The organism is Micromonospora sp. CA-259024, from assembly GCF_050936255.1.
Lineage (GTDB): Bacteria > Actinomycetota > Actinomycetes > Mycobacteriales > Micromonosporaceae > Micromonospora.
Window position 1 is genome coordinate 572,292 of record NZ_JBNJND010000001.1, and the last position, 57,671, is coordinate 629,962.

Here is a 57,671-nt window from a genome sequence, read left to right on the forward strand (position 1 = left end):
TCCTCGACATCCGGTCCTTCTACAAGAACGACCCGGACTGGCCCAAGGTGCAGGCGTACCTGGACGGTGGCGCGGAGCCCAGCTTCAACTACCACCGGTTCTGGGCGCAGGCCGACGTCGCCATGGCGTACGCCGACTACGGCAGCCTGTTCCCGAACGGCTGACAGCGACCCGGGGTGGATGGTTGTGCACCGTCCACCCCGGGTTCGGCCGGGTCCGGGATGACGACGGGCCCGACCGGCAGACGGCCTGACACCCACGGTCAGGCCGGGGTGGGCCGGCCATCTGGCCGACGCAGCGGATCGGCCGGCCCACCCCACCGCCCGGACTGGAGCTAGCCGCGAAAAAGCCCAGAAATTCGGGCCGTCACGGGATCACGCCGAAGTCCATGACGGAGTAACGTACGTCACCGGAGAGGCCGCTCCCCCCGTGGCGGCCTCTCCACTTTCTTGCCCACCACCGCCGCGCCCCGCTCGGGTCAGCGGGGCGGTGCGGCCGGGTCTTCGATGAGCGGGTGACGCAGACCCGGGTGCCCTGCCGGCAGCGACCGCCGCAGCACCACCCAGCTCAGTGCCAGCGCCGCGGCGACCAGCGGCCAGGTCAGAGCCACCCGGGCCACCACCAGCGCGAGCACCTGCCCACCCAGGTACAACGGCACGAACACCGCCAGCCGCGCGACGTAGGTCGCCGTCCACACCCAACTGGCCCGGCCGTACCCGCGCAGCAGCGCCGGGTCCCGCCGCCACCGGGAACGCTGGCCCAGCACCGCGCCGACGAGCACACCGAGCAGCGGCCAGCGCACCACGATGCTGACCGCCCAGGCGAGTGCGCTGGCGGCGTTGGAGAGCACCTGGATCAGAAAGAAGTTCTCGGCCCGGCCGGTGCGCACCGCGATCAACGCCGCGACGCAGACGGCCAGCATCCCGATCAGCACCGAGCGGGGCCGGTCACCCCGACGCAGCCGTACGGCGGCCACCACCGCGCCGACGGCCAGCGCCGCGCCGACCCCACCCCACAGCGACTCGCCGCCCAGCAGCCAACCCGCCGCGAACGCCAGCGGCGGCAGGGTGGCATCGATGGCACCGCGTCGCCCGCCCAGCAGATCCGCCAGCGACTCGTCCCGTGCCGACCCTCCCCGGCTCGGGTCGACGCCCGTGCGCTGATCCGGGCCGGGTGAGGCCGGGCCGCCGTCGCGCTTCGATGTTCCGCTCACCACCGCCTCCTCGCCTCCGGCCCAACCTAACCGGCGACGGGCGGCGGGCCACCGGCCGACCGGCCGACACCGGCCGCTACGGTGTGCGGATGCGCGCGACGGCACGGGGTTGGACCGCGGTCTGGTTGGTCGTACTGGCCCTCGTCCAGGCGGCCGCATTCCTCGCCGTGTGGCGGGTGGCCGTGCACAGCGGGATCGGCCAATGGCTGGACACGGTCGCCCTGACCGGCAACCGGATCGGGCAGGACACCATCGACGGCCCCGTCGACCGGATCCTCAACGCGATGTCGGTGGTCTCCCTGCTGGCCGCCACCGCGATGATCGGGTTCATCGCGCTGATCCGGGGGCGGATCGCCCTGGCCATCACCGCGACCCTGCTGATCGCCGGAGCGAACGTCTCGACCCAGCTGCTGAAGCACGGGCTGAATCGCCCCGACTTCGGTCTCGACCCGGAGCGGGCCGCCGTGGGCAACAGCCTGCCCAGCGGGCACACCACCGTTGCCGCGTCGGTGGCGGTGGCGCTGATGCTCGTCCTGCCGCCGAAGGTGCGGGCCGTCGGCGCCTTCATCGGTGCCGGGTATGCCGCCGTCGCCGGTGTCGCCACCCTCTCCGCCGGCTGGCACCGACCCAGCGACGCGGTCGCCGCGTACCTGGTGGTGGGCGTCTGGGCGGCGTTGGCCGGGCTGGTCCTGCTGATCACCCAACGGGAGCAGGCCGAGGTCGCCCCCGGCGACGCGCACCGGGTCGCGGCGCTGGTGCTCGGGGTGGGCGGTGTGCTCGCCCTGGTCGCCTCCGGGCTGGCGCTGTCCTGGCTGATCGACCTGCGTGGCACCGGTCCGGACGAGCTGAGCCGCCGGCCGCTCTTCGTCGCGTACGCGGGCAGCGCCGCCGGGATCGCCGGCACGATGGCCGTGGTGATGGCGCTGGTGCTCACCGTCGTGCACCGGCTCGTGCCCCGGGTCAAGGGCTGAGCCGGCCGATGGACCCGGTCCGCGCGGCGTTCTCCGCCGAGTGCGCGCAGCTCACCGAGATCCTGGCCGAGCTGGTCGACGCCGACCTCGACCGGCCCACCGACTGCCCGCCGTGGAGCGTCCGGGAGTTGATCGCGCACGTACGCACCGGGGTCGGCCGGCTGACCGACATGCTCGCCGCACCCGCCCCACCGCGGGCGGAGGTGGACGCCGCCGGTTATTTCGGCGCGGCGAAGTTCACCCCGGAGGTGGACGCCGACCGGATCGCCGGTGGTCGGCGCGACGCCCGACAGGTGGACCGGGCCGCGCTGGCGAGCGAGTTGGACCAGGCCTGGAGGGCGACCGACGCGGCGGTCGCCGCCGCGCCGCCCGATCGGGTGGTCCGGACCCGACACGGCGACGCGATGCTCCTCACCGAGTTCCTGCGGACCCGGGTCGTCGAGGTGGGTGTGCACGGTCTGGACCTGGCCGCCGCGCTGGGCCGACCGCCCTGGCTCGTCCCGCCCGCAGCCGCGGTCATCGCTGACCTGCTCACCGGTGGACGACCGGCGCCGGCCGGGTTGAGCTGGGATCGACTGACCCTGATCCGCAAGGCCACCGGCCGGGCGGCGCTGACCGCCTCGGAACGGGCCGCGATCGACGCCGCCGGCTTCCGCTGGCTCGCCTTCGGTCGCTGACCCGGCTCGGCACCGGCGCTGCTCGGCACCGGACCGGTCGCGTCAGCTCGCGGAGCGGGGTGCGGGGACGTGCGGGGCGACGCCGCGCAGGTGCGTCAGCACCACCGGGTCGATCCGCCCCGGGACCAGCCGCTCCTCCAGGTTCTCCAGCCCGGCCCAGGAGATCAACGCTGCCTCCGTCCCCTTCTCGGCCACCGGATGGCCCAGCGCATTGAGCAACGCCGCCACCTCCTCGTCGACCGCGCCGCTCAGGTCGAGCAGGGTGGCCGGGTCGGGCCGGCTGAACAGCATGGTGTGCACGGCGAGCAGCCGACCCAGCTCAGCGACCGGGTCCGGGTGGTCGTCGACGCGCAGGTCGACCACCACGTCGCTGGTGCCGCCGTACCCGCCGCCGCGCTCGACCACCAGCAGGCCGGCGCTCTGCCGGCCCCGCCGGTCGCCGCCGGCCTCGTCGCCGGCCCGCAGCGCGGCGACCAGCCGTTCGGCGAACGGCAGCGCCGAGCCGGCCAGCCAGGCGTCGCCCAACGCGTCGACGACCTCCGGGCCGGCAAGGATGTTGCCCTGCGCGGCCCAGCCGTCGCCGGTGCGCCCACCGGCCCACGGATGGCACGCCGGCCCCGTCCAGCTGGCGCCCGGACCGCTGGCCCCCACCACGCCGACCTGGCGGTGCTCCCGCTCGGCGTCGGCGGCGATCAGGCCGGCCACCACGTCAGCGGCGGCCACCCCGGTGCGCAGCAGGGTCAGCCCCTGCGGGCGGTAGGCGAGGTTGACGTGCGCCTGGGTGGCGAGCGCGCCGACCTGGGCCTCCGCGGCCGGCACGAGCGACCCGGCGGCGAGGAACTTGCTGGCAACGACGACGCCGTGCAACCGGCCGTCGGCGGAGCGGGCGACGAGGGAGAAGGTCACCCGCCGAGATTAACCTGCCGCGCCGACATCGCATCGTCACACCTCGATGGCTCAGAATGGTGTCGCTGCCGTCTCCGGTGGGCCGCCGCGCGCCCGCCAGGCGTCGGCGACCGTGACGGCGGCCAGCACCAGCACACCGGCGGCGGTTGCCGCCACGCCGGGCAGAAACAGCAGCGGCACCGCCGATGCCGCCAGCACCAGGATGGCGATCCACCGGGACGGGGAGACCCGCCCGAACACCTCGTACTCGAAGCGGGCCCGGCCGGCCAGGTACAGTGCCGGCCCGCCGAGCACCATGGCCAGCCACGACCCGGGTATCCGGTCCAGCGGATGTTCCATGATCAGCTCGTAGCCGACCGCGGTGGCGGCCAGGCCGATCACCATCACCAGGTGGGTGTCCGCCGCCGACCGGCCGATGTTGGCGGGGTGCCGGGCCTGCGCGACGGCCTCACCCAGGATCTGCCCGGCGCGCTGGAAGTAGATTCGCCACAGCAGGATCGTGGTGGCCAGCGCCAACGCGAAAGCCCCCGCGTGCCCCGCCTCGTACGGCCCCCTGCTGTACGCGAAACCCGCCACGAGGATCGTCTCGCCCAGCGCGACGAGGAAGAACTGCTGGTACCGCTCAGCCAGGTGCTCCCCGGCGATATCCCACTTCGAGATCGTCGAGCGGCCCAGCCCCGGCACCGGCCAGCCGCACCGGCCGGCCACGTACTCGATGGCCAGCGCCAGCGTCCACGACATCACCTGCGCGTTCGTCGGCAGCATCGACCCACCGATCCAGAACACGCCGCTGGTGGCGTACACCACCGCCATCCGTATCTTCAGCCGGCGGTACGGATGCGGCCCGAGCGCGATCGACAGGATCACCGGCCGCGACACCTGCGCGACCACGTACGCCACCGCGAACATCAGCCCGGTCTGGCTGAACGCCCGGGGGATCGCCACTCCCATCACCAGACTGCAGACCAGCGCGGTCATCACGACGATCTGCAGCGGCGCCCGGTACGGGTCGTAGCGGCTGGTCGTCCATGCCGTGCCCTGCCAGAGGGCCCAGAGCGCGAGCAGCAACAGCAGCGTCTTGCCGCTCCCGGTGACCACCGACCAGCCATGGGCCCGACCCGGCTCCTGGGTGAGGTCCTCGAACGCGCGTGCGGAGATGCGGGTGAGCGCGAAGACGTACACCAGGTCGAAGAAGAGCTCCAGGAAGGTGGCCCGGCCCGGTTCGCCCGCCGCGGATAACGGCTCCAGGCGTCCCGCTGCCCTGGAACCCACGGTCAGCGGCCTGCGCTGTCGGTCCGGTCCACCTCGAAGTGGTAGCACCATCCGTTGGCCCGGACGGCCGGAAACCGGCGATTCTGCCCACTACGGGGATCTTGCTCGGGTGCCGTGTCAGCGGGCACGATCGATCGGTGACGAATCGATGGGGCATGACGGTACCGCTGGGCGGCATCCCACTGGCCGACCACGACGCGGTCTACGCGACGCTCGACCGGGCCGGGTTCACCGACGTCTGGTCGTCCGAGGTCGCCGGGACCGACGCGTTCACCCCGCTGGCGCTCGCCGCGGCCTGGCAGCCCCGGCTGCGGCTCGGCACCGCGATCACGCCGGTCTTCACCCGGGGCCCCGGGCTGCTGGCGATGAGCGCGGCGGCGTTGGCCGAGGCCGCGCCGGGCCGGTTCTCGCTCGGCATCGGCGCGTCTTCGCCGGTGCTCGTACGGGACTGGAACGCGGTGCGGTTCGACGAGCCGTTCCGGCGCACCCGCGACGTCCTGCGTTTCCTGCGCGCCGCGCTGCGCGGCGAGACGGTCGACGAGGTCTACGACACCTTCACCGTGCGGCGGTTCACGCTGGAACGACCGCCGGCCGTGCCGCCGCCGATCCTGCTCGCCGCGCTGCGTCCCGGGATGCTCCGGCTCGCCGGCGTGGAGGCCGACGGGGTCATCCTCAACTGGCTCAGCGCCGACGACGTGCCACGCGCTCTCGCCGAGCTGGGCGAGCGGCGTGCCGGGTTCGAGGTCGCCGCCCGGATCTTCGTCTGCCCCACCGAGGACGCCCAGTACGCCCGTACGCTGGGCCGCCGGCTGATCACCAGTTATCTCACCGTCCCGGCGTACGCCGAGTTCCATCGTTGGCTCGGCCGCGACGAGGCGTTGGCGCCGATGTGGGCGGCATGGGCCGCCGGTGACCGGCGCGGCGCCAGCGCGGCGGTACCGGACGAGGTGGTCGACGCACTGGTGCTGCACGGCTCACCGGAGCGGTGCCGCGCACAGGTGCGCCGTTACGCCGACGCGGGTGTCGACGTGCCGGTGTTCGCGCTGCTACCCACCCCCGAGATCACGGCCGGCGGCGCGGCCGCACTGACCACCCTCATCGCCCAGCTGGGCACCGATCCGGTGGGAGTGTCCGCGTGAACCTCACCGACCGGATCGTGGTGATCACCGGTGGCGCCGGTGGCATCGGGGCGGCCCTGTCGCGGCGGTTCGCCACCGAGGGCGCCGCCGCCGTGGTGATCGCCGACCTGGACGCCGACGCGGCCCGCGCGGTGGCCGAGGGCATCGGCCCGGTCGCGCACGCCGTCGCCGTCGACGTCACCGACGAGGAGCAGGTCCGCGAGCTGGTCGCCGACACCGAGATGCGGTACGGCCGGATCGACCTGTTCTGCGCCAACGCGGGAGTGACCACCGGCGGGGGAGTGGAGGTCGACGACGCCGGCTGGGACCGGGCGTGGCGGGTCAACGTGCTCGCGCACGTCTACTCGGCCCGTGCGGTGCTGCCCGGAATGCTCGCCCGGGGCGGCGGGCACCTGCTGCACACCTGCTCGGCGGCGGGTGTGCTGACCGCGGTGGGCGACGCCGCGTACACCGCGACGAAGCACGCCTCGGTGGGGTTCGCCGAGTGGCTGGCCATCACCTACCGGGACCGGGGCATCCGGGTCAGCGCGCTCTGCCCGCAGGGCGTGGACACTCCGATGCTCGCCGCCGGGATCGTGGAGGGGCACCTCGGCGCCCGGGTGATCGCCGCGTCCGGTGCGGTGCTCACCCCGGACCAGGTCGCCGACGCGACCATCGCCGGGCTGGCCGAGGAACGCTTCCTGATCCTGCCGCACCCGGAGGTCGCCGACTACGCGCGCCGCCGCGCCGAGGACCCGGACGGTTGGCAGGCCGGCATGCGCAAGCTGGTCCGACGCCTGACGCTGAACACCTGAACTGAGCGCGAGGGCGGTCCCCCGGCTGCGGGAGTGCCTTCCCCTCCGCCGGGGAGGAGGAGTGCGTCCGTCACCCCAGATCATGTGGTTCATGAATATCGGTGTGTGGTCGCGCTGTGTGGGCGCCGGCATGCGCCGTCCTCCCCTCGCAGATCGGAGCACTCATGAGCCTCACCGACTCTGACCGCGCCTGGGCCGCCGCTCCGTCACCCTGGGCCGTCTGGGCCGCCTACGCCGTCCCGCTCTGCGTCCTGCCGTCGGCGGACTGGCGACTGTCCCTCGTGTTCACCGAAGATGCCGCCACCGCGTGGTACCTTGCCCTCCTGTCGGTCCTGTCGATGGGCCTGGCCCTGTCGACACTCGGGCTGGTGCATCGCTGGGGACAACAGGTGCCGCGCTGGGTGCCGCTGCTCGGGGGCCGGTCAATCCCGGCGCGTCCAGTCGTGCTCACCGCGCTGGCCGGCGGCTCGTTGCTCGTCGCCATCTGCCTGTATGGCTTCTTGAACAGCAGGTTCCATTTCGTGGAGCGCGGTTGGGTGGGGATAGGCCGCGACGAACCGGCACACCCGGCTCCGGGCTGGGAGGTGCTGCGCTACTACGCCCCGTTGGTCGTATGGGGACCCCTCGTCATGGCCGTGGCCGCCAACTACGGCCGCCGCGCCACCCAGGCCCGCTCCCCCCGGACCTGCCCCCGGTGATGCCCCCAGACCTGCCCCCGTGATCAAGAGGTTTGCGTCAGGAATGGACCCGGACGTGACGCAAAGCTCTTGATCACCGGGGGGACCGGCGGGCGCGGCGCAGCGGGGACGGGTGGATGGACCAGAGCAGGCGGCGCCACCGGGGACGGGCCGCCCGCAGCGTCGCCACGTAGTCGGTCGCCAGCTCGGCCGCCCGAGCCGCCTGGTCCGGCGTCGCCGCACCCGGGGCGAAGCCCACCCGATTGAGCAGCTCCGCCAACTCGTCGACGGTCGCGTCCGGTGCCGTGGCCCCCTCCACAACAGCGACGCCGCTGCCCGAGGCATCGCGGGCCTCGGCCAGGGCCTGCCGGGCGTGCCCGGCCACCTCGGTGGCCGCCAGGTCGTCACCGACCGGTCGGCCGGCCAGCCGTAGCGCGTCGGTGACCTCCCGCCAGGCGCCGGCGATGCGTTGTCCGGGGTCACCCCGGACCAGTCGGGTGCGGGTGAGGGAGCGGCGCATCGCCAGCAGGGTGAGCAGCAGCGCCCCCACCAGCAGCAGCAGGCCTCCGCTGCCGCCAGCGATCAGCACCCCGGTCGGGACGCCGTCGGTGTCGGGCGGTCCGCCGGGGGCGGCGACCGGCTCGGGCGACGCGGTCGGCTCGGCGGTGGGCTGTGGCGCCTCCGACGGCGGCGGGTCCTCCGGCGTCGGGCGGAAATCCTCCTCCACCGGTCTCGGCTCATCGTTCGGGCGGGGCAGCGGGTCGAACGCCACCCAACCGAGCCCGTCGAAGAGCACCTCCGGCCAGGCGTACGCGTCGCCGGCCAGCACCGGCCCCTGCCCGCTGGCCCGGAAACCCACCACCACCCGGGTGGGCAGCCCGGAGAGCCGGCCGAGCACCGCGAACGCCGCCGCGAACTGCTCCGAGGTGCCCTCCTGGCCGCCGCCGTTGCGGGGCCCGAACAGGAAGAAAGCCAGATTCGGGTACGCGTGCCCGCTCGGCGCGTCCGCCACCACCCGGTAGTGCTCGGCCAGGAACTGCTCGATCGCCGACGCCCGCGCGAACGGCGCGCCGTTCTCCTCGGCGAGCTGCGTGGCCAGCCGGCGCATCGGGTCGGGCACCCCGTCGGCGACCCGCAGCACCCGGGCCACCTCGTCACCGGCGGGCACGTTCGCCGTGGCCAACAGGTTCGAGTCCGGGTGCTCCTCGGCGGAGGTCACCGTGTACCGCAGCCCCGGCGTCAACCCCTCCGGCCGGATCAGCGTGCCGCTCGCCGGGTCGTACGCCACGCGCGCGCCACTGACCTCCCGGGGTGTGGCCACGGCGGGCAGGAGCCGACCGCTCAGCTCCGCCACGATGATCTGCTGGCGGACCGTCTCCACCGTGCTGTCCCGGGGTGGCGTGGCGGCCGGCAGGATGCGACCGGCGTTGCGGTACGTCGCGCCGACCCGCCAGGTCACCCCGTCGTAGTCGCTGAGCACCGCCAACCGGATCCGCACACTGCCACCGTCGTCGTCCGTCGCCGGTCCGTCGTCGGTGGACGGCCCGTTGCTCGGCGCGATGTCACCAGGTGCCCGGGCCTCCGCGTGCTCCGTGCTCACGTCGAGAAGCTTCTGCTCCGGGCGCAGCGCCCACCCGGAGATCCGAATCAGCGGGTTCTCGTCGAGCGTCTGCACCTGCGGCGGCTCCACGTACCGGCGTGGGTCCACCGGTCGGCCGTCCACCTGGTCGGCGACGACCGGGGCGAGCAGCGCCACCAACCCGACCACCAGGGCCACCCCGAACGCCGCACTGGTGGCCAGCCGGAGCCGCACCGCCGCGCGTACCCGGGGGGTCAGCCCGGCGGTCGGATCGCCGGTGGACGGCGCGGTACGGGCCGGGGCCGCGAGGCCGACCGCCGCGACCGCGACGAACACCAGCGTCGCCCCGAGCGCCGGCTCGGCGTTCGGGCCGACCACGTAGAGGGCGGCGGCGTAGAGCCCCGCCGCCGGCAGGTAGCCCAGCAGCACCCGGCCGGTGCGCAGCGCCACCTCCGCACCCGCCAGCCCGGCCAGCCAGGCGGCGACAACGGGCACCAGCACCGTGTCCGGTGTGGGCTCCACCGGAATCATCGCGGTGAGCAGGCGAGGGATGCCGTTGCGAGCGGCGTCGGCGGTGACCTCCAGCAGACCGCCCGGCAGGTCCGCGCGGGTGGCGGCCAGCCGCAGCGACCACAGTGTCCAGCCGGCCATCGCGGCGACCGACACCGGTGCCACCAGCCAGGACGGCAGCCGCCGGGCGGCCACACTGACCAGCACCGAACCGGCCGCGGCACCGATGACCAGCCAGGTCAGCAGCTCACCCGCGTACACCCGGCCGAGGACCACCCCGGCGAGCGCGGTCAGCCCGATCAGCGCCAGCGGGACGACGGCCGCCCGCAGCACCCGCACGGCGCGCGTCACCACCGGCGTACCCCGTCCCACTCCGCGGCGAACTGCGCGCCGTCCGCCGCGTCGACGACCACCAGGCCGGCGGCGCCCGGCGGCGTCGGCTCGGCCGCGCCGAACACCCCGACCACCACCGACGGGTACGCGCCACGCAGCGCCCCGACGTGCCCCAGCTCGTCGCGGCCACCCGGCCCGGTCAGGAAGATCAGCGTGTCACCGAGCCGGTCCTGCCGTAGCCGGGTGGTGGCCGCGCGCACCGCGTCACCATCGCCGGACAGGTCGGCGGCGGCGAGCCGGTCCAGCGGCCCGAGCGCGGAGCCGACGGCCGCCTCTGCGCCGGGTGTCCCCGGCTCAGCCGGCGCGTCCGGCTCCGCGGCGACCAGCAGCAACAGCACCGGCAGGTCGGCGCGGTGCGCGGCGGTGACGATCGACGCCGCCGCCTCACAGGCCGACTCGAACGACTCGGCCACCCCGGCGACCCGCTGCGGGTGGGCGGCGGCACGGTTGTCCAGCAGGACGACCAGGCGCGGCAGGCTGGTGTCCACGTTCTCCCGCACCATCAGCTCACCCACCCGGGCGCTGGTCCGCCAGTGCACCCGGCGCAGCTCGTCGCCGACCACGTACTCCCGCAGTGAGTCGAACGTGATCGACCCGTGGGGGACTCCGTCGACCCGGCCGTCGAGGCTGCGCCCCGCTCCGGTGGGCACCGCCGTCAGCGGGTGGATGCGGGGGTGCACCCAGACCGGCACCGCCGCGCCGTACGGGCGGGCCAGCGCCACCAACCCCAGCGGGTCGCGCCGGGTCACCCGCAGCGGTCCGACCGGCACCACCCCACGGCGGTGGGTCGGCACGTCGTAGCGGACCTCGGTGTCCCGGCCGGGCCGCAGCCGCAGCACCGGCACCGGCACGCTCCGCTCCCCGCACCGGTCCTCGGCCAGCAGGTTCGCCGATCGCAGCCGGCCGGTGTTGCGCACGGTCAACGTCATGCTCGCCGGCTCACCGCGCGCCACCCGGTCCGGGTCGGCACGGCGGGTCACCGTCAGCCGGGGCCGCCAGGCCGCGACCAGTGCGGCGTAGCCGACGGCCGCGCCGGCCGCCGCGCCGAGCAGCGTCAACTCGGGGTACGCGAACCGGAAACCCGCCCCCAGCAGAATGACGGCGGCGACGAGCAACCCGACCCCACGGGCGGTGATCCCCATACGGCTGCTGCCGGTCAGCCCTGCACCGGAGCGGGCTGCCCCGACGGTAGGGGCACCGGCACCGACGCGATCGCCTGACGCAGCACCTCCGGGGCGGTCATCCCGCGCACCTGCGCGTCCGGGGTGAGGAGCAGCCGGTGCGCGAACACCGCTTCGGCGAGCGCCTTCAGGTCCTCCGGCATGATCCAGCCTCGCCCGTCGATCAGCGCGTACGCGCACGCCGCACGGGTCAACGCGATCACCCCTCGGGGACTGACCCCGACCCGCACCTGCGGGTGCGTGCGGGTGGCGGCAGCCAGCCGGACCGCGTACGCGTAGAGCGGCTCGGCGATGTGCACCCGGCGAGCCATCCGGACCATCTCCCCGATGGTGGCGGTGTCGGTGACCGGGGCGAGCGCCTCCGGGGAGCGCACCGTGGCGCCGCGCAGCACCTCCACCTCGACCGCCTCGTCCGGGTAGCCGACGGAGAGCTTCACCAGGAACCGGTCCAACTGCGCCTCGGGCAGCCGGTAGGTGCCGTCCATCTCCACCGGGTTCTGGGTGGCCACCACCAGGAACGGCGACGGCACCGGGTGCCGGACCCCGTCCACGGTGACCGTACGTTCCTCCATCACCTCCAGCAGCGCCGACTGGGTCTTCGGCGACGCCCGGTTGATCTCGTCGGCGATGACGATGTTGGCGAAGACCGGCCCCGGGTGGAACTCGAAGTCCCGGGTCGCCTGGTTGAAGATCGTCACTCCGGACACGTCCGAGGGGAGCAGGTCGGGCGTGAACTGGATGCGCCGCCACTGACCCTTCACCGTCGCGGCGATGGCGCGCGCCAGGGTCGTCTTGCCGACCCCGGGCACGTCCTCCAGGAGCACGTGACCCTGGGCGAAGAGCGCGGTCAGCGCCAGCCGAACCACCTGCGGCTTGCCGAGCACCACCGCGTTGACGTTCTCGGCCAGCCGGGCGGCCAGGGCGGCGAAGCCCTGGACCTCCGGCTGGGTGAGCGGCTCGTGGGTGTTCACGGTCGGTGGTGCTCCTTGCCTGGTGGTTCAGCAGGTGGGCAGGACGTTGATGTTGTCGCCGCCCTCCAGGTTGAGCCAGGCCCACGGGATGTAGTTCTTCCCGCCGAACTCGACCTGCACCCACCAGGTGCTCTGCTTCTGGTTGTTGTAGATCCAGGAGTCGACGTTCTCGCCGGTCTTCTTGCAGTACGCCTTCAGCCGGGTGCCGGGCTTCGCCCAGCCGGCCTGCTGGTCGTTGTCCTGCCGGGTGACCTTGAAGACCTCGTTGCCGTTGCGGCCGTCGACTTCCTTGTTGCAGTACGTCCGCTGGTCGCCGTCCGGCCCGTTGTTGCAGGTCGCGATGCCGTACAGCGGCTGTGTGGTCTCGGCCCTCGTCGCGGTGCCCTTCCCGGCCGCGTTGGTGGCCGTGACCGTGAACGTGTACGCCGTGCCCGGCGTCAGGCCCGGCACCGTGATGCTGGAGCACGCACCGGCCTTCGCCGGCTCACCCGGCGTACTCACCGAGCAGGTGGCCTGACCGCCGCCGGCGTCCACGGTGAACGTCACCGTCGCCGAGGTGGCGGTCGACGACGAGCCGGTCACCGTCACCCTCGGCTCGGCGACCGTGCGAGCGGTGGCGGTCGCCTCCGGGCCGGGCCCGGCCTCGTTGACCGCCTTCACCTTCACCGTGACGTTCTGGCCGTTGCCCAGCCCGGTGACGGTGGTGCGGGTGTCGGTCACCTCGCTGACGCGTCCACCGACGTCTACCAGGTACTTCGTCACCGGCCGACCGTTGGCCTCCGCCGGTGCCCACTGCACGGTGATCGCGCCGGGCTGGGCGGCGACCGTGCCGGCGTGCAGGTCGAGTGGCCGACCGGGCGCCGCGAAGGGCACCACCGTGTTGCTGACCGGCGAGGCCGCCGAGCCGGCGCCCTTGTCGTTGACCGCCACCACGGTGAACGCGTACTGGGTGCCGTACTCCAGCTCACCGGCCGGCACCACCAGCTCCGTCTTCGTCGACTCGCCGGCCGGCGCGTTCGTCCCCGCGGAACTGGCCGTCACCGCGTACCTGGCGATGGTGTTGCCCTGCCCGTTCGCCGCCGGCCACTTCACCAGCACCGTGCCGTCCGGCCGTTCCTGGGCGGTGACGCTCGCTGGCGGGTCGGGCACCGCGGCGGTCGGGGTCACCGGGTTGCTGTTGCGCGACGGGCCGTCGCCCTTGGCGTTGACGGCGTGCACCGCGAACCGGTAGGTCTCGCCGTTGGTCAGACCCTTGACCTCCACCGCACGCTGGTTGGCGCCCACCTCCAGGCGTTGGCCGGCACCCTCCACCACGTACTTGATGATCTCGGCGCCGTTCGCGGCGGCCGGCCGCCAGCTCACCCGCGCCTGGGCGTTGCCGGCGGCGGCGGTGACACTGCGCGGCGCGCTCGGCTTGCCCACCCGGGGCTTCTTCGGCGGGGGCGGCGGCGGGGGAGCCGGTGGCGGGTCGCCACCGAGCACGTCGTTGGCGTACTTGTTGACCTCGCGCGCCTGGTGCTTGTCGTCCACCACCCGGGCGGTCGCCGAGTCGGGCGAGTTGATGAACAGGTGATTCTCCCGTACCTCCAGCTCCAGCGGCCCGTTCGCCCGCCCGCCGATGGTCTCGACGAGCTGACCGTCCGCGTCGAAGGAGTAGATGGTGCCCGTGGCCTCGTCGGCGCAGTAGAACCGGTCCGCCCAGGCCACCGCCGGGCTGAGTCGGTCGCCCTCGCCCGGCACGGTGAATGCCCTCTCCTCACCACCGTCACCCACGACCAGCACCCGCCGATCGGCGGGCACGGTGACCGGGATCCGTGGCCCGCTGGTGCGCGCGGGCAGCGCCGCCGGACCGGACAGCGTCAGCGGCGTCGGGTGGACCTCGCCGCGTTGCACCCGCACCAGCTTCCCGGCCGTCCGGTCGAGCACCGCCACACCGTCGTCCAGGGTGGAGACCACCAGTTCGTGGCTGGCGTCGGCGACGTCGTACGACTCGACCCGCTCGGGGCTGAGCCCGGCACCCGCGGGCGCGGCCGAGGCCGGCACGGACGGCAGCTTGGCGGCGGTGATCGCCGAGACGGTGCCCTCGCTGGGCACCGCGATCCAGAGCCGGCCCTCACCGTCGAAGGTGCCGCCGGTGATGCCCGGGGGGTAGCGCACCGGCTCGCCGACCGGGGTCAGCGACCGCGGGTCGAGCTGCCGCACGATGCCCTGCACGGCGTCGACGACGAACGCCGCGTCCTCGTGCAGGGCGACACTGACGCCCAGGCCGGGGGTGGTCCGGGTGGTCGCGGTGAGCTGCAGGGTGGCCAGGTCCAGTGAGCTGACCTGCCCCGTCTGGAGATCGCGCAGGATCAGCAGCCGGTCGGTCTGGGTGACCTGCATCGGGTGCCGGCTGGCGCCGGGGATCTCGGTGCGGGTGTCCACCCGGGCGGTGACCCCGTTGACCCGGGCCAGCTCGCTGCGCGCCGCGCTCCACAGCCAGGAACTCGCGTCGTAGTTGGCGACCGCGTTGTCGGCCGCGCCCAGCCCGAGGACGGTCAGCCCCATGGCGGCCAGCAGCGCGGTCACCGTGCCGACCGTCACCAGCCCGCCGCGAAGCCGGGACCGGGAGCGGGGGGCGTCGGTCCGTACGGCGTCGTCGATGCTGGCCACAGCCGGCTGCCTCCCCTGAGTCGTGGCAGGTGGCGCGCCTCGCGGCGACCCCTCCCCTGAGCCGGGTGCCATCATATGGCGCTGTTGGTGACGGGGGAACCCGCACCGTCACCCCTGTGGATACCGAGCGTGTGCGTTGTGGACGCCCAGCTCAGCCCAGCTCAACGCGGCGACGGTCGGCCGGAGGGCTCTCCGGGCGACGCCGTGGTGCGCTCCCGCGCGGTGCAGACCTGTCCCGAGGTCGCGAAGCTGTCGGTGGAGTAGACCGCCAACACGGTGAAGCAGTGATCCACCCGCGAGTTCAACCCGTTGACCGTGTAGCTGGTCCTACCCGGGTCCACGGTGGCCAGCACCCCCAACGCCTGCCCGGCCCGGCCGGCGGCGACCATGAACGGCACGGCACCGCCGGACGGGTCCGTCCAGGTCAGCGTGATCGTGGTCAAGTCGTCCCGCAGCTTCAGGTCGCCTGGCGGTGGCCCGGCCGCCGTCGGTGCTGCCGCCGCCGTCGTCGGCGCGGTCCCGGCCGGCGGCGGCGGGTTGTCGCGGGTCAGCACCACCGCACCCAGGCCGGCGACCGCCACGACGGCCACCCCGGCCGCCACCACCGCGCCGATCACCGTCGCACGGTTGCGGCCCGTCGACCTGCCCTCATCGGCGTACGCCGGCCGGTACGCATCCTGCATCGGGTGGTACTGCTGGCCCGGGTACACCGCCTGGCCCGGGTACTGGTCCGGGGCCGGGTACTGGTCCTGGTGGTACTGGTCCTGCTGGACCGGCCGTGGAGCGATGGGCGGCGGCACCGTCGGATCGGCGCCAGCGTCCGGTGACCAGGCCGCCGCAGTCGGCTCGACCGGCGCGACGTGGCCCGACTGCGCGGCGGCCAGGCCGTGCTGGACGGCGACGGGGTCGGCCGAACCGGCGTCACCCCTGGACGAGTCGCTGCTCGGCTGGACGGACGGGAACACCTCGGTCTGGTCGGACGGCGCGACCCGCGCCTGCTGCCCGGGCGCCAGCGACGCGTCGACAGCGCCCAGCCGGAGGTCACCGTCCGTGCCGGTGCCGTCCGCGCTGTCGCTGTCCGCGTCCGTCGGGGGCCGGGCGGCGGAGTCGGTACCGGGAGTCGGCAGGGGTTGCGGTGGGGCGCTGCTGCTCCACGGCGGCGCGGTCAACCCCCAGGGCGGTACGGGTGGCGCGCTCACCGGAAGCCCGGAGACGGGTGGCCCGTAGGGCGGCCCGGAGACGGGTTGCCCGAAACCAGGTGGAGCGGACACCGGGTAGGTGTGCCCGGGTGGTGCGGACACGGGTTGCCCATAACCCGGCAGTGCGGAGACGGGGTACGGGTGGGCCGGTGGTCCGGAGACGGGGTACGCCTGGCCAGGCGCCGCGGAGACCGGCTGCGGGGGACCGGGCGGTGCGCTGACCGGGTGGGCTGGTGGTCCGCTCACCGGGTACGTCGGCCCTGGATGGTCACTGGTCGGCGATTGCCTGCCTGGCGATGTCGCCTCCGCGCCGGCCATGGTGACCGATCTGTTCGCCCCGGTCGGCCCGGCTGCGGCTCGGGCAGCCTCCTCGGCGAGCAGCGGTTCGATCTGCCGTACCTGGATCGTGGGGTCGTCCCAGCGGGGTGCCGGCACCGCCGGTGCTGACGGTGGTGCGGCCGGTGCTGCCGGCACCGCCGGTGCTGACGGTGGGGCGGCCGACGCCGGGGCCGACGCCCGGGGTGGCACATCGGCCGTCGGGCGGATCGCCCCGTCGCCGAGCCGTTGACGCGGCGCTACGGCTGGGCCGGACGGCGGTGTCGGCTGCTTTTCGGCCCCCTGGCGGGGCATCGGGCCGACCGCTGGCCGGAGAGGACCGGGCGGTTGCGCGTCGGTGCGTTGACGCGGCGGCGCCGCGGGGCCGGGCGGTCGCTGGTCGACGCGCTGGCGCGGCGGCATGGCGGGGCTGGGCGGTCGCTGGTCGAGGCGTGGACGCGGTGGCGTCGCAGCCGCGGGTGCACTCGCCGACGGGCCGAGCTGCGCCGGCGCGATCGAGGAAGGTGCCGGCTGGACAGGTGCCACCGGAGGGACCGGAGCCGGCGCTGCGGCTGCCTTGCCGAGCGGAGTGGCCACGCCGGGTGCGCGTACCCCCTGCGGGGTCGGCCGGGGTGCGGCCGGCGGCTGCGGCGGAGCCCAGGGCGAGGTGGCGGCCGATGCGCCACCAGCGGAGGGCCGCATCGCGGCCAGGGTCGCCAGGGACAGCGTCGGGCCGGACAGCGCCGACCGCGCGGCGGACTCGGTCACCGTGGCGACCGGCGCCGAGTCGGGCGCCGGCGGTGAGCCGTGTTGCTCGCTCGGTGTCGACGCAGGTGGGCCCAGGTAGTCGCGGGCTGCGCGTACCGTCGGGTGGTGCTCCCCGAGCGCGGCGGGCCCGGCCGTCGCAACCCGGGTGTAGTTGCGGCGGGCCTCGTGCCGGTTGCCCAGTTCCTCCGCTACCTCGGCGAGCTCGAAGGCGAGCGCGAGCATCACCGGGTCGGAGTGCTCCCAGCGCCGTTCGCCCGCCGCGAACGCCTCCTCCAGCACCCGGCGGGCGGCGAGCGGATCGTCCGCCTCCCGGTGCAGCCGTGCCAGCAGATGCGCGGTGTGCAGCATCTCGGGGTGGTCGGCGCCGTACGGCGGGGGAGCGGACCCGACGGCCTCCGCGAGCAGCTGCCGGGCGGCGCTGAGGTCGCCCGCGGCGCGTAGGGCAAGGGCCCGGTGTTGGGCGGCCGCCAGGGGGGAGGGATGGGACACGTGGCCATGCTGCCGTCAGAGGGCCGCCGGACGCTACCCGGACACGCCCTGGTGGGGTGTCGGTGGACCTGTGCGAGGCGGTTTCAGCAGCGGCGGAAGCGCGGTTTGAGCAGCGGCGGAAGCACGGGGAGAGGGGCACCGGAAGGCGATGTGCATGATCCACGGGTGGCGTGTACAGTAACTCCCCGTGCGGCCCGCTGTGCCGACATCGGATGGAAAGATCATCTGGGTCGGCGAGGTAGGCTGAACGTGTAGGTCCGGGTGGCGGAATGGCAGACGCGCTAGCTTGAGGTGCTAGTGCCCGTATAGGGCGTGGGGGTTCAAGTCCCCCCTCGGACACGAACCATTACCCCACGGTGCGCGCTGAGATCGATTGCAGCGCGCACCGTTTGCGTTTCAGGCTGGTAGTTCAGCCGGAGACCGAGTTGTCGGTAGACCTCGGCCTTGTCGGCGGGATCGGCGTCGCGGAGCACAGCGGTGATGTCGCCGAGCGCGTCCACCAGGGCTGTGATTTCTGCTCGGCTCATCCTGCGCGCGGGGGTGCCCGCGTTTGCGCGGAGGTCTGCTTCCGCGCGGGCGCGTTCGGCCTGGGTCTGCGCGATCCAGCCGGTGACCACCGCCGGGTCGGCTCCAGCGTCGAGGGCGGCGCGGTAGCGCTCCAACTTGGCGTCGCACTCGGTGATGATCGTCTGAGCTGCTGTGCCCGCTGCGGGCGAATGATCTAAGGGCTGGGCTTCGGACATCGCGGTGATCGTTAATTCGATGTGGTGGGGTGCGAAGGCGGAGGCCAGCCAGGTGTCGATCGGGTCGGTGAGCGCATCCTCGCGCAGGTACACGTTGCTGGGATGCTCAACTTGGTTGGCGAGGGCGTATTCCTGCGGGAAGCGGCAGCGGTAGTAGGCGTCGCCGTGGTTGTACTGGCCCTGCATGCGTCGGTCGCAGGCGGCGCAGTAGATCATGCCCCGGAAGACGTACGGGTTGCGGGTGCGCTGCCGGACGTGTTGTCCGCCGGTTCCCCGTCCGCGTCGTTGCAGTATCGCTTGGGCCTGCTCGAAGGTCGCGTCGTCGATGAGTGGCTCATGGGTGATGTCCTTGGAAACCACCCATTTGTCGCGGACGTTCCAGCGCATGACGCCGGTGTGACCCATTGCCACGTCGTCGACGTCGAGCAGTACTTCGTCGGTGCGTTGCTTGTTCCACACCTGCCGCCCTGTGTAGCGGGGGTGGTGAGGATGACGCGGACGGCGCTTGGACCAGGCGATGCCGCTGCGGTGCCGGTTGCGGGCCCGGTCGTGTGCCGATGGGCAGGGCACATGGTTGGCGGTAAGTCCCTCGGCGATGGCGAAGAGGCCGATACCGGCGAGGAACTCGGCGAAGATCTGTCGGACGATTGGAGCGGTCTGTTCGTCCGGAGTGAGGCCCTTGAGGTGTTTGCCATCGGCGGCCTTGGCGGGGTTGGGGTGGGGTCCAAGATCGCGGAGTGTGTAGCCGTACGGTGGGCGCCCACCCAGGTAGCGGCCCTCAAGGAGGGTCTGGGCGGCCATGGCGGTGCGAACGCGCAGTTTGATCCGGTTGCGCTCACCCTTGCTCATGCCCCCGAAGACGGACATGACGAGTTCGTGTGCCTCGTTGTCGGGGTCGATGGGGCCGCCGATCTCGGGGACCCAGAGTTCGACGCCGTAGTGGACGAACAGCGGCGCTGTGAGGCCGAACTGGTTGCCGTAGAAGGCGCGGTGCGGTTCGCCGACGACGACGGTGGAGAACCCTCGCCCGGGGTTACGCAGAGCCGCGAGAAGGAGACTGGCTTGGGTTCGGCGCTGCCACGGGAGGGAACGGCTCTGGCCGATGTCGAAGTATTCCGCGACAATTCGGCCGTTGTGTGGCTGGATGAGTGTGCTCGCCCGAGTCAGTTGCCAGCTCCGGGACGAATCGGGGTCCTGGTTGTCCTCGGTCGAGACGCGGCCGTAAAAGGCGAAGGTTTTCGGTTGAGGGGTGGTCATCCGTTCTCCTCGATCGAGTTGTCTGTGCGGCAGTCGTTGACCCGTCTGAGCAGCTTCAGCAGGGCGGCAGCGACACCAGGGTGCAGCTCGGGTGGCCTCTGGGGAGCTTCCACCCTGATGAACGCGGTCGTCGCTCGCCCGTTCGCGTCGTCGACCGTCCATGAACCGCCGCCTTCACTGGGTCGGTCAAGTCGTGTTTCCGCCCCAGGGTTGGACTGCTTGCGTTGCTGATTTTCGTGATCGGACGGCAGAGTCATACGCCTCCGTCCGGTGGCTGACCAGGCGGCGACATCCGTCGGTGGCAGGGCATCGTGTTAGAGGCGCGCGCTGTGTTGGATGGGTGGGTTGTCATGGAGAGGTCCTCCGAAGTTGATTCGTGTGCCGGTTGCTCCGGCGGGCATGAAGAAGCGGCCGACGCCGTCAGGCATCGGCCGCTTGTTGAGCAGGGGCAGGCGTTACATCTATGCGTCGGTCATGTCCCTCAGGGGCCTTGAGACCGGCTGGCGCTGCTGGGCGGCGCGGCTTGGTTGTGGGTACTGCGTGGACTCGGACGCCTCCTGGAGACCACTCTGTTCACTGCGGAGTGCTCCGCAGTGTCCGGCAGCAGTCGACAGTCCTCTATGTTCCCTGATACCTGCTCAACCGCTTTCGGCGCACTCGGAGCTCCTGATCGTTCGCCGACGCGAGGCCTCGGCAAATTCACGCCTGCCGGAGCGCGGCCAGCTTCTCCGACGGGAATGGAATTCCGCCCCAGTTCCGCTGGTAGCGATCCAGAGATCCCGCGCGAGCGAGGGCCTCTTCCGCCATACGCTGCACCGCAGAGATCAGACCGGCTACCTCAACGCGGCCATGCCACCGGCTGACCCGGCGTAGCCCACGAAACGAGAAACTGTGACGCGTGTCATGTCTCGTTACGGTATGAGGGGTCTGCGGTGTCTCGAGGGCATGACTGAAAACAACACCAGCAGCTACAAGGTCGTCGTGATCGGCGGCGGTTACGCCGGCACAGTGGCGGCCAACCGTTTACAGGCACATACCGACATCGAGGTCACCCTCGTCAACCCGCGCCCGCAATTCGTCGAGCGTATTCGACTGCACCAGTTCGTGGCCGGTACCAGCGCGGGGGCCGTCGATTTCGGCACGATGCTCGGTGAGCGGGTGCGGCTGGTCGTCGACGCCGCGACCTGCATCGACACTTCCGCCAGGACGGTGGAGCTGGAATCCGGCGTCGCGCTCGACTACGACTACGTTGTCTACGCGGTCGGCAGCACCGCGGCGACGCCCGCGTCGGTGCCCGGCGCAGCCGAGTTCGCGTATCCGATCGGGGAATGGGAGCACGCTCAGCGGCTGCGCGCTGCCATCGACATGTTGCCTGAGGATGCTCGGATCACAGTCGTCGGCGGTGGGCCCACCGGGATTGAAACCGCCGCCGAGTTGGCTGAGCAGGGGCGTGCCGTCACGCTGATCGGTGGTGGACGACTGGCTCCGTCGCTCCTGGAACCGGCCCGACGATCGGTCACGAAGTGGCTGATCAAGAACGGGGTCGAGGTGCTCGAGACCGCGCGGGTGGCCGAAGTGTGGCCGGACCGGGTGGTGCTCGATGACGGCAACGTGCTGTCCAGCCCAGTCGCCGTCTGGACCGCCGGGTTCGGTGTGCCAGACCTGGCGGCCCGCAGTGGCCTGCGTACCGACACGCTCGGTCGGCTGCTGACCGACGAGTCGCTGATCAGTATTCAGGATGATCGCGTGATCGCCGCCGGGGACGCCGCCGCGCCTTCGGGCCAGCCGCTGCGGATGAGCTGCCAGGCCGCAGGCCCGCTCGGCGCCCAGGCCGCCGACACCGTGCTGGCCCGAATCGCCGGTATCCGGCCCTCCATGCTGAACGTGGGGTTCGTCGGAACCGGCATCAGCCTCGGTCGCAGGGCTGCCACGGTGCAATTCAGCCGCCGCGACGACACCGCCCGCAACTTCCACCTCGGCGGCCGGATCGGCGCGTTGGTCAAGGAGGAGGTCTGCAAGGGCACGGTGACCGGAATCCGGAAGGAAGCCCGCAAGCCCGGCTCGTTCCCCACCATCAAAGGATCCGGCGGCCGACCCGAGCAGCCGGTGCGCGAACCCGACATGGTGACCAACCCGTGACCATCACCGACGAACATACGGAGCGGTTCACCCATCTGCGGCCGCTGCTGTTCACCATCGCCTACGAAATCCTCGGCTCCGCCACCGAGTCCGATGATGTGCTGCAGGACAGCTACCTGCGGTGGGCCCGGGTGGACCTGGAGACGGTTCGTGACACCAAGTCGTATCTGGCACAACTGGTGACCCGCCAGGCGCTCAACGCGCGGCGGGCGGGTGCCCGCCGCCGCGAGGACTACATCGGCCCGTGGCTACCCGAGCCGCTGCTGCTGACCGAGAACGACGCCTTGGCCGATGTCGTGCTCGCCGAGTCGGTGTCGATGGGGATGTTGGTGCTGCTGGAAACGCTCACCCCCGACGAGCGTGCGGTGTTCGTCCTGCACGAGGTATTCGGTTTTGACCACGACGACATCGCCGCGGCGGTGAGTAAATCCGTGGCCGCGGTGCGCCAGATGGCCTACCGCGCCCGCAAGCACGTCCAAGCCCGGCGCAGCCGGTTCGGGCCCATCGACACCGCCAGGACCGCCGAGCTCACCGACCGGTTCATGACGGCGGCGACCACCGGTGACATGGACGGCCTGTTGGCGATGCTCACCCCCGACGCCACCTGGACCACCGATAGCGGCGGCAAGGCCTCCGCCGCGGCACTGCGGGCGGCAGGCGCGCACAAGGTGGCCGAGATCCTTCACGGTGTCTTCCGCACGGCCCAGAAGATCTCCGATGTGCGGATCGAGATCGTCACCTACAACCACGCACCCGCGATCGCGATCTACCGGGGTGACCGTCTCGAAGCCGTGTCCCTGATCGAGATCGTCGACGGCAAGATCACCAACTTCTACGGTATCCGCAACCCCGACAAACTCGCTGCCCTCGCGGTCCCGCGCACCATCACCCGCGGTGCAACATCGGCGCGATGACCGCGGCGTTCCAGGATTCGTGATGGGATGGTGCATGGCTATCACCTCCCTAAACTTGGCCTGCTGCCGTCACCGGAAGCTTCACGATCGGCTCGGCGGTGGATGCCTGTGGGCTGAGTGTCGGCACCCTGCGTCATCACGAGTGTGAGCGGCTGACGCTGGAGCCGACTCGGCCCTCGGCGTCCGGTAGCGCCGGTACGGCGCACGCGACCTAGCCTGGATCAAGGGCTGGCCACGCTTCGCGAGTCGCTGGTTGGCTCGTCCAGCACCAGCAGAGACGCCCGGGTGGCGAACGCCGCGATCAGAGCAACCCTCTGCCGGTTGCCCGTCGAGTAGGTGCCGGCCGGTTTGGACATCCAGCGCGAATCGTTGGATGAGCTCGTCGCGGTACGCGGTGTCCGTACCGGGACCGATGAGGGCGAGCAGGTCCAGCACCTCGGCGCCGGTCATCCGTGGCCATAGCGCGGCATCCGCCGGCACGTAGGCGAGCCTGCGGTGGGCGGCGGCGTCGTCGGAAGATCCACGCCCGCCCGGAGGTGGGTCGGGCAAGGCCGAGCAGCAGCCGGATCGTGGTTGACTTTCCGGCGCCGTTGGGGCCGAGAAACCCGAACACCTCGCCCGCCGCGACGTCGAGGGTGAGGTCATCGAGGGCGAGCAACCGTCCGTACCGCTTGGACAGATTTCTCGGTGCGCAGGGCAAAAACGCCCATCGGAGCCTCCAGGAGTCGCAGCACGACATGACCTGCCGGCCAAAGTTCCCGGCAATTCACCAACCAGTCGGAGACCTGCTGTGTGTCGGTCGTCTGCGGGGTCAGGGCGAGCTGCGTCGGGGCATCGACGAGCAACTGCTCCAGCCGGGCGGCAGGCCCAGGACAACCTCGCCTCCGACGTCGGCCAGCAGGTCGAACAGCACGTAGTGGGCCGGGCAGTCGTGGGCCAGGCGCAGCAGTGCGCGGCCGGCGGTGACCCGCCGCCGCAGCAGCGCGAAGTTCGTCCGACCGCGCTTCCAAACGATCAGCTCACCGTCCAGCACCACCACGGGCGGAAGCGTGCGGATGGCTCGGGTGATGTCGGGAAAGCTCGGGTGATGTCGGGAAAGTAGGTGGTGAGGTTTCGGCCGGCCCGCGACTGCAGGTACACCCCCGTCCGACTCCCGGAACGCTATACACCTCCACCCGTCCTTCTCGAGAATCCGGCTGTCTCATGCGACCTCGCGCCCCGGCGTGTTCGTGCCGGCGTCCGTCGACAGCCCCGACTGCCGTCGCACTGTCACCCTCTATTGGGGCCGACACTCGCCTGTCCACCGCCGCTCGCCTGATGCGCACCACGGTCACCGGCTGGGACTGGATCACCGGAGAATCCCAGAGAAAGGTTGCAAGCGGCGTGATCAGGGAATCGGAGATTCCCTGATCACGCCCGGTGGGTCACGGGTGCTTCCGCCGACGTCAGGTGTGTGCGAGCAGTGGCTCGGCGTCCTCGGCGCCCCCCGCGTTCTCGGCGTCCTCGGTGACGGCCTGATGTTCGGGGCGTGGGGTGTTCATCAGGACGGCGACGATCAGCGCGCCGGCCAGGAGGATCCCCGCGGCCCAGGTGCCGGCTGTCACGAAACCTTCCAGCATCGCCTTCTTGGCGAGGGCCGGGCTCCTGCCCTGCGAGGCATGCGAGACCAGGTAGGCCGCGGTCGCGCTGGTGGCGATGGTGTTGAGCAACGCGGTGCCGATCGCGCTGCTGATCTGCTGCGCGGTGTTGACGCTGGCCGAGGCGACGCCCGCGTCACGCTGGTCGACGCCGTGGGTGGCGTAGTTGAAGGCCACCGGCATGATCATGCCCGCCCCGAAGCCGAGCAGGAGTCCCGAGGCCAGCACGCCCTCGACGTAGGCCGTGTCGATCTCCATGGTGCGCAGCCACAGCATGCCGGAGGCGATGAGCAGCATGCCCGGCACGATCAGCACCCGCGGCGGGACCTTGGGCAGCAGCCGGGTGGCTACCCCGCCGGCCGACACCAGGACCGCCACGGTCATCGGGAGGAACGCCACGCCCGTCCTGATCGGCGAGTATCCCTTGACGACCTGCAAGTAATAGGTCATGAAGAGGAATGCCCCGAACATTCCGACCATGGCCAGTCCCACGCTCAGATAGGCGCCGCCGCGAGTTCGGTTGGCGATCAGGCGCGGCGGCAGCAGTGGCTGCGACACGCGGCTCTCGACGATGGCGAACGCGGCGAGCAGCACCACGCCGGCGGCCAGCAGGCCGATGACCTTCGCCGAGCCCCAGCCGTCGGACTCCGCCTGACCGGTGGCGTACACGATCGCGACCAGCCCGCCGGTCACCAGCAGCACGCCGGGGATGTCGAACCGGGCCTTACCCCCGCTCCGCGACTCGGGCAGCAGCGCGTACCCGCCGATCGCCGCGATCAGGGCGAGAGGGACGCTGACGTACAGGCACCAGCGCCAGTCCAGGTAGTCGGTCAGCGCCCCGCCGGCAAGCAGCCCGATCGCGCCGCCCACGGCGGTGATGGCGCCCCAGATCCCGAACGCCTTGGCGCGCTCCTTCGGCTGGGTGAACGTCACGGTCAGCAGTGACAGCGCGGACGGCCCGAGCAGCGCGGCGAACCCGCCCTGCAGGGCACGGGCGCTCAGCAGCATCTCGAAGTTGTCCGCCGCGCCGCCGAGCGCCGACGCGCCGGCGAAGCCGAGCAGTCCGACCAGGAAGGCCCGCTTGCGGCCGGTGTAGTCGGCGATCCGGCCGCCGAGCAGGAGCAGACTGCCGAACGCCAGCGTGTACGCGGTGATGATCCACTGTCGGTCGCCGTCGGAGATCCCCAGATCCCGCTGGAGCGACGGCAGCGCGATGTTCACGACCGTCCCATCCAGAACGATCATGAGCTGAGCCAACCCTATGAAGAACAGCGCGGCCCAGCGGCGCGAATCGGCCGCCGGCGCCTGCGCCTTCGTGGTTGCCATGACTTCGTCCTCTACTCGTTGTGTTGCATGCCGCACGGATCGTTCGCGCGGCGTCCTGACGAGCACAAGACGCCGGCGACCCGGGCCCGGTAACAGCCAGGGAGTATGACGTGGGTCACCGCTCGCGGGTGTTACAACGCGGTGAGCAGCGGCGTCTAGTGCGTATGGCAGGACCAAGGTTGAACAGACAGGAGCCAGGCATGAGCCAGCGCAGCGAACCAACGACGGACACGGCCGAGCCGCTCAACCGTGCCGACCGCGTGGATTCGGCAACCGAGGTGTTCGTTGCCCATCGCAACCTGCTGTTCACCGTCGCCTACGAGATGCTCGGCTCGGCCACCGACGCCGAGGACGTCCTGCAGGAGACCTGGCTGCGATGGGTGGGCGTCGATCTCGCCGCCGTCCGGGAGAAGCGCGCCTACCTGGTGCGGATCGTCACCCGGCAGGCGCTGGACCGGCTACGTGCGCTCGACCGGCGTAAGGAGTCCTACGTCGGGCCGTGGCTGCCCGAGCCGCTGCTGACCACACCCGACGTGGCCGATGACGTCGAACTGGCCGACAACGTGTCGATGGCGATGCTGCTGGTGCTGGAGACGCTCGCGCCGATCGAGCGGGCGGTGTTCGTGCTGCGCGAGGTGTTCGACCTGGATTACGACGAGATCGCCGAAGCCGTCGACAAGACCCCGGCGGCGATACGCCAGATCGCCTACCGGGCACGGGCACACGTCGCCGCCCGCCGGCCACGCGGCGTCGTCTCCCCGGCCCAGACCCGAGCCGCACTCCAGGCCTTCCAAGGAGCGGTTGAAACCGGCGACCTGCAGCGCCTGCTCGACATCCTGGCGCCGGATGTCGTCGCCCTGAGCGACGGCGGCGGAATCAAACATGCCCTGCTTCGGCCCATCGTGGGGGCCGGCAATGTGGCTCGCTTGCTGGCCGTCGGCTGGTGGAAGCGCGACGCCGAAAGATCGGTCGAGCTGGTACAGATCAATGGCGGCCCGGGGCTGCTCGTCCGAGTCAATGGGCAGATCGACGGCGTGGTCGCGGTGCGGGTCGAGAACGGCTACATCACCGGCGCCTACCACGTGCGCAATCCCGAAAAGCTGTCGCGTGTAGAGCGGGAGACCACCGTGAGCCGTTGAGGCCGGAACGACAACGTGGCAATCCCTCCTCGACTGTTACGTGGGGCAGTCACTGAAGAGCGGGACGATGCGGGCGGAGGAGTTGACAGCCTGTTGGCGGAGCGCCGCGTTCTCGGTGTGCAGGGCGGCAATCACGGTGGCGGCGGCGTCGAGCTGGTCCTGGAGTTTGCGGCGTTCGAGGTGGCTGGTTCGTAGGCGGCCGCGCAATTGTTCGAGTTCTTCGTCGCGTTGCCGTGCGGTGGTTGGCCGCCGAGTGAGGTGTGCCAGCGATGGCAGTTGTAGGTGTGAAGCCAGGCGGGTAGGGCGTCGGCGCGGTGTTGATTGCTGGTGTAGGGCTGTTGGTAGGCCCAGATTGGCGGGCGTACACGGTCAGTCGGGCGTTACGATGGGCCATAGAGACCTCCGGTAGGTATGGGCGTCAGCACCTCACACCTCGCCGGAGGTTTCTCCATGGATCGAGCCGACACGCCGTCAACAACGCTCATGGTCACCACAACTAGCGGTCTATTATTCCGACGATGACACTGCAGCCCACTGACGAGCTCTCTGCAGCGGAGTGGCTGTATACGACCGATGTCGGCCCGACGCGGTTGATCACGTTCGGGCCAGCCTCGTTCCCCGCGTACGCACGTCTTCGCTACCTGCCCGATCCGGTCCTCCCGGATATGCGCGAGTCGGACGTGCGGCTGCCATTTCGCCGAACCTCCGAGATCGACATGGCCCGAACAGCGTTGGAGGCCCTCGCCGACTACAGCTCCTCCACGCGCGACTGCTATGTCTGCGTGTGGGAGGGCGGCGCGACGTTCCGGAATCGTGCACTGACTGACCGACCCATGCTGGACCTTCCGCACCGGCGATACGTCCTGTTCACCGGCACCCTGGGCGACTTGATGGGGTGGGGCGACTTGTTCGACTCCGAGGTTTGCTCAGCGCCGGCATTCGTCTGGCCGACGGATCACGCGTGGTGTTTCGCCAGCGACGTCGACCCTCATTGGGCCGGCATCGGTGCCGGCCGTGGGGTTGTCGACCGCCTCGTCGCGGACAGGAACCTCGACGTGGTGCATGCCGACCCGGAAGAGCCGCAGCCGACGTATTGCTGAGCCATTTTTTCGTGACGGTGCAGGTCTCGGTAGGGGCGGCAACCCTTTGTCTACATGGGACTGGGCTCCCGGTAAGACCGCAGTCGACCAAGATCCGATGCTCCCGACCGGGAGCCTCGCCATGCTGTCTTACCTGCCGCGATTCCGCTGTCCAGCCATACCCTGAACCACCTCGCCGCGCTCATCCGCCGACACCGTGACCAGCACCGATCCCGATGGCAGCCCCTCGATCCCGCCCGCCAGGCCCTGCTCGCCCTTGCCCACCTGTGCAACGGTGACACCTACGCCCGCCTGTCCCACGGCTTCGAGATCGGCGTCAGCACCGCACGGCGTGACGTACGCGGAGCCGTCGACCTGCTCGCCGCGAGCGCGGACGACCTGGACACCGCGATGAACAGGATTCGCAACCTGGCGTACGCGATCCTCGACGGCACCCTGATCCCGATCGACCGCGTCGTCGACCATAAGCCCTCCTGCTACTCGGGCAAGCTCCGTCGCCACGGTTAAACGTCCAGGTCATCGCCTGCCCGGCAGGACACCTCATCTGGGCCTCGCTCCCGGTGTTCCGACCGCTCGCCCCCGTGCAGGCCGAGTGGGACAACGCACCGAGCCACTTGCAACAGCTCGTGGCGACGCGCCGATGGGTCTTGCGCACGCAGTTAGCTGCATCGATGATTGATTGGCGCACTGCGATGTTCGCTCCGGATGAGTGGGTTCAGGAGTGATCCGCCTGCGCACCCGACTAGCGAAACGGGGTATGCATGAAGAAGAACGCGTTAATGCGACTAGGTGTGGTCGTCGCAGTCATGTTGACGTCGGCCGTGATTCTGGCCCGTCCAGCGGCGGCGGAGGATAGCGATTACGGCCCCATTTCAGCTCTGACCGGAAACGGGTGCTGGGAGGCGGACGGCTATGGATCGGTGAGACTCGGGAACTGCTCCGACGGTCAAGGCGCCGATGCGCCAAGCCGGAGGTTTCAGCTCATCGATGGCCCTGGCGACTGGGTCCTCATCTACACCGAAGCTGACTACGGCTACACAGGATGCCTCGGCTCGTCAAATCCCGTCCGGAATGGCTTGGTTGGCGTTAGGGTCTGCAATAATGACCCCGGAGTCCATTGGAAGTTTTACCAGACGGCCACCCCGACCCAATATAAGATCGTGCACGAGAAAAGTGGCCTGTGCATTTCCGGCGAGGGCGGATCAATCGCCGTCGGGGCATACCTTACTTTCTATACATGCGATTCCCAAATTGGGCGCAAGTGGCGAACTCTTCTCCCATGGTCCATGTGACAGAAGGCCGAAGGTTTTGCGAAGGAGTACTGCGACGCGGAACGCAACGAAACCATCGGACGTGAAGACTTCCGCTTCCCCGCCACGGATGGTCGGCCTGAAGGTGGATCTACTTGCAAGAAGCTGATCAAGACGTCTTCGACTGGTGCCCTCAACTCCCAGGTCGGGGTGTAGCGGCGGCTGCGACGGTGGGTTGGTAAGCGGAGCTGGCTGTCGCAGGTGCGGCGCTAAGCACCTGCGGCAGTGAGGTCCTAGATCCCGTTTCGACCGTGCCTGCGACGAACACGGCAGGAACCGGCCGTCGACGGACCCCACCGACGCACGACACCAGGTCCCGTACGCCGTGATGATGCGAGCCTTGGGTGAGCCTTCCGCGGAGATCGACACTCGCCGCGACTCACCACCGGACGATCGTCGACGATCAACCACTACAGGACCGGCAGCGCGGGACATCAATACCTGTAGCTATGAAATTTGCCACAAATCCTCGATGATCATCGATGTTAGGGTGCTGTTGAGCGGGGGCTCCGGCATCGATCCGTGGGTTCCTGCGTGCCTCTCTCGGCAGCGAAAGGACTCCACAGGTGAGACGACGCATCAACGCCTTCGCGGTCTGCGCCGCCATTGCGGCGATCACAGGCATCTGGGCGCCGACCGCCTCGGCCGCAACCGGCGATAGCCACGGAAGGCTACTGGACACCGTCGGTGTTGCAGCGGCCCGGCCTGCTGTCCCGGCCACCGTGCCGCTGCCGGCCGCCTCGGGGGAGAAATGCACGCCAGCGCCGGCAAAGACTAATTTCTGCGTACGGACTGACCCTTCCGCCTTCCGCGGTGGCGGTCAGGTATCGGTTCTCGACGGGGCTACCTGTGCGGTCACTGGGCCTGTTGAGATGCGGTACCAGCGTTTCGGTTCGTGCCTTAAGACGGCGGTCACCGGCACACTCGTCAACGACAAGGGCGTGCCGATCGGGACCGGCACGCTGAGCATGGTGCATAGCATCACGCTCAGCGCGACCTCGTCGGCCTTCGAGGAGCAGACAACTGTCACGCTGTCGAACGTGACAGGGCAGGTTACTCAGGTTGCGGTCAGCCTTGCGGCCTCGTGCACGTCCGGATGCGTCGCGACGAAATCGTCACCGTGGACTGGGGCCAAGGTGCTCAGCCGGGGCCAGTCCGCCTCCGGCACGATCAACTACAGCGAGACCCTCGCTAAGGGGGCTGTGGACAACACCCGCACGAAGTACAACGCCTTCATCACGGTGCCTAATGCCACCCCCGTTCAACCCAACGCCTCCTGGGACGGGGTCACCGACATCCGATGCGACAACGCTGTCGGGAACTTCGCTGGCTGCGTCTACCCGGGTGCCCGCCCGGACTTCGAGGTGTCGCTGAACCTGTATGGGGCGGCAGCAGTCACCTACTACTGGGCCCAGATTGCACTGCCCGATGGATGGGGCAGCGATACGCCACTGCGGCGGCTGGCCAGCGACTCGCTGGCCGACGCCAACCGGCGCAGCACCTGCGACTCCACGTTCGTGCCCTTCCCCGATGAGCTCGTGGTCGACGACTCGTGCGACGAATACCCGTTCGCCAAGACTTACGAGGGCGGTACACCCGGCGGGCTGTGCGCGGACATCGTGCCGCTTCTCGAGGACGGACAATGGCAGATCTACGAGGCCAACCCGAACAAGCCGGTCACCGGGACTGAGAAGTGCGTCCGCGGTCACGTGCCGCTGGCTGAGAACGAGGGAGCCGGGGGCGAACTGGGCCGCTTCACGCAGGCGCAGCGAGTTCTCGACTTGGATCCCTACTCGGTGACCCTCGTCGACTAGCACAAACGGCTTATACCCTGTCGAGGTGGACGTAGAACAGTGGACGTGGGCGGGGCAGGAGCGGCTTGCGGGCTTCTGCCTCACCTTCGTGCAGAATCGAGAACCGGCCGCAGTCGCGGCGGCGCTCGGCGCTGACTCCCTGACGCTGATGACGCTGGCCGAGGCGGATCAGGCCTATCCAATCAGCAGGCCCGGGGCGTTGCTCCGCCTCGGCGCGTTCGGCAACTGGGTTTTCTGCTTCGAGGATCGGGCTCCGATCGCAAACAGGCCGCTGGCGATCACGCGTCTGTCGCAGGGCACGCGAATGCTGCAGGTCACTAAAAGCGGCGACGGGATGGTCATCGTGCGTGACGTCGTCGACGGGCGGAAGGCGGAGATGTTCGAGCCCGGTGGGGCCGTCTATGTGGACGGACCGCTACGGCCACGAATCGCGGCCCTCCCCCCGGCGAATTCCAGGATCGTCGCGGCGCTTGCTGTTGTGGGCGATGAGGTCGGGGCCAACCTGGACCGCGCCACCCTGGATGGTCTGCTTGCCACCGCCCTGAGCACGCTCAAAGAGCCGGCCGGCCAACGCTGAAGGCCTGGCTGTCCGCACCGCGAGTCATATGTCGGCAACGCCACGTATCTGGGAGGGTTGGGCAATCTACGCCTGAGGGCTACCGCGCTCGCCGCATCAGTATGAATGCGACTGGTGCTGTCGACGCGGAACTGATGCTGGGGGCAGGTGTGGCTAGGGCGCGGTTTCCTCGACAAGTACTGCTGAGTTGCTTGACCGAGTGGGGAAGGTCGTTGGCAGGCACGCTTAGTCACGGTTGCCCGCCAGCGTGACCCATGAGCCGTCTCGAAGACCTACGCGGGTCTTGGTGATCATCCGGATCCCGCGGGCCCAGACCATCGAGGCTTCGGCCGGCCGGTGCGAACTGTGGGTTGGGGGAGCAGGTTGGGAGCAACAGGCTGCCCTGAACGGCCTTGAACTGCACCCGATGGCGTCGAACGGCTCTCAGCTGCACCCACCCCCGCCTGTGGCTGTACGTTAGCGCAGGTCAGCGCGGTTGTGGCGGCCTGTTTTATCGCGGAGTGCTCCGCAGTCTCGGGCAGCAGCCGACATTCCTCTATGTCCCCTGGCGCGGGAATACGCGCAGGCCACGGCGGTAAGGAGCTGCTGGGTGGTCCGGCCTTGCGACTGGGAGCAGATTGAGTGCAGGCTGGCGAAGTGGTCAGCGCGCCCGAAGTGCTCACCGATCCTGGACAGGACGGCGGGCGTTGACCTGCGGTGATGCGGACGAAGCGGTCCGGCGTGAACTCCCAGAGAAGATCGAAGAGGCCAACCTTTGCTGCTCCCCGCCTGGCCGGTGCCGGGCTGTCGTCGTGGGGCCCCTCAAGGGCGATCGAAAAGAGTTCGCCGCATCGACGTACCGCGCTGGGCCGTCCGTGGTGCTGTCGGTAGGGCTCCCGGGAGCTGAGACTCAAATCCCGCCAGCAACCTTCTGACCAGGGCTCCTTGCTGGGAGACCTCTTCGGCGGACCCGAAGGTGTCAGCGTTGGCGTCCTCGCAGAGGCGGTACGGCGGCTTCCGCTCGTAGCCGATGACAGGATGCCGAGCCGGCGTGGCACTGAACCACACCGGCGACTCAGTCCTGCGTTTACCCATCGACTGGCCTCACCGACCTATGGGGCGATGCCCCACGGCAGCTTCGCCAGTCTGGGCACGCTCATTGCCCGGTTACGCTGCCCGTGGCCAGAGGCAGGCCCTCTCAAGATGGCCGGCCTCCACGCGTCACGCCGCCGCTCGGCTCATCGCGGCGCTGGCCAGCCCGTTCAACGTGGTCAGGTCGGCCGCCCCCAGGTACGAGTCCGACATCATGACCACCACCACGTAGTGGCCGACTGCGGCGGCGACATAGCCGAAGTAGCGGTCGCCCTCGTCGTAGGTGCCGAGGAACAGCACCGTGTCCGGCCCGAGGTGGTCCTCGGCGACCGGGTCGAAGCCCTCCTCGTCGCCGCCCACCCCGCACCGGGCGAGCTGCGCCTTCAGCTCGGTGATGTATGTGTGTGCCCCATCGCCGCGGTACCAGGCGACGTTCTCGTAGATCCGAAATCGGGTACCGAGATCGGCCGCCTCAGTGCGGCTCACGACCGGCTGCGGCACCGGCGTGTCCGCGCACGGCTGGGGTAGCAGCGACCACACCAGCCCGTCCTCCACCGGCCCCGGCGCGGCCCCGCCGAGATCGTCCGGCTGCAACATCACCCGGTCAGGGATCCCCCGTGGCCGCTGCTGCGCCGCCGCCGGCCCGCTCGCCGACACCAGCCCCAGGATCACGGCCGTCATCACAATCAGTGTCCTTCGCATGCGAACCATCCTCTACATCGCTGGAAACCGATGGATGGGCAGGCCTACCTAGCTTTCCTTAAGTACACGTACTCCCCACCGGAGTGGGAACTCGGTGCCGGGCCGTAGAAGTTCATCGCTCTTACGTTGCGCCCAGGGGCGCCCATGCGTGCGGTGTCGCTCCTTGCCTCCGACTGAAGGAGGTGGCGTCCGACGGGCCGCAAGATCGAGATTAGGTACACGGAGCTGGATCGGATTCCTGTGCCGGCAGGTGCAGGTGTTGTAGGTCCTCTGGTATCGGTAGGTCCGGCCGGTAGACCAGCAGCGGTGGCTGGCTATCGGTGTCGGCTCGGGCGGCGGGAGCGTCGGCGAGCGAGAACTGGTCCCGGAGTCGGCCGAAGAAGTCGTCGACGTCGGCGACGATGAGCTTCGCGCGGCGTCGTGCGGGGTAGACGGCGGCCCAGTCGCCGGGGTCGAGGATTCCGTGTACGCGTCCGTCGACGACGACGGCGACCTGACCCGATCGCGGAAGCACCTGCACACCCACGGGTTCGTCCGGGGCGGTGACCATGCTGCGGTTGAACGCCATGTGCGGGGCGACCGGGGTGAATACGAGGGCGTTGAGGCGCGGCGACAGGACCGGTCCGCCGGCGGCGAACGAGTACGCGGTGGAGCCCGTCGGCGAGGCGACCATGACGCCGTCGGCGGAGTAGGTCGCGAACAGCCGCCCGGACAGGTACACCGCCACGCTGGTCTGCCGGTCCCGTCCGAGTTTTTCGAACACGACGTCGTTGAGGGCGCTCAGGCCCAACGGGACACCCCAACCCACCTCGTCGGGCGTACCCGGCCGGGGAACGGGCGGGACGGGATCGGGACCGCGGCCGTAGCGCAGCAGAGTCCGAAGCTCCGGTGGGACCTGCAGCGGCCGCGACGCCCGCAGGGTGAGCAGCATGCGCTCCTGGATGGGTGCGCGGCCGGTCAGGGCAGCGCCGAGCACCCTCGGCAGGTCCGTCGCGGCGAACGGGGTGAGGAAGCCGACCCGGCCGGCCTTCACGCCGAGAACGGGTGCGTCGGCCTCGACGGCGACGGCCAATCCCCGCAGGAGAGTTCCGTCGCCGCCGATAGTGACGACGAGCTGCGGTCGCTGCGCCATGCGTGCGAGCACGTCGGCGGGGCTCTGCTCGTCCTGCCAGACATTCAGGGCCTGCGACGCGGCACCGTGCTCGGCGCAGATCCGCGACACCATGTCCGCCGTCTCGGCGGCCTGCGGCCTGGTCGGGTGTACGACGACGCCAACGAGCATCCGACCCCCCACGCCCTCTCGGCTATCGACTTCATCTGACGATGAACACTGCGGCATTACTCTACGTACAGGGTCCATGGCAAGGCGCGAGGCACCCCGTCATCACCGGCGCCGGTCTCTGCGCCCTGTGACCGCCCAAGACTTGCCCAGATGGCGAGCCACCGAGACCGCACCGTTTCGGGCCCAGAGCACAGATGCTGCCGGCACCCGGCGTTTACCTGGAAAGTCTCCTCGCCGCGCCTCCGAATGCCGGCGCGCCGACGGGAAACTTAGGTTCCTGCCCCTGCCGTGCCAAGACAGCAGCCGACAACGGGGAACCCCACGCCCCAACCCCGATCAGGCCGCTGCGGATCCGCTTTAGCAGTGGCACACCTGTGTTGCTACGTGTCACCGGACTCACGCTGCGCGTTGGCTCGCGCTCGCCCCGACGGCACGCTCGCTGAGCTGCCAGAGGCGCTCCGCCGCCGCTGCGTCAGTCACGAGCGGCGCCGGAATCGCTGGCAGGCAACCCTCGTAGTAGGCACCGTTGACCGGCGCCTCGCCGGTGGCCGCTCGCAGGACCGCCTGCATCCCGTCGATCACGGGGACACCACTGCGGCCATAGACACTGAGGAGCCGCGTTGCCACCACGCCCGGGTGAACATTGGCGACCGTCACCTCGGTCCAGGACCTGTCAGCCAGCGCCACCCCGAACATGGTCAGCGCCAGCTTGGCCTGCGCGTACGAGGTCACCGGTGCGTACCGCCCGGTGCGGTTCAGATCACTCCACGGCAGGTCACCCATCCGGTGCAGGCAAGACGACACGTTGACCACTCGCGCGCCGCGCTTGTCGCGCAGCGCCGGCAGCAGCGACCTTGTCAACAGGTACGGTGCGAGGTAGTTGACCTGCCACGACAGTTCGTTGCCGTCAACCGTCTCTGCCCTGCGCGCAGCGCCAACCGTTGCTGCGTTGTTGATGAGCAGCTGCAGCCCCGAGGACTGGGCAATCACCGCGTCGGCGAGCGCACGCACCTGCGACAGCTGCGCGAAGTCCGCGACCATCGGCTCGACCGGCGCCGACGCCGCGACGGCGTCGAGTAGCCGCCGCGTCGCGTCGCGGCCCTCGGTCTCGGTCCTGGCATGCAGCAGCACGTGCCAGCCGCGGGCCGCCAACGCGCGCGCGACCTCGAAACCGATGCCGCTGCTGGCCCCGGTGACCAGAGCGGTCCGGGAGACCTCGTTCATCTGGCTCCTCAGCCGGTGTGCTGTCAGCTGTTGGTTGTGCTCTCTTCGAAGAGAAGAACGCTGCGGCGGGTTCGAAGCCGAATCGGCCCGAACCCGCCGCGCGACGGGGGTGGAGGCGCCGAGAGCAGTTAGCGACATGCGCTGCCCGGATGTGGGGGACGGCGGTGCCCTGTCCGGGCCGCACCGGTTGCCCACCCTCTTCGGCGGGGCTTGTACAAACCCCCCGGGATGCGCCGTGTCAATCTGGCCACCGCCGTTCCTTTCACCTCGGCCGGGAGTCGTCCTTCCGACGACGAGCACATCGCACACGGGGTGTGCGCCACAAGGCTCTTCACACCGCTGATACGGAAGCCGGCCGGGAATTGACGCCGCCGATACGCCAGCTTGCCGTAAGGGACCGCCGGTTCCGTAACGAATTCGTGCCTGCGGCGGATCGTGTCGGCCGATGCGCGCATCCTGGCGCCGGCACCCTCGTCGAAGAACTCGACCACGACCCGACCATCGGCACCACCGGGATCAGGCTGCCCCCAGCTACATCAACCTGCTGCGACAGGCCGAAGGTGGTGGTCACCCTCACCCCCACTCGAACCAACAGCGCCTCACGGCGCAAACCGAATGTGAGACAGAGCCGTTAGCGAGACAGCCCCCTTCACGAGACAGGCCCCGCGTCTCCCGATCAGCGAGTGCAACGGCGCCACGGCCTGCAGCTCGACGATATCTTGATCTTGTGCACCGGTCCCTCGACCGCGTTCGACGTCGAGCGCAGGTACAGCGGCATCCACGGGTCCGACGGGGTCGGATGAACCGGAAGGGTTTGGGAGGCGTGATGATTGGTATGTCGTTTGGGCGGCGGTTGCGGGCATTGCGGCAGTCGGTGGGCATGACAATTGAAGATTTGTCCGAGACATCCGGAGTGAGCGGGCGGGCGATCAGCGACATGGAGCGAGGGCACAGTCGCGCGCCGCAGGAGCGGACCTTGACGGCCCTGGCCGACGCGTTGCGGCTCAGCGATGTCGAGCGCGATGGCCTGGTTCAGTTGGCGCGTTCGGATCGGTCGGAGAGCAGGATCGGGCGGCCCCGGGTGTGTGAGCTCCCGCGGGGGGTCAGCGACTTTGTCGGTCGAGCAGCGGAGTTGGAGTTGCTGCGTCGCCACGGGCTGGCCGCATCCACCGATGGTCCGATGCCGGTGGTGGTGGTGCACGGCCAGCCAGGGCTGGGCAAAACGGCATTTGCTGTCCAGTCGACGGAGCAGTTACGGGAGGCGTTTCCCGACGGTCAGTTTTACGTGGACCTTCGGGGTACCGACCCGGTGCCGATGCCGGTCGGCGAGGCGTTGCTACGGCTGCTGCGGGCGCTGGGCGTCAACCCCCGCGGCATCGCCGAGGATGAACAGGAGCGGGCCAGCCAGCTACGGGCCGGCCTCCGGGAGCGGCGGTGCTTGCTGGTGTTGGACAACGCCGCGCATGAAACCCAGGTAAGGCCATTGTTGCCCGGCCAGGGGGCCGGGATGGTGGTGGTGACCAGCCGCCGCACGCTCGGTGGTCTGGAGGGGGTGTTGCGGATCGAGTTGCCGCCGTTGGCGCCGCGGGAATCGGCCGACTTGTTGCGGGCAATCGTGCGGGACACTTCGGATCGGGCGGCAGCGGATGAGGTGGCGGAGGTTGCCCGATTGTGTGGCAATTTGCCGCTTGCGTTGCGTATCGCGGGTACGCGGCTGGCCAGTCGGCCCGGGTGGACGATGGGGCACTTGGCGGATCGGCTGTCGGATGCGGATCGACGGTTGGCGAACCTGACCGCGGGTGATCTGGGCGTGGGGCCCGCGTTCGTGTTGTCGTATGCCCAGCTCTCCGTTCCGGCGCAGGAGATGTTCCGACGACTCGCGCATGTGCCGGGGGTGGACTTTGGCGCCTCGATCGCTGCGGTGCTCACCCAGAACGATCTGTACCACGCCGAGGACCAGCTCGATGAGTTGGTCGATCTCGGTTTGTTGCAGCCCGAGGGGGTGGACCGTTACCGGTTCCACGACCTGATCCGGCTCTTCGCGGCCGACCGGTTGCGCACCGAGGAGCCGGCGGACGCTCGGGCGGCCACCGAGCGCCGGATGGTTGACTGGCTGTTGGAGACGGCGATCATCGCGGGACGGTGGTTCGAACCGGGGTTCGGCGCGCCGCCGGACAACTGGCGTGGCCTGATCTCGCTTGATACCGCTGAGCAGGCACAGGGCTGGCTGCGAGTCGAGGGGGACAACTGGCTCGCCGCGCTACGGCTAGCGACCGCCGCCGGAGAGCATCAGCGAGTCGTCGACGTGGCCGAGGCGATGCACTGGTACTCGGACCGGACGGTGCACTGGGGGCATTGGCCAGAGGTTTTCGGTCTGTCCCGTGCCGCTGCGGCCCGATTGCCCGATCGCGGTCAGGAAATCACACACATCAACTACTACGCCTGGGCAGTCCACACCTGTGAGAGACGCTACGAGGAGAGTGCGGCCCTGGCGATGGATGCCTACCGACTCGCCGAGGGTCTCGGCGACACGATGAAGCAAGCGAACGCATTGCAGTACGCAGGCGATGCCTGGAAGTCGGTCGGCGACTTCGGGCGGGCACTGTGGGCCTTCCGTCGGGCGCGGGACCAGGCTGACTCCGCCGGCAGCGACGACGTGTACGTCCACGCGGGCGTCAGAGTCGGGGCTGCGCTCTTTGGGCTCGGCAGGTTCGACGAGGCATTGGACGAGTTCCGGGCCGTGCTGCGCGAGGTCGATGACCGACCGATCGCGCCCGCGTCCGCGCTGGCGGCCCGGGCAACGGCCCGGCTCTGGGCGGCGAGGACGCTGGCCGACGCGCAGCGCTGGCCGGAGGCGCTTGACGAGGCGACGCGGGCGCTGCCCCTGGCTACCGAGTACGCCCCCAGGGCGATCGGTCAGGTCCACATGACGCTGGGCCGGGCGCACGCCGCTCTCGGCGCGACCGACGAGGCCCGCGACCATCTGACCCGCGCGGTCAAGCTGTTGGAGCACATCGCCGCCGACGGCAGAATGATTACTTTTGCGAAGTCCGAGCTGGCGGCCCTCGACGGATGAGCCCATTCGTACGCTGATCATGTTCTGCGTTACTTCTGCATGGTCCCGGCTCGGCGACGCTGGTTGCATATCTGGGTGAGCTGGTCTCCGGCAACGGGAAGATCCGCCTGCTGCTGTCCCATGCCTGGTTCGACGGTCAGCCGCACCGACGTGGTCGACACCATCCGAATGGAGGACCACCGGTGACACGTCGTCCCTGGCGTTGGCAGGGGATGGTCCCGGACCAGGTCCGACCAGGAGACTTTCGGCCGGCGTGAAGTGAAGGGTGATTCTGAGGTGCTTGGCGAACTAGGCGTGGACCTTGTCGGTCGGGTGGCTGGACCGGTTGTTCACCACGATCTGCGGTTCACGGTCGGGATAGTCAACGGTGACAGCCTGCGCAGCTCTCGCTGCTCTACTGCGAGGGCCCAGCGACCGCGCTCCGCCTTGCTGGGCCGGCGGGCCGAGTGTGCCGCGCTGGACCGGTTACTCGAGGCGGTTCGTGCTGGTGAGGGTCGGTCGCTGGTGGTGCGTGGTGAGGCGGGGGTGGGCAAGTCGGTGCTGCTGAAGTATCTGCTCGACCGGGCATCCGACTGCCGGGTCGTGTCCGTCGCGGGTGCGCAGTCCGAGATGGAGCTGTCGTTCGCGGCGGTGCATCAGCTGTGCGCGCCGATGTTGGACCTGCTGGACAGTCTGCCGGAACCGCAGCGCGACGCGCTCTGCACGGCGTTCGGGTTACGTGCCGGGCCGTCACCGGACCGCGTCCTGATCGGTCTGGCCGTGCTCGGCCTGCTCGCCGCGGCGGCCAAGGACCGGCCGCTGGTGTGCGTGATCGACGATGCCCAGTGGCTGGACCGCGTATCGGCGCAGGTGCTCGCCTTCGTCGCGCGTCGAATGTTCGCGGAGTCGGTGGTCTGCGTGTTCGCGGTACGTGAGCCCAGCGACGCGGGTGAGTTGTCGGGGTTGCCGTTGATGAACCTCGTCGGACTTAGAGACATGGATGCGTGGGCGGTGCTTCGCAGGGCGTTCCCCGGCCCGCTGGACGAGCAGGTGGGTGGTCGGATTATCAGGGAGGCTCGTGGTAATCCATTGGCGTTGCTGGAACTGTCGCGCGAGTTGACCCATACCGAGCTGGCGGGTGGTTTCGGGTCGCCGACCGCGCAGACACTCTCAGGCCGTATCGAGGACCGCTTCCGCTGGCGACTGGAGCGCATGCCTGCACAGGCGCGACGGCTGTTGCTGCTGGCGGCCGCCGAGCCACTCGGCGACCCGGCCCTGCTCTGGCGTGCGGCCGCGCGGCTCGCAGATGGCATCGGCCCGACCACCGGCGCGGTCGCCGCTGTGGACGACATGGTCGACTTCGACGGCCGGGTGCGGTTCCGGCATCCGCTTATGCGTTCGGCGGTGTATCGGGCAGCGTCGCCCCAGGAGCGCCGGGGGGTTCATCGGGCGCTGGCGGAGGCAACCGACGTCGAGGCTGATCCGGATCGGCGCGCCTGGCACCACGCGCACGCCACTGCGGAACCGGACGAGGGAGTTGCCGCAGAACTTGAGTGCTCGTCCGTACGCGCGCAGGCGCGCGGTGGCTTGGCCGCCGCCGCCGCCTTCCTGGAGCGGGCGGCCGCGCTCACCCCCGACTCGCGGCGCCGGGCCGAGCGTGCGCTGGCCGCCGCACGGACCAAACTGTTAGCTGGCGCACCCGAGCCCGCCCTGGCGCTGCTGGCCTCAGCCCAGGCCGGCCCGGTCGACGAACTGCACCTTGCCCGGGTGGATCTACTACGAGCCGAGATCGCGTTCGGCACCGATCCTGTTAACCTCGCCCCGTCGATGCTACTCAAGGCTGCCAGGCAACTCGAGCCGCTCGACACCGGACTGGCCCGCGAGACGTATCTGCAAGCGTTGTCCGCAGCGATGGTTACGATCCGTTCGGGCGAGGGAGGGCGTCTCGTGGAGGTCGCGGCCGCCACCCGTGCCGCGCCGCCCGCGCCAGTCACTTCCCACGTCGTCGACCTCCTTCTCGATGCGCTGGCCCTCCACCTGACCGAGGACGCGCGGACCGCGGCACCGGCCATGCGGCGGGCGCTGGCCGTCTTTTCGAGCGAGGCTGTCTCCGCCGCGGACAAGCTCCGCTGGCTATGGGCCGCCTATTACCTCGCCATAGCTCTGTGGGACGATCGGTCGTGTCGTGAACTGGCGGACCACCACGTCCGTCTTGTACGCGAGGTCGGCGCGCTCGCCGTACTACCGCTGGCGCTGAGTACGCGCATCAACGTGCACATGCTCGAGGGTGAGCTGGCCGAGGCGGCGTCGCTGAACGAGGAGATACAGACAGTCATCGCCGCAGCCGGTGTCCGGACCAGTTACGGGCTCCTGATGCATGCGGGCTGCGCCCTCGCTCTCGCCGCCTTACAGGGGCGGCAGGCCGAGGCTGAACAACTGGCGAATGCCATGATGAGCGAGGCGGCCTCCTGCGGCGAGGGAACCACGCTGGCGGCCAGCCAGTGGCTGAGAGCTGTGCTCTACAACGGCCTTGGCTGGTACGAGGAAGCCCGATCCGCCGCCCAACAGGCCAGCGCATACCACCCGTCGCCGGGAGCCGCAGCACATTGGGCGCCCGTCGAGCTTGTCGAGGCAGCGGTCCGCAGTGGCGACCGTGAGCTTGCCTCCCGAGCGCTCGATCTGCTCGCCCAGACGACGCGAGCGAGCCATACCGACTGGGCCCGCAGCATCGAGGCCCGATCACGGGCACTGCTCAGTGAAGGCCGGGAAGCCGACATTCTCTACCGCGAGGCGATCGACCGGCTCCAGCGGACCCGTTTGCGCGTCGACCTCGCACGCGCCCATCTCGTCTATGGCGAATGGCTACGTCGCGAGCGCCGCCGACTCGAGGCGCGCGAGCAACTGCGCACCGCCTGCGAACTGTTCACAGCAATGGGCATGACAGGGTTCGCGGCCCGGGCGCACCGCGAACTGCTGGCCACCAGCGAAACGGCCCGCCGGCGTACGGTCGAGACCGGCGACCAGCTCACGCCTCAGGAGACGCAGATTGTGAGGCTTGCCCGCAACGGCCTGACAAACAAGGAGATTGCCGGCCGCCTGTATGTCAGCCCTCGGACTGTCGAATACCACCTCCGCAAGGTCTTCGCCAAGCTGGGTATCAGGTCGCGCAACCAGCTTGACGCTGTTGCTTGACAAACGACGGCCCCGGGTTGGCTGACTTTAGCGCGTTTCCGTCGAGCGTCAACGACCTGGCGTGCTACCCAACGCGGCGATCACAAGAAACGCGGACAGGACCAGCGGCTCGTGGACGCCGTCAGGGTTGTATCGGAAGCACAGCTGGGGCCTAGGCAACCATCAGGCCTAGGGTGGATCCGCGCAAAGGCGGCGGAGTTCGGTCGGCACCCACCCGCTCGACTTGTGGCCAGCCCCATCGATCGAGGCGTGAGCGGGAGCAACGTCACGGATTGACTGTGGCAGCCGAGCGTTTGACCATGCTTCCCCGAGTCCCCAGCCGTGCGCCATCGGTCATCGTCCTTATTGGCGCCCGAGGTGCACCAAACTTACGAAACGTGTTCAGGACAGTCGCGGCAGAACGAGCCATGGGCGGATCAGGCCCGCACGCTGGCCTTCCTCGCGGCGCTGGCGGACCGCTAGCGCTGGACAGCCGGGTGGCGGCAGGCCCGACCAGGGTCCCGTTGCAGGGCCGAGAGCCGTATCCAGCCGGGGGACGCGACCGCACCGGCCCCCGCAGGCGAACTGCGAGCCGCGCTTCGGCACGTAGAGCTGGGCGGAGGGCCGAGCCACCGTTCGCCGCCCAGCTGATTGGCGCCATCTCTCGACCCGGACTGTCAGGCGCGGCCGGTGATGACCTCGTCGAGCAGCGCGGCCAGGTCGGCGGGCCGGGACAGAAACGGCGAGTGGCTGGAGGGCATCCGCCGTATGTTTCCTGCCCGGGCAGCCATCCGCTCCTGCTCCGGCACGGGGATCGCCTTGTCTTGGTCCATGATGATGTAGGTCGACGGGATCTTGTGCCACGCCGGCTCGCCGACGCGATCGGTGAACGCCCGCAGCCGCTGATCGACCAGCCGGCTCACGGCGTGCTCGGCCTCGGCGTCCGGCACGTCCGCGTAGAGCGAGTTCCGGGGATCGGCGATGATCGGGAACAGCCCCTCCTTATCCTCCGGCTCGGGCACGCCGTGGAAGCTGAACATCGACTCGTCCTGGTCCAGTTGGTACGCGGCCAGGTAGACGAGGTGTTGCACCTTCGGCAGGCCGGTGGCGCCCTCGCTGACCGGGATGCCGCCATACGAGTGCGCGACGACGACAACTGGGCCGTCGATTTCCTCGATCGCCGCACGGACGACCGCGGCGTCGTCGTGCATACCGCCGCGCGGGTTCGGCCCCGTGGTGGGCAGCTTCACCACCCGGCTCTGGTAGCCCCGAGCGTTGAGTTCCGAACGTAGCAGGTCCCACGTCTCCGGTCGGTGCCAGGCGCCGTGCACGAGAAGCAAGGTGGGATGCTGGGTGCTCATTCTATTTCTCCATCTACGGGCCAGCGAGCATCGGTGCACTCCTTGAGACAGGCGGTCAGGAATGCGTCCGAAAAAGGGCTTCGCACCACGCCTGCGATCGGCTTCTGCGTGACTCATGAGCAGAGGGTGGGGTTAGGCGGTGGCACCAATACCAGGCGGTACTGTGGGGCGTGGCTGGGTATCGCGTCGAGCAGTCAGCTTGAGGGCATGCCCCGACCAGTGACCGCGCCAGCGCCGGCTGATTCTGTGGCGCGTGATCCGCGCCGAGCGCGCCTGGGGATTCACGTCGGGGATGCCACGGATGCGAATGCGTACGGCCAGCAGAGTTATGTCTTGCATGCCGTACGCACTCGCACCGCCCCCCTATCTGGACGAGGTAGTTATCCCGGTGATCGACGACCTGTCGGTGCCGATGCGCCGAGTGCCGTTATACCGTGTGGGTCCAGGCCGCCTGCTGGCTTTCCTTGAGCATCTGCTCGACGGCCGCCGGTACGACGTTGCGGAACTTGCCGGTGTCGCTCGGCACGATGCGGATCATCGCATCGATCATTTCCTGCGGGTCAAGCTGCCCTTCGGGCACGCCGATAAGGGCATCGAAGCCGGCCTGGACGTCGGCGCGCTTGTTGAAGTTCTTGCTGTCGTCCAGCCACCTGAACGCGGTCTCCGCCATCGTCTCGTTGTACCCGGTCAGGTACGCGCCGGGGTTCACCGTCTGGATCTTGATGTTGAAAGGACGCAACTCGCCGTCGAGGGCCTCCGCGAGGGATTCCAGCGCGTGCTTGGTCGACACGTAGGGTCCGAAGCCGGCCGGAGTGAACAGCCCGCCCATCGACGAGGTGAAGACGACCTTCCCCGGGCGGCCCTCGTCGATGAACTTGCGGATGAACTTCTGCGCCAGGTTCAGCGGCGCGAACACGTTCGTTTCGAAGTTGTTGCGCAGCAGGTCGACCGGGATTTCGCTGACCGGTCCGGCCTCACCGATGCCGGCGTTGCTGAACAGCACGTCGATGTCGAACTTGAGCGCTGCCTCCACATCGTACGGGTCGCGGATGTCGAGCTTCTGGACTCGCAGGTTGCCCAGACCCAGGTCGGCGGCCTTCTCGCGTAGCGCGGTGACCTGCGGATAGATCTGCGTGGTGGCGATCACCTCGTGGCCGGCCCGGGCCAGGCCGATGGCCGCTCCCTCGCCGAACCCGGAGCCTGCACCCGTGATGAGAATGCGCTTGCTGCTCAATTTTGTGTTCCTTCCTCTGGTGTTTGACTCAAACCACGGCTGCGCTGAGTGCTGCGGCCGCTGTTTGCGCGATCGCGTCGTCCTGAGCCACTGATCCTCCGGACACGCCGACCGCTCCGACGACGCCACCGCCGACGACCAACGGACGCCCGCCGGCGAACACAAACAGCCCGCCGTTGCTGTTCTCCAAGCCGAACGACGTTCCGCCCGGCTTACAGAAGTCGAAAAGGGCTTCTGAATTCATCTGGAACAGCGCCGACGTTCGGGCCTTGCCCATTGCAATGTCGATGGAGCCCAACAGAGCGCGATCCATGCGGACGAAGGCCTTCAGGTTGGCCCCGGCATCCAAGACAGCGATGTTGACCGGGACCGACAACTCGGCCGCTCTGACGACGCCTGCGGCTATTACCCGCTCGGCCTCGTCCAACGAGAGCATTGACATGCCTGTAGTCAACGGCAGGGCGTTCAGGCGCGGAAGGAATGCGTTTTACCCTCGGACCGACGCCACCCTAGGTGCGCCAGTACCACCCTTCGCTGCGCGCGACGAGGCGCTCGTGCTGCTCGTGCCCGTACCACGCCGGTTGCCAAGTATGCAGCGGGAGGAAGTTGAGCATCTCATAGGCATCCGTGTGGACCAGTACGTTCGCCTCGAGCAGGGCCGTTGCCCAAGGTATCGAATGCTCTGGTGGAGACTTGGTCGCCAGGACTCTGCGCTTTACTCCGTTCGAGCGCACCCCTTGCACGAGGTCGCCCAGGCGCAAGTCACCCACGCCTCACGCTCGCAGCGGACGACCAACAGATCGGCGCCGGATTGCACCTGCTGCTCGGGAGCCTTTCCAGCCGGCGTTCGTCCTCGGCTGGCTGCTCGATTTCCTCGCCGTGAACGAACCAGCGCGCGGTGCTCGGCCGTGCGGAAAGCCGCAGAAACTACCTACGCTGGTCGTCCTGCGCCTGGCTTAGGTAACGCGACCCACAGCGACCGGGTTTCGGGGCCCACCCCGGAATCCCGCAGTGTCAGATCCGTCACCGGCATGCGCTGAGCCGGGTGCGCAGGGCCCCGGCAAAGTCGTCAGGTGATGTCGAGTAGTGCCAGCGTGCGGGTGCTGTCGCGGGCGTAATGCCGGGCGGTGGCGGCGATGTAGGTGACTCCGGTCAGGCGTAGGGCGCTGATGGCGGCGTTGCGCAGTGCGGCCATGACCTCGGGTCCGGTGCCGGTGCGGATCTGGCTGCGGTCTTCGTCGTAGGTGACGTCGCGAACCCAGTGGATCTTGTTTTCGATTGACCAGTGCCCGCGGGTCCAGGCTGCCAGTTGTGCTGGTTTCGCCTGGTGGACGCGGAGTTCGGTGATGGCGTAGACGGTTTCGGTGTGAAGCGTTGCGGCTGGTCCAGGCGGCGTCTGCGGCGGCGGATCTGGATGGTTTGGGCGGCGTTCGGGAAGTCGATGCCGGTGGAGATCGTCAGGATCTTCATGCTGCGGATCTCGCGGCGGCCGTGTCCGCGGTCGGTGTCGCGGGTGGCGTCGGGGACTGCCCGCCAGGGCAGTGCGGTGAGCTGGGCGTGCAGGTGACGCTGGTTGCCTTTGACGGTCAGGATCCAGTGGGCGCCGCGTTCGGCGAGGTAGGTGACGTGCTCGCGTTGGCAGTGCAGGGCGTCGGCGGTGATCACGGTGTTGCGTAGGTCGCTGATCTGGTCGAGCAGCGGCGCGAACCGGGTGATCTCGTTGGTCTTGCCGCCGACGTCGATGCTGGCCAGGACCACGCCGGTGGCCTGGTCGCAGGTGGTCATCACGTGCCGGGCGGCGGTGTCGGTGGTGCGGGAGCCGCGCGGGGTCTTGCCGTCGACGGCGATCGCCCGGCCAGCCGTCGAGGTGGTAGCGGTGGCCCGGCCGGCAAGCCAGGCACTGATCGCCGCGGTCAGTAGCTGCGGGTCCATTGCCTGCAACAGTCGACGGATCATCGCCTCCGATGGACGTCGGTCGGCAGTCATGCCCAGGGCGAGAGCCGTCGTGGCCGGCACGTCGGCGACCCATTCGGCGATCGCGGCGTACGAGCGGTAGCCGGCGACCACGGCACACACGGCTGCGGTGACCACGACTGTCAGTCGGTGCCGGACACCTCGCCGGGCCCGTGGATCAGGCAGACCGGCGAGCGCTTCGGGCAGCCCACCAGCGGTTTCCGGCACGGTCAGAGCCGGTGCGCAGGACAGGGACGAGATCAGCGATGATGGCAGCGCGGGCATGACTCACTTCGGACGATCAGCATGGTGTAGAGAACCTTGATGATCTTTCGAACAGTTCATGCCCGTCTTGCTACCACCACCAACGGCGCTTCTACTCCAAGCCCCACAAGTCAGACACCATCACGACTTTGCCGGGGCCCTGGCCGGGTGCGGCCCGAGAGGCGGGAGCCTGGCGAAGGGCGGCGCCTGCGGCCGGGCCTACGAAGTCCGGCGGGCCGGTGCCGAGTAGCGGTCCGCACTGCCGGCATGACCACGCCGGTCTTGCAGGGCCGGGGCCGCTGCCGCCGGCAGCGTGCGGACATCGTGACGAGCCCCTGTTATGGGGCGGGGCTCACGGTCTCCCACAGTTCATTGAAGGCGATGCTGTCGTAGAAGGCCGTGCCGTCGATCACCTTGCCGTTTTCGAGGGTCATGAACCAGGCGTAGGTATTCCGGTATGTCGTACCGGCACGGGTGATACCTTCGCCGTCCCACACCACAACGACTGTTCGCTGCTCGTCGTCGGCGTAGATGGCGCGGATGGCGACCGGGCGGAAGGGCGCGTCGGTGCTGAATCGGGCGCCGAAGGGGTGTAGCACCTCGTCGACGAACTGCTCGGTATTGCCGTATGTCCCGGAGGCAGCCGATCTGCCGACGATCTCCCAGCGCATGTCGGGAGCGAAGATGCCCGTGATGTATCCGGTCCCGGCTGTCCACGCGGCGAAGGCGTCGGCGACGATCTCGTGGTTGGATTTCATGTGCTGGCTTCCTTCGGCTCGTGTACGCGGGATCAGATGAGGTTGCGGAGGGTACGGGACGTAATCTCGTGCAGGCGGTCCTGCATCGCCCGATCAGACGCCTGCGGGTTGGGCGGCTGGGGGTTCCGTTCGTCGTAGTAGGTGCCGTTGTCATCGCGGCGGAAGGCGACGTACCGGATGTTGGCCGCCGCATGCTCGGGTCGATCGCCGGCGATGGCGAACATGGCGTGCAACAGCCGGGTCGAGATCACCCCTGGGTGCATGCTGACGACGTCGAGTGATTGGCTGGGCCGATGCGCGGCCAACCAGCAGGAGTAGGCGACCAGCGCGAGTTTGGAGTGCGCGTACGCGGTCGATGGCGAGTACGCGTGGCGGGTCAGGTCGAGGTCGTCCAGGAGCAGCGCCGCCGAAAGGTGTGTGGCGGATGCGACGTTGACGATCCGCCCTGCGGGGCCGTTACCGACCAGGTCGATGAGCCTGGTCGTCAAGAGGACCGGGGCCAGGTAGTTGGTCTGGAAAGTGACCTCCGTGCCGGCACCACTGACCGTCCGGGTGGGCGGCCCAGGCCGTGCGGCATTGTTGATGAGGAGGTCGATCCTGTCGGTCGCCGACCGGATCTGCCGGGCGAGCCTCACAACCATGGCGAGCTCGCTGTAGTCGGCCGTGAAATAGATCAGCTCGGCATCGGGACGCATCGTCGACCGCACCGTATGCAGCAGGTCCGCGACCTCGTGCTCCCGTTCCAGGCCATGGAGGATCAGACGACCGGCCCGGTCCGCGATCGCCAGCGCGGTGGCACGGCCGATCCCGGTTGTCGCGCCAGTCAAAACGATGTTCGCATCGCGGATCGCATCCAGCCTTTTGGCGCGTCCGACAGTGGGGCGTGTATGCACAGCTCGGCCTTCCAACGTGTTCCTGATCTCGTGATTCGTCTTCGAGGCTCGCCCGCCGACAGCGCCGGGGCTACCTCCGCTGATCTGGCTGGGCGACGTGGTCCGTCATCCGCCGTGCCGCCGCCAGCGTCACCTGGCCCGGGTGCCGATCGCATCCGTGCAGGCCCTAGCTAGCATGCTGCGTTTTTGATCTGTTCGCAGTAGGTTGCGAGGCTGACGAAGATCTCGTCGGCGGTATGGTCCACCCGCAGAGTCGTGGTGCTCGTTCGAGGCGGTGGGCTACGCACGGATGTCCTTCTCTAGCGCGATGACGCCGCAGCGAACCCGGCGGCGGACGAGTTTGCTCGTGATCTCGGCGAAGAACCGTTCGACGAGGTTGAGCCGGCTCGCGCGAGGCTAGCCTCGAACGGTCTAAGAAATCGGGAGATCGCCGGTCGCCTGCATATCGGTGCTCGCGCCGTCGACTACTACTTTCGCAATGTTCTTGCAAAGGTGGGTATTACATCGCGCGACCGGCTTGACGGCTTCTTCCGGAGCAATGACTGCGTCAGGGTCGGCTGATCTGCATCGCGTGCTCGGTACCGTCGCGGCAATCACGAGGAAGGTGGACAGGGCCAGCGGCTCGTGGACGGGCACAGCCCGGTCCGGGTCCGGGGGCCGTGCAGGCTTCGCCTGAATCGATGCCCGCCCGACACCACCGTAGCGTCGACCAACCCCATAGGGCAGCTGCGGCCCGCATGCCCCGATCGGCGACGATTAGGGCGCACTCGGCGGCGAGCCGAGCGTCCGGGCTGCGTGGCGGTCGACCGCCAGCATCGCCACCAAGACCGCAACCACCGCAGCCAGGTGCAGCCCGGCGTTTACGGCGACACCGATCGGCATCATGGCGAGTACCGCGACCGCCGTGACGAGCCTTGTGCGTACAGGAACGGTATGCAGCGAATGACGGATCTCGGCGATCCCGGCGAGGAAGACCGCGACGCCCCCGGCGAGCGCCAGCGCTGCCGCCCAGGAGGACGGATGGTCCGGGTGCGCCACCGCCGAGTGAATACCCGCGGCGGCGATCACGACGCCCAGCATGAGCGGGACGTGCGCGAAGCCCGTCCGCAACGCCAGCCGCGCCCGCGGTCCAGGCTCGGCGGCGGCCAGCGCGGCCCCGGTGATCCCGGCGTCAGTGAAGTATGCCCACCACATGGCGGCCGGCAACGCCAACGCCAGGACCACGGCCGCGACGATGCCAGCGGTGAGGTGCCCGCCGTCCACACCCACCGCGATAGCCACAATCGACTCGCCCAACGCGATGATCACAAGAAGCCCATGTCGCTCCACGAAATGTGTAGGTTCGATCCGGAACGAGGAGACCAGACTCATCCAGGACAGGCGCGGCACCAGATAGGGAATGACCGTCTGAAGCACGAGCGCGGCCAGCCACAGCCCGTACCGGAAGGTACCGTGGGCGAACCCGCCGGCGAGCACCAGCAAAGCCGAGCCGAGGTTGTACGCCGCCAGCCAACCGAGGGCCCTGCCGACGTCGGCCTGGGTGAACATGAGCAGGTGCACGCAGATCGCCACGAGGTAGCCCATCGCGAAGAGGAGTCCGGTCTCCCCGAAGGCGTGTGGCATTCCCACGGCGGCGATCAGGAAGCCCGCCATCGCCGCGAACAGCAGCAGCTTCTGCACCGGTTGCTGGGGCGGTACATGGTTGGGCAGCCACACGTACCCGTCGAACATCCACCACAGGATCCCGAAGAGCAGTAGAACTCGGCCCACACCGGCCAGCGAGAGGTCCGCCTCGAGCATCCGGGTGAGCTGGGTCAGGGTCAGGACGAAAACGAGATCGAAGAAGATCTCGACCATCGTCACCCGATTGGCCGCCGCCCGGTGCGTGTCGCGCCACTGCCGAGGCGTACGTACCTGTGTCATCGTGGGCTCTCTCCGTAGGACATGACGTCGTGTGCCTTCCCCGCGGGTAGCGGATGAGGTCGACCATTATGCGACTGTGGCTGTTGGCGTTTGGCCTCGCATCCGTGAGGCCCTAGCCGTGCATCACCAGTAAATGGGTGTGCGCGAGGGCTGTGTCGGGCTGGTTGAAGGCACGGCGTCTTGCCGGGGCCGGGCGTCCTCGGGTTAGTCGGCGAACCATCTGGTGATCGCGCCCCAGCGGATCAGGGCACTCTGGTCACTCGTGCGGATTGCGCGGCTGTGGGTGCCAGTGCCCATAGCGCACTGGCGCGGTCACACCTGTCCGTGTCCGTATGGTCAGTCATCGCCTGCCCGCGCCCGCTGCGCCGGACGGCACAAAGATGGCGGCCAGCCCAACGCTAGGGCTGTTACGGATGCGAACGGCGCCCAGGCTGGGCCACCTTATCGGTGGCCATCCGGCGGTCAGGTTCGCCGGCCGGACGGCGGCCCGGACGACGTCGTCCGGGCCGCCGTCCACAACGGGTGTGACGATCGCCTCCCTGGACCGCCGCAGCCCGCCAGAAGATCCGCAAGACGTCCCTGGGCAGCCCGCGATGCGTTCCGCCCTGCCGTCGGCCGCTGGCGGACGCGACACCTGTGTCACTCTCGTCGACCTCAAGATGAGTTGTGGAACAAAAAATCTGAGCTAAGACTTTATGTATAACGAACGATGGTAGAGGGGAGCGGGGCAATGCCCGACTACGGCCACGAACTCCTGTTCGGCACGTTTGTCACACCAGCGGCGCAAGCGCCTGGCCAGGTGGTGGCGCTGGCCGAACTGACCGAGGTGGCGGGCCTGGATCTAGTTACCTTCCAGGATCACCCGTACAATCCGGACTTTCTTGACACGTGGACCTTGTTGAGCTGGGTCGCCGCCCGCACACGGCGGCTGCGGGTTTCCGCGAACGTGCTGAACCTCCCGTTGCGCCCACCGGCGGTTCTGGCCCGCGCCGCCGCGAGCCTGGACCTGCTCTCCGGTGGCCGGTTCGAACTCGGTCTCGGAGCTGGCGCCTTCTGGGACGGCGTCGAGGGCATGGGTGGTCGCCGACTCACCGCGGGACAGGGCGTGACAGCGCTGCGCGAGGCGATCGAGATTCTGCGTGGTGTCTGGGATGACACCTCGCCCGGACTACTGCGCAGCGACGGGATGTACTACCCGATTCCCGGTATGCGTCGTGGCCCGGCGCCAGCCCACGACATCAACATCTGGCTCGGCGCCTATCAGCCCCGGATGCTGGCGTTGACCGGCCAGACCGCCGACGGCTGGCTGCCGACCCTGGAATACCTCCGGTCACCGGACCGCAACACTGCCAATCGCCTCATCGACGAGGCGGCGGTGGCGGCGGGACGTGATCCGCGACAGATCCGTCGGCTGCTCAACCTGTTCCAGGTCGACATCTCGTCCAACAGCAGGGGGTTCCTCCAGGGCCCGCCCGAGCAGTGGGTCGACCAACTCCTCCCGCTCGTACTCCAGGAGGGGTTCACCGCCTTCCTGATCGGCCGCGACGACCCGCGCCTGATCCAGACCTTCGGGCAGGAGGTCGTCCCCAATCTGCGGGAGGCGGTCGCCCGCGAGCGGGCGACCGCCGGAACCCCGACCGGGCGTGCCCGGTCGAGCGTCGCTCTGGCCAAGCGCCAGCCCGGCATCGACTACGACGGCCTGCCCGCGACGCTAGCCGGGCAGGCCGTCGAGCCCGGCGACCCGGACTACGGTCAGGTGCGGCACAACTACACCCGCCCGGGGTCGCCGGCACTGGTGCTACGCCCAGGCGCCGCCGCCGAGGTGGCCGACGCGCTGACCTACGCCCGCAGTCAGGATGTGCCGATCTCGGTACGCAGCGGCGGGCACGGCATCAGCGGCCGCTCCACCAACGACGGCGGCATCCTTATCGACCTGTCCCGACTCGACAAGGTGGAGGTACTCGACCGGGCGAGCCGGCGGGTTCGCCTCGAACCGGGCGCCCGCTGGGGCGACGTCGCCCAGGCCCTCGCCCCATACGGCCTGGCGATCAGCTCTGGTGACTACGGCGACGTCGGCGTCGGCGGGCTCGCCACCACCGGTGGGATCGGATACCTGGCCCGTAGCTACGGCCTCACCATCGACCACGTGCTCGCCGCCGAAATCGTCCTCGCGAACGGCACCCTGGTCCGCGCCGACGCCGCGCATCACCCCGACCTGTTCTGGGCGATCCGCGGCGCTGGCGGCAATTTCGGCATCGTCACCGCTCTCGAAATTGAGGCGTACGAGGTCGAGTCCGTCGTCTACGAGCACCTCGCCATCGACGCGTCCGACACGGCTGAGGTGTTGCGGCGTTGGGGACGGCTGGTAGAAAACGCGCCGCGCGAACTCACCAGCTTTCTGTCCATCTACCCGAGCCGTCGACGCACCAGCCCGGTCGCCCAGGTGACCCTGGTTTACGCCAGGGAGGACGTTGAAGCGGCCAAGGCCGCGCTGACCCCGTTTCTGGAGGTCGGTCCGGTCCTTGACCAACAGGCGCAACTGGCACCGTACGCGGCGATCGTCGCGCCACCGCACAACCGGCACCACGGGCAGGGCATCGAGAACACCCACAGCGGGCTGCTGCACCACATCACCACCGAATCGGCGGCCACCCTGCACACCATGGTCCACTCCGGCGACGTGCTGGCCGTCCAACTCCGCTCGGTCGGCGGCGCGGTCAACGACGTACCTCGTGACGCGACCGCCTACCCGCACCGGACGCAGAACTTCTCGGTGCTCGCCGCCACCTCGCCGGAGCACCTGCCACAGCTCGACAAGTACTGGGCCGAGCTGTACCCGCAGCTCGACGGTATGTACCTCAGCTTCGAAACCGACACCGACCCGAAGCGGCTGCTGGACGCGTTCCCCGAGCCGACCCTCGGCCGGCTCCGGCAACTCAAGGCCACCTACGACCCCGACAACGTCTTCAACCGCAACTTCCCCATTCCGCCGGCAACACCCGCTGGCACGGAAAAGGAGACCGACCATGCCGATTGAGATCGGGCTGATCACGTTCGGCGAGCTGACCGCCGATCCGACCACGGGCCGGCTGCCCGAACCCCGTCAGCAGCTGCGTGACCTCGTTGAGCTCGCCGAGTTCGCCGACCAGGGCGGCCTAGACGTGATCGGCGTGGGGGAGCACCACCGTTCGGATTTCGTCGCGACCGCGCCACCGGTGGTTCTGGCGGCGATGGCCGAGCACACCGCCCGGATCCGGCTGAGCAGTGCCGTCACGGTGCTCAGCTCCGACGACCCGGTCCGGGTCTGGGAGCAGTTCGCCACGCTCGACCTGCTTTCCGGCGGCCGGGCGGAGATCATCGCCGGTCGTGGCTCGTACACCGAATCCTTTCCGCTCTTCGGCTACGACCTCACCGACTACGCGGACCTGTTCCGCGAGAAGCTCGACCTGCTTCTGCGCATCCGTGAGACGAACCCGCTCACCTGGCCGGGCGGGCGTTTCCGCCCGCCGCTGCGTGAGGCGGACATCGCCCCACGAGCGGTGCAGGAGGAGTTGCCGGTTTGGGTCGGGGTGGGCGGGACGCCGACCTCGGCGATGGACACGGGTGACCGAGGACTGCCCATGATGCTCGGTGTGCTGGTCGGCGCCGTCGACCAGGCGTCGCGCAACGTCGAGCTCTATCGGCGGGCGGCCGAGCGGGCCGGACACGACGCGGCCGGCCTGCGGGTCGGGTTGAGCGTGCAGGGGTACGTCGGTACAACCAGCCAGGAAGCGCGCCGGACCATGTATCCGTACTTCACCGCGGGGTTTCGGGACAACAACCATCAGCGGGGGCATGGGTTCGTGCTCAGTCCGGAGCGGTTCGACACGTTCACCGGGCCACGCGGCGCCCTGGTCGTGGGTAGCGCCCAGGAGGTGATCGACAAGGTCGCCGCCTACCACGAGGTGTACGGCATCAGCCGGCTGATGCTGCACGTCGGCTTCGGAGGCATGCCTCGAGCACAACTGCTCGGAGCCGTCGAGCGACTCGCCAACGACGTGGCCCCGGTGCTCCGCCGCGAACTCGCCGTCCCGACCTTCACCTACCCCGGAAGTCTGGCCAGCCCACCCATGAGGGAGACCGAACGGGTATGACCACCGCTGCCGGATCCGGCCACGGCCGGGCCGCCGGTTCGGGTGCTGTCCGCCACGGACCCCGGCGGATTGTCGGTCGCGGACCATCGCCACCGCTTTCGCGGCTGTTGACCTGCGGTGTACGTCAAGAGGCTCCTTACTAAAACACCGACCAGCGGGGTACGCGATTCAGCGCAGCACTGGCGCCACTTCGAGCCCTAGCCGTCAATTCCCCCAGTAAGGTAGGAAATCGTCATGAATCTGGATCTTCCACTCCCGGACAAGAGTGATCCGGTCTGGAGCGCCGCCAACGGTTTCGTGGTGCGCAGCTCTGAGGGAATCACCAAACTGATCAATGGTGGTCAGGAGACCTTCACCGTCAAGGCGACAGGCGAGCAGACCGACGGCAAGCTCAGCTTGATGGAGGGTGAAGTCTCACCCGGGTTTGGCAACCTGCCGCACGCCCACGGGGTCGAGGATGAGGCCTTCTATATCGTCTCCGGCGAGTTCAGATTTATCAACGGCAACCAGACGTTCGACGCCGCCGCCGGCGACTTCATCTACATTCCCCGTGGAACGCGGCACGGCTTCAAGAACATCAGTACCGAGCCGTCCAGGCTGCTTGTCTTCTACAGCCCGGCGGGCGCCGAGGAATTCTTCCTGAAGTATGGAGAGGACCCGGACCCGTCCGGCAAACTGCCGCCTCACTGGAGTGAGGAAAAGTTCTCCTCGCTGGCCGACGCGTTGACGGCCCACCACATGATCCTTCTTCCGGACAGCAACGACTGGAAGTAATGGGTATACCTCCCACAGCCACGCCGACGCGCCTGTCCCGGGTCGAGCGGGTGTGCGGTCACGGCCAATCGGGGGTCGGGCCGTGACCGCATCCGGCACGGCATCGCCAACCCGGTGACGTGCACCAGTCTTCAGAGAGTTACGGCGAGGAGCCGCGGGCGTCACTGCCCCCGGCTCCTCGCCGCCATCCACCGGCATCGCGAGACGGCGACGCACCCGCGCAGCGAGGGCCACGCCCGCGGGACGCCTCCCGTTGGTCGGGTCTGTCCCCTTCGAAGCAGACTCTGCCAATAAGGGAACAGGCGCCCGCATTCTCAGCGAACGACTACGACCGAACGGCTGGCGTGGTGCGGGCAGTGTGGCTCACCGAGCCGAGCAGCAGCCCGGCGAAGGCCCGCCGGCCGCCGGCACCGACAACAAGTAGTTGCGCCGTCCCGGACTCGGCCAGCAGAGCCCGAGGCAGGAAGACCTGAGGCGGTCTGGAGGGTCACCTCCACATCCGGACAGCGTCGCGACCCACGGACAATCACCTCGGCCAGAGCCCTTACCTGGCCGGTCGCCGACGGGCGGCGGCGTGGTTAACGAGAATGGCGATCCGCTCGGTCGTCGCGCGGATTTCCCGGGCGAGCCGGCTGACGTTGCGGGATCGCCATAAGCGGCTCGGAGATAGAGCAGCTCGGTGTCCGGACGTATCCTGATCCGGTCAGCCCGCAGCGGGTTTGTCACGTCATGCTCCGGCTCGAGACCGTGCAGGATGAGGCACGCGGCCCGGTCGGCGATCACCTGGACGGTGGCCCGGCCGATCCCGGTGATGGCGCCGGTCAGCAAAGTGGTCGTGCTGGTGTCCGCGACGCGCCCCGACATGAAAGCCTTCTGCGCGGCTCGGTTCTCCGTCGCGTCCTGCGTTCGGTGGTCCCGGCCCGTGCCGTTCGGCCGAACGAGGCGCCGAGGTGTCTGCGGCGAACCGGCGGGGTGGGTGTGCTGATGAAGCCCGGCCCGGGTCGCACCTATGTCAGCCTCACCAACCGGGTGCCGTCCGCATCCGTAGCAGCCCCTGGTACTCCGACCGTGGTCCCAGCGGCACCGAGAGCTGGCTGGTGACCGTCCGCCGGGACCCACAGACGCGAGGCGGCGTCCCCACGGCCAGAATCACCCCGTGACGTGCTCCGCCTCGCGCTCCACCAGCGGCCCCGAGCCCGAGCAGACGAACTGTCGGTAGCCAGTTTCGGCTCGCACCCACACGCGCCACCACCGGCTGGCCCCTCATCGCACTTCACCTACCAGCGGTCGACGGCTCAGGAACGGCGGGAAAGCCGTTCATTGCTGATAGATCCGAATAATGACCCACGACCGACCGGGTGGCCCGGGTCAGGCGACGAAGGGCGGCATCCGAGGACGAGCCAAGGACCACGCTGTAGGTGAAGAGTGTGTGGCTGGGTTCATCCGGAACGTCGAGGCGTTTACTGTGCAGCACGATCTCGCCGGCCAGGGGATGGCGGTAGCGACGTCGGCCGTCCCAGCCCGGGTCAACCTCATGACCGGCCCAGACCCGGCAGAATTCGGAACTCGTCGCGGTGAGTTCGTCGACGAACGCGGCGAAAGTCGGATCGTGGGGATGGCGGGCGACGTCGAAGCGCAGCATGGCGACCGCCTCGTAGGCCGCGGCGCTCCAGTCCGCGCACGCCAGGTTGCTCGCCGGACCCGAGAGCAGCCAGCGTAGGTAGTTTCCGTGGGCTTCCAAGCCGTGGAAGAGGGCGCGTGCGGGCTCGTTGACGGCGAGGAGTTCGAGTAGCCGCCCGACGACGATCGCCGGTGTGGCGAGGTTGTCCAGCAGTAGCCGCATTCCGCTGCTCAGCTGCTGGTCGCCGGTCCTGGACAGGGTTGCACGAGCGCGGGCGGCCGAGGCCTGGACGAGCGTGCACAGATACGCGTACTCGATAGGGGTGAGCCGCAGAATCCTGGCGACCGATTCCAGCAACGCGCTCGACACGTTCGGGCAACGGCCCTGCTCGAAGCGGATGTAGTAGTCCACGCTGATCCCCGCCAGTTGAGCTACCTCCTCACGCCGCAGGCCGGGAACACGGCGGCGGCTCTCCCCCAGCGGCACACCCGCGTCCTCCGGCGCCACCCGTGCCCGGCGTGAGCGGAGGAAGTCCCTGAGCATCGCGTTGCTCCTCAACGCGACCACCGCACGCCAGCGCAGGGTGGTAC

General features: G+C 69.4%; 43 protein-coding genes, 1 tRNA gene and 5 pseudogenes (1 of these 49 only partly in view). 20 read left to right on the top strand and 29 right to left on the bottom strand.

Features of this window, described 5'->3' with window-relative positions:
* Positions 1-164, top strand: partial view of a glycoside hydrolase family 48 protein gene (locus ACQEUX_RS02545; protein WP_433049542.1) — the end only. 2,737 nt of this gene lie to the left of the window's left edge; the window shows 164 of its 2,901 coding nt (coding positions 2,738-2,901); its start codon lies off the left edge, out of view; the stop codon is at positions 162-164.
* A gap of 314 nt (positions 165-478) precedes the next feature.
* Here the strand turns inward: ACQEUX_RS02545 and ACQEUX_RS02550 are convergent, their stop codons facing one another.
* The gene (locus tag ACQEUX_RS02550; RefSeq protein WP_433049545.1) at positions 479-1,111 is read right to left on the bottom strand and encodes a DUF3159 domain-containing protein; all 633 of its coding nucleotides are present in this window, start codon (positions 1,109-1,111) and stop codon (positions 479-481) included.
* Positions 1,112-1,296: 185 nt separating this feature from the next.
* On the opposite strand from ACQEUX_RS02550, the gene ACQEUX_RS02555 reads away from it, so the two are divergent.
* Positions 1,297-2,184 (top strand): phosphatase PAP2 family protein, encoded by an 888-nt coding sequence (locus tag ACQEUX_RS02555; RefSeq protein WP_433049548.1) that lies wholly within the window; start codon positions 1,297-1,299, stop codon positions 2,182-2,184.
* An 8-nt stretch (positions 2,185-2,192) separates the two neighbouring features.
* Positions 2,193-2,861: a maleylpyruvate isomerase N-terminal domain-containing protein gene (locus ACQEUX_RS02560; protein ID WP_433040481.1), complete on the top strand. Its 669-nt coding sequence runs from the start codon at positions 2,193-2,195 to the stop codon at positions 2,859-2,861.
* 42 nt (positions 2,862-2,903) lie between these two features.
* Here ACQEUX_RS02560 and ACQEUX_RS02565 read toward each other — a convergent pair whose 3' ends face one another.
* Positions 2,904-3,767 carry a DUF1028 domain-containing protein gene (locus ACQEUX_RS02565; protein WP_433040484.1) on the bottom strand — a complete coding sequence of 288 codons (864 nt, stop codon included), beginning with the start codon at positions 3,765-3,767 and terminating at the stop codon, positions 2,904-2,906.
* 51 nt (positions 3,768-3,818) lie between these two features.
* Complete coding sequence (locus ACQEUX_RS02570; RefSeq protein WP_433040487.1) at positions 3,819-5,039, bottom strand: low temperature requirement protein A; 1,221 nt, start codon at positions 5,037-5,039, stop codon at positions 3,819-3,821.
* 155 nt (positions 5,040-5,194) lie between these two features.
* Between ACQEUX_RS02570 and ACQEUX_RS02575 the strand changes: the two genes are divergently transcribed.
* The 3 genes from ACQEUX_RS02575 to ACQEUX_RS02585 all read left to right on the top strand — a co-directional run bounded on the left by ACQEUX_RS02575 (position 5,195) and on the right by ACQEUX_RS02585 (position 7,670).
* Positions 5,195-6,178: an LLM class F420-dependent oxidoreductase gene (locus tag ACQEUX_RS02575; RefSeq protein ID WP_433040490.1), complete on the top strand. Its 984-nt coding sequence runs from the start codon at positions 5,195-5,197 to the stop codon at positions 6,176-6,178.
* Positions 6,175-6,972: an SDR family oxidoreductase gene (locus tag ACQEUX_RS02580; protein WP_433040493.1), complete on the top strand. Its 798-nt coding sequence runs from the start codon at positions 6,175-6,177 to the stop codon at positions 6,970-6,972. Before ACQEUX_RS02575 ends, ACQEUX_RS02580 begins: the two co-directional genes overlap by 4 nt.
* Before the next feature lie 164 nt (positions 6,973-7,136).
* The gene (locus ACQEUX_RS02585; RefSeq protein WP_433040496.1) at positions 7,137-7,670 is read left to right on the top strand and encodes a hypothetical protein; all 534 of its coding nucleotides are present in this window, start codon (positions 7,137-7,139) and stop codon (positions 7,668-7,670) included.
* Between the two features lie 73 nt (positions 7,671-7,743).
* Here ACQEUX_RS02585 and ACQEUX_RS02590 read toward each other — a convergent pair whose 3' ends face one another.
* The 5 genes from ACQEUX_RS02590 to ACQEUX_RS02610 all read right to left on the bottom strand — a co-directional run bounded on the left by ACQEUX_RS02590 (position 7,744) and on the right by ACQEUX_RS02610 (position 17,706).
* Positions 7,744-10,110, bottom strand: a complete 2,367-nt coding sequence (locus ACQEUX_RS02590) for a transglutaminaseTgpA domain-containing protein (protein WP_433040499.1) — start codon at positions 10,108-10,110, stop codon at positions 7,744-7,746.
* Positions 10,086-11,273, bottom strand: a complete 1,188-nt coding sequence (locus ACQEUX_RS02595) for a DUF58 domain-containing protein (protein WP_433040502.1) — start codon at positions 11,271-11,273, stop codon at positions 10,086-10,088. Before ACQEUX_RS02595 ends, ACQEUX_RS02590 begins: the two co-directional genes overlap by 25 nt.
* 14 nt (positions 11,274-11,287) lie before the next feature.
* The gene (locus ACQEUX_RS02600; RefSeq protein ID WP_433040505.1) at positions 11,288-12,283 is read right to left on the bottom strand and encodes an AAA family ATPase; all 996 of its coding nucleotides are present in this window, start codon (positions 12,281-12,283) and stop codon (positions 11,288-11,290) included.
* A 27-nt stretch (positions 12,284-12,310) separates the two neighbouring features.
* Positions 12,311-14,935: a fibronectin type III domain-containing protein gene (locus ACQEUX_RS02605; protein ID WP_433040508.1), complete on the bottom strand. Its 2,625-nt coding sequence runs from the start codon at positions 14,933-14,935 to the stop codon at positions 12,311-12,313.
* A 161-nt stretch (positions 14,936-15,096) separates the two neighbouring features.
* Positions 15,097-17,706, bottom strand: coding sequence for a hypothetical protein (locus tag ACQEUX_RS02610; protein ID WP_433040511.1), 2,610 nt, complete (start codon positions 17,704-17,706; stop codon positions 15,097-15,099).
* A gap of 255 nt (positions 17,707-17,961) precedes the next feature.
* Between ACQEUX_RS02610 and ACQEUX_RS02615 the strand changes: the two genes are divergently transcribed.
* Positions 17,962-18,045, top strand: a tRNA-Leu gene (locus ACQEUX_RS02615).
* Here the strand turns inward: ACQEUX_RS02615 and ACQEUX_RS02620 are convergent.
* Positions 18,027-19,706: a recombinase family protein gene (locus ACQEUX_RS02620; RefSeq protein WP_433040514.1), complete on the bottom strand. Its 1,680-nt coding sequence runs from the start codon at positions 19,704-19,706 to the stop codon at positions 18,027-18,029. The two genes, ACQEUX_RS02615 and ACQEUX_RS02620, sit on opposite strands and share 19 nt — an antisense overlap.
* 945 nt (positions 19,707-20,651) lie before the next feature.
* On the opposite strand from ACQEUX_RS02620, the gene ACQEUX_RS02625 reads away from it, so the two are divergent.
* Positions 20,652-21,845: an NAD(P)/FAD-dependent oxidoreductase gene (locus ACQEUX_RS02625; protein ID WP_433040517.1), complete on the top strand. Its 1,194-nt coding sequence runs from the start codon at positions 20,652-20,654 to the stop codon at positions 21,843-21,845.
* Positions 21,842-22,759: an RNA polymerase sigma factor SigJ gene (gene sigJ / locus ACQEUX_RS02630; RefSeq protein WP_433040520.1), complete on the top strand. Its 918-nt coding sequence runs from the start codon at positions 21,842-21,844 to the stop codon at positions 22,757-22,759. Before ACQEUX_RS02625 ends, sigJ begins: the two co-directional genes overlap by 4 nt.
* Positions 22,760-22,980: 221 nt before the next feature.
* On the opposite strand, the gene ACQEUX_RS02635 is transcribed toward sigJ, so the two are convergent.
* From ACQEUX_RS02635 to ACQEUX_RS02650, 4 genes are all read right to left on the bottom strand, one after another.
* Positions 22,981-23,115 carry an ATP-binding cassette domain-containing protein gene (locus ACQEUX_RS02635; protein WP_433040523.1) on the bottom strand — a complete coding sequence of 45 codons (135 nt, stop codon included), beginning with the start codon at positions 23,113-23,115 and terminating at the stop codon, positions 22,981-22,983.
* Complete coding sequence (locus tag ACQEUX_RS02640; protein ID WP_433040526.1) at positions 23,061-23,498, bottom strand: ATP-binding cassette domain-containing protein; 438 nt, start codon at positions 23,496-23,498, stop codon at positions 23,061-23,063. The genes ACQEUX_RS02635 and ACQEUX_RS02640 overlap by 55 nt, the downstream gene beginning before the upstream one ends.
* 72 nt (positions 23,499-23,570) lie before the next feature.
* Positions 23,571-23,798, bottom strand: a complete 228-nt coding sequence (locus ACQEUX_RS02645; RefSeq protein WP_433040529.1) for a hypothetical protein — start codon at positions 23,796-23,798, stop codon at positions 23,571-23,573.
* Positions 23,799-24,204: 406 nt separating this feature from the next.
* Complete coding sequence (locus ACQEUX_RS02650) at positions 24,205-25,722, bottom strand: MFS transporter (protein WP_433040532.1); 1,518 nt, start codon at positions 25,720-25,722, stop codon at positions 24,205-24,207.
* A gap of 200 nt (positions 25,723-25,922) precedes the next feature.
* Between ACQEUX_RS02650 and ACQEUX_RS02655 the strand changes: the two genes are divergently transcribed.
* Positions 25,923-26,861, top strand: a complete 939-nt coding sequence (locus ACQEUX_RS02655; protein WP_433040536.1) for an RNA polymerase sigma-70 factor — start codon at positions 25,923-25,925, stop codon at positions 26,859-26,861.
* A 36-nt stretch (positions 26,862-26,897) separates the two neighbouring features.
* On the opposite strand, the gene ACQEUX_RS02660 is transcribed toward ACQEUX_RS02655, so the two are convergent.
* Positions 26,898-27,068: a hypothetical protein gene (locus ACQEUX_RS02660; RefSeq protein WP_433040539.1), complete on the bottom strand. Its 171-nt coding sequence runs from the start codon at positions 27,066-27,068 to the stop codon at positions 26,898-26,900.
* Positions 26,993-27,211 (bottom strand): annotated as a pseudogene (locus tag ACQEUX_RS02665) (hypothetical protein); the annotation flags it as partial. The pseudogene ACQEUX_RS02665 and the gene ACQEUX_RS02660, both read right to left, overlap by 76 nt.
* A gap of 168 nt (positions 27,212-27,379) precedes the next feature.
* On the opposite strand from ACQEUX_RS02665, the gene ACQEUX_RS02670 reads away from it, so the two are divergent.
* From ACQEUX_RS02670 to ACQEUX_RS02685, 4 genes and pseudogenes are all read left to right on the top strand, one after another.
* A complete protein-coding gene (locus ACQEUX_RS02670; protein WP_433040542.1) occupies positions 27,380-27,961 on the top strand; it encodes a hypothetical protein in 582 nt (193 codons plus the stop codon).
* Positions 27,962-28,102: 141 nt separating this feature from the next.
* A pseudogene (locus ACQEUX_RS02675) lies at positions 28,103-28,515 on the top strand (transposase family protein); the annotation flags it as partial.
* A gap of 1,322 nt (positions 28,516-29,837) precedes the next feature.
* On the top strand, positions 29,838-31,085 hold the full coding sequence (locus ACQEUX_RS02680; protein ID WP_433040545.1) for a NucA/NucB deoxyribonuclease domain-containing protein: 1,248 nt from the start codon (positions 29,838-29,840) through the stop codon (positions 31,083-31,085).
* A 25-nt stretch (positions 31,086-31,110) separates the two neighbouring features.
* Entirely contained in the window at positions 31,111-31,662 is a 552-nt protein-coding gene (locus tag ACQEUX_RS02685) for a DUF6461 domain-containing protein (RefSeq protein ID WP_433040548.1), read from the top strand.
* 1,200 nt (positions 31,663-32,862) lie between these two features.
* Here ACQEUX_RS02685 and ACQEUX_RS02690 read toward each other — a convergent pair.
* The 3 genes from ACQEUX_RS02690 to ACQEUX_RS02700 all read right to left on the bottom strand — a co-directional run bounded on the left by ACQEUX_RS02690 (position 32,863) and on the right by ACQEUX_RS02700 (position 35,941).
* Positions 32,863-33,414 (bottom strand): hypothetical protein, encoded by a 552-nt coding sequence (locus ACQEUX_RS02690; protein WP_433040551.1) that lies wholly within the window; start codon positions 33,412-33,414, stop codon positions 32,863-32,865.
* Positions 33,415-33,646: 232 nt separating this feature from the next.
* Positions 33,647-34,717, bottom strand: coding sequence for an NAD(+)/NADH kinase (locus ACQEUX_RS02695; RefSeq protein WP_433040554.1), 1,071 nt, complete (start codon positions 34,715-34,717; stop codon positions 33,647-33,649).
* 396 nt (positions 34,718-35,113) lie between these two features.
* Complete coding sequence (locus ACQEUX_RS02700) at positions 35,114-35,941, bottom strand: SDR family NAD(P)-dependent oxidoreductase (RefSeq protein ID WP_433040557.1); 828 nt, start codon at positions 35,939-35,941, stop codon at positions 35,114-35,116.
* Positions 35,942-36,740: 799 nt separating this feature from the next.
* Here ACQEUX_RS02700 and ACQEUX_RS02705 point away from each other — a divergent pair.
* Together ACQEUX_RS02705 and ACQEUX_RS02710 are read left to right on the top strand one after the other, a co-directional pair.
* Complete coding sequence (locus tag ACQEUX_RS02705; protein ID WP_433040560.1) at positions 36,741-39,017, top strand: helix-turn-helix domain-containing protein; 2,277 nt, start codon at positions 36,741-36,743, stop codon at positions 39,015-39,017.
* A 426-nt stretch (positions 39,018-39,443) separates the two neighbouring features.
* Complete coding sequence (locus ACQEUX_RS02710) at positions 39,444-42,188, top strand: AAA family ATPase (protein WP_433049551.1); 2,745 nt, start codon at positions 39,444-39,446, stop codon at positions 42,186-42,188.
* Between the two features lie 656 nt (positions 42,189-42,844).
* Here ACQEUX_RS02710 and ACQEUX_RS02715 read toward each other — a convergent pair.
* The 8 genes and pseudogenes from ACQEUX_RS02715 to ACQEUX_RS02750 form a co-directional block, all read right to left on the bottom strand.
* Positions 42,845-43,528: an alpha/beta hydrolase gene (locus tag ACQEUX_RS02715; protein ID WP_433040563.1), complete on the bottom strand. Its 684-nt coding sequence runs from the start codon at positions 43,526-43,528 to the stop codon at positions 42,845-42,847.
* Positions 43,529-43,955: 427 nt separating this feature from the next.
* Positions 43,956-44,762 carry an SDR family oxidoreductase gene (locus ACQEUX_RS02720; protein ID WP_433040566.1) on the bottom strand — a complete coding sequence of 269 codons (807 nt, stop codon included), beginning with the start codon at positions 44,760-44,762 and terminating at the stop codon, positions 43,956-43,958.
* Positions 44,763-44,790: 28 nt separating this feature from the next.
* Positions 44,791-45,204, bottom strand: a complete 414-nt coding sequence (locus ACQEUX_RS02725) for a GlcG/HbpS family heme-binding protein (protein ID WP_433040569.1) — start codon at positions 45,202-45,204, stop codon at positions 44,791-44,793.
* 627 nt (positions 45,205-45,831) lie between these two features.
* Entirely contained in the window at positions 45,832-45,957 is a 126-nt protein-coding gene (locus tag ACQEUX_RS02730; RefSeq protein ID WP_433049993.1) for a hypothetical protein, read from the bottom strand.
* A gap of 30 nt (positions 45,958-45,987) precedes the next feature.
* Positions 45,988-46,299: pseudogene (locus ACQEUX_RS02735) on the bottom strand (hypothetical protein); the annotation flags it as partial.
* Positions 46,227-47,000: pseudogene (locus tag ACQEUX_RS02740) on the bottom strand (ISAs1 family transposase); the annotation flags it as partial. The pseudogenes ACQEUX_RS02740 and ACQEUX_RS02735, both read right to left, overlap by 73 nt.
* A 317-nt stretch (positions 47,001-47,317) precedes the next feature.
* A complete protein-coding gene (locus ACQEUX_RS02745; RefSeq protein ID WP_433040572.1) occupies positions 47,318-47,737 on the bottom strand; it encodes a nuclear transport factor 2 family protein in 420 nt (139 codons plus the stop codon).
* Between the two features lie 32 nt (positions 47,738-47,769).
* Positions 47,770-48,630 (bottom strand): SDR family NAD(P)-dependent oxidoreductase, encoded by an 861-nt coding sequence (locus tag ACQEUX_RS02750; RefSeq protein ID WP_433040575.1) that lies wholly within the window; start codon positions 48,628-48,630, stop codon positions 47,770-47,772.
* 405 nt (positions 48,631-49,035) lie between these two features.
* Here ACQEUX_RS02750 and ACQEUX_RS02755 point away from each other — a divergent pair.
* A pseudogene (locus ACQEUX_RS02755) lies at positions 49,036-49,191 on the top strand (LuxR C-terminal-related transcriptional regulator); the annotation flags it as partial.
* Positions 49,192-49,386: 195 nt separating this feature from the next.
* Here ACQEUX_RS02755 and ACQEUX_RS02760 read toward each other — a convergent pair.
* Positions 49,387-50,553 (bottom strand): low temperature requirement protein A, encoded by a 1,167-nt coding sequence (locus ACQEUX_RS02760; protein WP_433040578.1) that lies wholly within the window; start codon positions 50,551-50,553, stop codon positions 49,387-49,389.
* Positions 50,554-51,283: 730 nt separating this feature from the next.
* Between ACQEUX_RS02760 and ACQEUX_RS02765 the strand changes: the two genes are divergently transcribed.
* The 3 genes from ACQEUX_RS02765 to ACQEUX_RS02775 all read left to right on the top strand — a co-directional run bounded on the left by ACQEUX_RS02765 (position 51,284) and on the right by ACQEUX_RS02775 (position 55,460).
* The gene (locus tag ACQEUX_RS02765) at positions 51,284-53,590 is read left to right on the top strand and encodes an LLM class flavin-dependent oxidoreductase (protein ID WP_433040581.1); all 2,307 of its coding nucleotides are present in this window, start codon (positions 51,284-51,286) and stop codon (positions 53,588-53,590) included.
* Positions 53,580-54,686, top strand: coding sequence for an LLM class flavin-dependent oxidoreductase (locus ACQEUX_RS02770; protein ID WP_433040584.1), 1,107 nt, complete (start codon positions 53,580-53,582; stop codon positions 54,684-54,686). Before ACQEUX_RS02765 ends, ACQEUX_RS02770 begins: the two co-directional genes overlap by 11 nt.
* Positions 54,687-54,920: 234 nt before the next feature.
* Positions 54,921-55,460 (top strand): cupin domain-containing protein, encoded by a 540-nt coding sequence (locus ACQEUX_RS02775; protein WP_433040587.1) that lies wholly within the window; start codon positions 54,921-54,923, stop codon positions 55,458-55,460.
* A 325-nt stretch (positions 55,461-55,785) separates the two neighbouring features.
* Here the strand turns inward: ACQEUX_RS02775 and ACQEUX_RS02780 are convergent, their stop codons facing one another.
* Together ACQEUX_RS02780 and ACQEUX_RS02785 are read right to left on the bottom strand one after the other, a co-directional pair.
* Positions 55,786-55,923 (bottom strand): universal stress protein, encoded by a 138-nt coding sequence (locus ACQEUX_RS02780; protein WP_433049554.1) that lies wholly within the window; start codon positions 55,921-55,923, stop codon positions 55,786-55,788.
* Positions 55,924-56,733: 810 nt separating this feature from the next.
* Positions 56,734-57,624: a helix-turn-helix domain-containing protein gene (locus ACQEUX_RS02785; protein WP_433040590.1), complete on the bottom strand. Its 891-nt coding sequence runs from the start codon at positions 57,622-57,624 to the stop codon at positions 56,734-56,736.
* Positions 57,625-57,671 lie beyond the last annotated feature (47 nt).

Coding starts and splice junctions, on each gene's coding strand:
- ACQEUX_RS02655 (WP_433040536.1), top strand. CDS start 25,923: ATGAGCCAGCGCAGCGAACCAACGACGGACACGGCCGAGCCGCTCAAC.
- ACQEUX_RS02745 (WP_433040572.1), bottom strand. CDS start 47,737: ATGAAATCCAACCACGAGATCGTCGCCGACGCCTTCGCCGCGTGGACA.
- ACQEUX_RS02640 (WP_433040526.1), bottom strand. CDS start 23,498: ATGTCGTGCTGCGACTCCTGGAGGCTCCGATGGGCGTTTTTGCCCTGC.
- ACQEUX_RS02620 (WP_433040514.1), bottom strand. CDS start 19,706: ATGACCACCCCTCAACCGAAAACCTTCGCCTTTTACGGCCGCGTCTCG.
- ACQEUX_RS02705 (WP_433040560.1), top strand. CDS start 36,741: ATGAACCGGAAGGGTTTGGGAGGCGTGATGATTGGTATGTCGTTTGGG.
- ACQEUX_RS02670 (WP_433040542.1), top strand. CDS start 27,380: ATGACACTGCAGCCCACTGACGAGCTCTCTGCAGCGGAGTGGCTGTAT.
- ACQEUX_RS02725 (WP_433040569.1), bottom strand. CDS start 45,204: ATGTCAATGCTCTCGTTGGACGAGGCCGAGCGGGTAATAGCCGCAGGC.
- ACQEUX_RS02760 (WP_433040578.1), bottom strand. CDS start 50,553: ATGACACAGGTACGTACGCCTCGGCAGTGGCGCGACACGCACCGGGCG.
- ACQEUX_RS02690 (WP_433040551.1), bottom strand. CDS start 33,414: ATGACGGCCGTGATCCTGGGGCTGGTGTCGGCGAGCGGGCCGGCGGCG.
- ACQEUX_RS02595 (WP_433040502.1), bottom strand. CDS start 11,273: ATGGGGATCACCGCCCGTGGGGTCGGGTTGCTCGTCGCCGCCGTCATT.
- ACQEUX_RS02715 (WP_433040563.1), bottom strand. CDS start 43,528: ATGAGCACCCAGCATCCCACCTTGCTTCTCGTGCACGGCGCCTGGCAC.
- ACQEUX_RS02765 (WP_433040581.1), top strand. CDS start 51,284: ATGCCCGACTACGGCCACGAACTCCTGTTCGGCACGTTTGTCACACCA.
- ACQEUX_RS02695 (WP_433040554.1), bottom strand. CDS start 34,717: ATGCTCGTTGGCGTCGTCGTACACCCGACCAGGCCGCAGGCCGCCGAG.
- ACQEUX_RS02635 (WP_433040523.1), bottom strand. CDS start 23,115: ATGTCCAAACCGGCCGGCACCTACTCGACGGGCAACCGGCAGAGGGTT.
- ACQEUX_RS02775 (WP_433040587.1), top strand. CDS start 54,921: ATGAATCTGGATCTTCCACTCCCGGACAAGAGTGATCCGGTCTGGAGC.
- ACQEUX_RS02585 (WP_433040496.1), top strand. CDS start 7,137: ATGAGCCTCACCGACTCTGACCGCGCCTGGGCCGCCGCTCCGTCACCC.
- ACQEUX_RS02700 (WP_433040557.1), bottom strand. CDS start 35,941: ATGAACGAGGTCTCCCGGACCGCTCTGGTCACCGGGGCCAGCAGCGGC.
- ACQEUX_RS02650 (WP_433040532.1), bottom strand. CDS start 25,722: ATGGCAACCACGAAGGCGCAGGCGCCGGCGGCCGATTCGCGCCGCTGG.
- ACQEUX_RS02730 (WP_433049993.1), bottom strand. CDS start 45,957: ATGGCCGCACTGCGCAACGCCGCCATCAGCGCCCTACGCCTGACCGGA.
- ACQEUX_RS02770 (WP_433040584.1), top strand. CDS start 53,580: ATGCCGATTGAGATCGGGCTGATCACGTTCGGCGAGCTGACCGCCGAT.
- ACQEUX_RS02560 (WP_433040481.1), top strand. CDS start 2,193: ATGGACCCGGTCCGCGCGGCGTTCTCCGCCGAGTGCGCGCAGCTCACC.
- ACQEUX_RS02785 (WP_433040590.1), bottom strand. CDS start 57,624: ATGCTCAGGGACTTCCTCCGCTCACGCCGGGCACGGGTGGCGCCGGAG.
- ACQEUX_RS02575 (WP_433040490.1), top strand. CDS start 5,195: ATGACGGTACCGCTGGGCGGCATCCCACTGGCCGACCACGACGCGGTC.
- ACQEUX_RS02625 (WP_433040517.1), top strand. CDS start 20,652: ATGACTGAAAACAACACCAGCAGCTACAAGGTCGTCGTGATCGGCGGC.